General features: G+C 40.3%; 66 protein-coding genes and 1 tRNA gene (2 of these 67 only partly in view). 14 read left to right on the top strand and 53 right to left on the bottom strand.

Going from position 1 to position 56,851, the window contains the following annotated elements:
- From B9T29_RS06455 to B9T29_RS06300, 33 genes are all read right to left on the bottom strand, one after another.
- Nucleotides 1-40 carry the 5' end (the start) of a hypothetical protein gene (locus tag B9T29_RS06455; RefSeq protein WP_086175134.1) on the bottom strand. 1,865 nt of this gene lie to the left of the window's left edge, so the window shows 40 of its 1,905 coding nt (coding positions 1-40); its start codon is at nucleotides 38-40; the stop codon falls past the left edge of the window.
- Nucleotides 41-53: 13 nt separating this feature from the next.
- Entirely contained in the window at nucleotides 54-446 is a 393-nt protein-coding gene (locus B9T29_RS06450) for a hypothetical protein (RefSeq protein WP_086175133.1), read from the bottom strand.
- On the bottom strand, nucleotides 443-739 hold the full coding sequence (locus tag B9T29_RS06445) for a hypothetical protein (protein ID WP_086175132.1): 297 nt from the start codon (nucleotides 737-739) through the stop codon (nucleotides 443-445). The genes B9T29_RS06450 and B9T29_RS06445 overlap by 4 nt, the downstream gene beginning before the upstream one ends.
- Nucleotides 736-2,004 (bottom strand): hypothetical protein, encoded by a 1,269-nt coding sequence (locus B9T29_RS06440; RefSeq protein ID WP_086175131.1) that lies wholly within the window; start codon nucleotides 2,002-2,004, stop codon nucleotides 736-738. The genes B9T29_RS06445 and B9T29_RS06440 overlap by 4 nt, the downstream gene beginning before the upstream one ends.
- Nucleotides 2,005-2,056: 52 nt before the next feature.
- Nucleotides 2,057-3,679: a hypothetical protein gene (locus tag B9T29_RS06435; protein WP_086175130.1), complete on the bottom strand. Its 1,623-nt coding sequence runs from the start codon at nucleotides 3,677-3,679 to the stop codon at nucleotides 2,057-2,059.
- A gap of 10 nt (nucleotides 3,680-3,689) precedes the next feature.
- Entirely contained in the window at nucleotides 3,690-5,654 is a 1,965-nt protein-coding gene (locus B9T29_RS06430) for a hypothetical protein (RefSeq protein WP_086175129.1), read from the bottom strand.
- A complete protein-coding gene (locus B9T29_RS06425; protein WP_086175128.1) occupies nucleotides 5,644-6,063 on the bottom strand; it encodes a hypothetical protein in 420 nt (139 codons plus the stop codon). Before B9T29_RS06425 ends, B9T29_RS06430 begins: the two co-directional genes overlap by 11 nt.
- Nucleotides 6,060-9,653, bottom strand: coding sequence for a tape measure protein (locus B9T29_RS06420; protein ID WP_086175127.1), 3,594 nt, complete (start codon nucleotides 9,651-9,653; stop codon nucleotides 6,060-6,062). The genes B9T29_RS06425 and B9T29_RS06420 overlap by 4 nt, the downstream gene beginning before the upstream one ends.
- A 69-nt stretch (nucleotides 9,654-9,722) precedes the next feature.
- A complete protein-coding gene (locus B9T29_RS06415; RefSeq protein ID WP_086175126.1) occupies nucleotides 9,723-10,148 on the bottom strand; it encodes a Pmp3 family protein in 426 nt (141 codons plus the stop codon).
- 57 nt (nucleotides 10,149-10,205) lie between these two features.
- On the bottom strand, nucleotides 10,206-10,772 hold the full coding sequence (locus B9T29_RS06410) for a hypothetical protein (RefSeq protein WP_086175125.1): 567 nt from the start codon (nucleotides 10,770-10,772) through the stop codon (nucleotides 10,206-10,208).
- A 58-nt stretch (nucleotides 10,773-10,830) separates the two neighbouring features.
- Nucleotides 10,831-10,956 (bottom strand): YHYH domain-containing protein, encoded by a 126-nt coding sequence (locus B9T29_RS16820; RefSeq protein ID WP_143223872.1) that lies wholly within the window; start codon nucleotides 10,954-10,956, stop codon nucleotides 10,831-10,833.
- A gap of 122 nt (nucleotides 10,957-11,078) precedes the next feature.
- A complete protein-coding gene (locus B9T29_RS06405) occupies nucleotides 11,079-11,840 on the bottom strand; it encodes a hypothetical protein (protein ID WP_086175124.1) in 762 nt (253 codons plus the stop codon).
- Nucleotides 11,833-12,021, bottom strand: a complete 189-nt coding sequence (locus B9T29_RS06400; RefSeq protein ID WP_086175123.1) for a hypothetical protein — start codon at nucleotides 12,019-12,021, stop codon at nucleotides 11,833-11,835. Before B9T29_RS06400 ends, B9T29_RS06405 begins: the two co-directional genes overlap by 8 nt.
- Before the next feature lie 9 nt (nucleotides 12,022-12,030).
- A complete protein-coding gene (locus B9T29_RS06395) occupies nucleotides 12,031-12,462 on the bottom strand; it encodes a hypothetical protein (RefSeq protein ID WP_086175122.1) in 432 nt (143 codons plus the stop codon).
- The gene (locus tag B9T29_RS06390; protein WP_086175121.1) at nucleotides 12,455-13,003 is read right to left on the bottom strand and encodes a phage virion morphogenesis protein; all 549 of its coding nucleotides are present in this window, start codon (nucleotides 13,001-13,003) and stop codon (nucleotides 12,455-12,457) included. The genes B9T29_RS06395 and B9T29_RS06390 overlap by 8 nt, the downstream gene beginning before the upstream one ends.
- 7 nt (nucleotides 13,004-13,010) lie before the next feature.
- Complete coding sequence (locus tag B9T29_RS06385) at nucleotides 13,011-13,451, bottom strand: gp436 family protein (protein ID WP_086175120.1); 441 nt, start codon at nucleotides 13,449-13,451, stop codon at nucleotides 13,011-13,013.
- Nucleotides 13,452-13,458: 7 nt separating this feature from the next.
- Nucleotides 13,459-13,749: a hypothetical protein gene (locus tag B9T29_RS06380; RefSeq protein WP_086175119.1), complete on the bottom strand. Its 291-nt coding sequence runs from the start codon at nucleotides 13,747-13,749 to the stop codon at nucleotides 13,459-13,461.
- A 10-nt stretch (nucleotides 13,750-13,759) separates the two neighbouring features.
- On the bottom strand, nucleotides 13,760-14,833 hold the full coding sequence (locus B9T29_RS06375) for a major capsid protein (RefSeq protein ID WP_086175118.1): 1,074 nt from the start codon (nucleotides 14,831-14,833) through the stop codon (nucleotides 13,760-13,762).
- Between the two features lie 3 nt (nucleotides 14,834-14,836).
- Entirely contained in the window at nucleotides 14,837-15,220 is a 384-nt protein-coding gene (locus B9T29_RS06370) for a hypothetical protein (protein WP_086175117.1), read from the bottom strand.
- Nucleotides 15,220-16,185, bottom strand: a complete 966-nt coding sequence (locus B9T29_RS06365; RefSeq protein WP_086175116.1) for a hypothetical protein — start codon at nucleotides 16,183-16,185, stop codon at nucleotides 15,220-15,222. The genes B9T29_RS06370 and B9T29_RS06365 overlap by 1 nt, the downstream gene beginning before the upstream one ends.
- A gap of 55 nt (nucleotides 16,186-16,240) precedes the next feature.
- On the bottom strand, nucleotides 16,241-16,855 hold the full coding sequence (locus B9T29_RS06360) for a hypothetical protein (RefSeq protein ID WP_086175115.1): 615 nt from the start codon (nucleotides 16,853-16,855) through the stop codon (nucleotides 16,241-16,243).
- 45 nt (nucleotides 16,856-16,900) lie between these two features.
- Nucleotides 16,901-18,106 (bottom strand): phage minor head protein, encoded by a 1,206-nt coding sequence (locus B9T29_RS06355; protein ID WP_086175114.1) that lies wholly within the window; start codon nucleotides 18,104-18,106, stop codon nucleotides 16,901-16,903.
- 2 nt (nucleotides 18,107-18,108) lie between these two features.
- On the bottom strand, nucleotides 18,109-19,578 hold the full coding sequence (locus tag B9T29_RS06350) for a phage portal protein family protein (protein ID WP_086175113.1): 1,470 nt from the start codon (nucleotides 19,576-19,578) through the stop codon (nucleotides 18,109-18,111).
- A gap of 12 nt (nucleotides 19,579-19,590) precedes the next feature.
- A complete protein-coding gene (gene terL, locus B9T29_RS06345; RefSeq protein ID WP_086175112.1) occupies nucleotides 19,591-20,997 on the bottom strand; it encodes a phage terminase large subunit in 1,407 nt (468 codons plus the stop codon).
- Complete coding sequence (locus tag B9T29_RS06340; protein WP_086175111.1) at nucleotides 20,987-21,451, bottom strand: DUF2280 domain-containing protein; 465 nt, start codon at nucleotides 21,449-21,451, stop codon at nucleotides 20,987-20,989. Before B9T29_RS06340 ends, terL begins: the two co-directional genes overlap by 11 nt.
- 45 nt (nucleotides 21,452-21,496) lie before the next feature.
- Entirely contained in the window at nucleotides 21,497-22,138 is a 642-nt protein-coding gene (locus B9T29_RS06335) for a putative metallopeptidase (protein ID WP_086175110.1), read from the bottom strand.
- Nucleotides 22,098-22,535 carry a hypothetical protein gene (locus B9T29_RS06330; protein WP_086175109.1) on the bottom strand — a complete coding sequence of 146 codons (438 nt, stop codon included), beginning with the start codon at nucleotides 22,533-22,535 and terminating at the stop codon, nucleotides 22,098-22,100. The genes B9T29_RS06335 and B9T29_RS06330 overlap by 41 nt, the downstream gene beginning before the upstream one ends.
- 53 nt (nucleotides 22,536-22,588) lie before the next feature.
- Nucleotides 22,589-22,771, bottom strand: coding sequence for a hypothetical protein (locus tag B9T29_RS06325; protein ID WP_086175108.1), 183 nt, complete (start codon nucleotides 22,769-22,771; stop codon nucleotides 22,589-22,591).
- 76 nt (nucleotides 22,772-22,847) lie between these two features.
- Nucleotides 22,848-23,021: a hypothetical protein gene (locus B9T29_RS16255; RefSeq protein ID WP_171263993.1), complete on the bottom strand. Its 174-nt coding sequence runs from the start codon at nucleotides 23,019-23,021 to the stop codon at nucleotides 22,848-22,850.
- Nucleotides 23,022-24,189: 1,168 nt separating this feature from the next.
- Entirely contained in the window at nucleotides 24,190-24,426 is a 237-nt protein-coding gene (locus tag B9T29_RS06315; protein WP_086175106.1) for a hypothetical protein, read from the bottom strand.
- A 183-nt stretch (nucleotides 24,427-24,609) separates the two neighbouring features.
- Nucleotides 24,610-24,686, bottom strand: a tRNA-Met gene (locus B9T29_RS06310).
- Nucleotides 24,687-24,780: 94 nt separating this feature from the next.
- The gene (locus B9T29_RS06305; protein WP_086175105.1) at nucleotides 24,781-25,068 is read right to left on the bottom strand and encodes a hypothetical protein; all 288 of its coding nucleotides are present in this window, start codon (nucleotides 25,066-25,068) and stop codon (nucleotides 24,781-24,783) included.
- A gap of 89 nt (nucleotides 25,069-25,157) precedes the next feature.
- Nucleotides 25,158-25,403 (bottom strand): hypothetical protein, encoded by a 246-nt coding sequence (locus B9T29_RS06300; RefSeq protein WP_086175104.1) that lies wholly within the window; start codon nucleotides 25,401-25,403, stop codon nucleotides 25,158-25,160.
- A 223-nt stretch (nucleotides 25,404-25,626) separates the two neighbouring features.
- Between B9T29_RS06300 and xseA the strand changes: the two genes are divergently transcribed.
- Both xseA and xseB read left to right on the top strand, forming a co-directional pair.
- Complete coding sequence (xseA, locus tag B9T29_RS06295) at nucleotides 25,627-26,889, top strand: exodeoxyribonuclease VII large subunit (RefSeq protein ID WP_086175103.1); 1,263 nt, start codon at nucleotides 25,627-25,629, stop codon at nucleotides 26,887-26,889.
- Complete coding sequence (xseB, locus tag B9T29_RS06290) at nucleotides 26,882-27,076, top strand: exodeoxyribonuclease VII small subunit (RefSeq protein ID WP_009586282.1); 195 nt, start codon at nucleotides 26,882-26,884, stop codon at nucleotides 27,074-27,076. Before xseA ends, xseB begins: the two co-directional genes overlap by 8 nt.
- A 25-nt stretch (nucleotides 27,077-27,101) precedes the next feature.
- Here xseB and B9T29_RS06285 read toward each other — a convergent pair whose 3' ends face one another.
- From B9T29_RS06285 to B9T29_RS06240, 10 genes are all read right to left on the bottom strand, one after another.
- Nucleotides 27,102-27,806, bottom strand: coding sequence for a transglutaminase-like domain-containing protein (locus B9T29_RS06285; protein ID WP_086175102.1), 705 nt, complete (start codon nucleotides 27,804-27,806; stop codon nucleotides 27,102-27,104).
- Between the two features lie 91 nt (nucleotides 27,807-27,897).
- Nucleotides 27,898-28,398, bottom strand: a complete 501-nt coding sequence (locus B9T29_RS06280) for a hypothetical protein (RefSeq protein ID WP_086175101.1) — start codon at nucleotides 28,396-28,398, stop codon at nucleotides 27,898-27,900.
- A 2-nt stretch (nucleotides 28,399-28,400) separates the two neighbouring features.
- Entirely contained in the window at nucleotides 28,401-28,808 is a 408-nt protein-coding gene (locus tag B9T29_RS06275) for a hypothetical protein (protein ID WP_086175100.1), read from the bottom strand.
- Entirely contained in the window at nucleotides 28,805-29,065 is a 261-nt protein-coding gene (locus B9T29_RS06270) for a hypothetical protein (RefSeq protein WP_086175099.1), read from the bottom strand. The genes B9T29_RS06275 and B9T29_RS06270 overlap by 4 nt, the downstream gene beginning before the upstream one ends.
- Nucleotides 29,062-30,114, bottom strand: coding sequence for a replication protein (locus B9T29_RS06265; protein WP_086175098.1), 1,053 nt, complete (start codon nucleotides 30,112-30,114; stop codon nucleotides 29,062-29,064). The genes B9T29_RS06270 and B9T29_RS06265 overlap by 4 nt, the downstream gene beginning before the upstream one ends.
- The gene (locus tag B9T29_RS06260) at nucleotides 30,107-30,535 is read right to left on the bottom strand and encodes an HNH endonuclease (protein ID WP_086175097.1); all 429 of its coding nucleotides are present in this window, start codon (nucleotides 30,533-30,535) and stop codon (nucleotides 30,107-30,109) included. The genes B9T29_RS06265 and B9T29_RS06260 overlap by 8 nt, the downstream gene beginning before the upstream one ends.
- Nucleotides 30,532-30,834 (bottom strand): hypothetical protein, encoded by a 303-nt coding sequence (locus tag B9T29_RS06255; RefSeq protein WP_086175096.1) that lies wholly within the window; start codon nucleotides 30,832-30,834, stop codon nucleotides 30,532-30,534. The genes B9T29_RS06260 and B9T29_RS06255 overlap by 4 nt, the downstream gene beginning before the upstream one ends.
- A 2-nt stretch (nucleotides 30,835-30,836) precedes the next feature.
- Nucleotides 30,837-31,193: a hypothetical protein gene (locus tag B9T29_RS06250; protein ID WP_228146567.1), complete on the bottom strand. Its 357-nt coding sequence runs from the start codon at nucleotides 31,191-31,193 to the stop codon at nucleotides 30,837-30,839.
- Nucleotides 31,194-31,246: 53 nt separating this feature from the next.
- Entirely contained in the window at nucleotides 31,247-31,702 is a 456-nt protein-coding gene (locus B9T29_RS06245; RefSeq protein WP_086175095.1) for a phage regulatory CII family protein, read from the bottom strand.
- 24 nt (nucleotides 31,703-31,726) lie between these two features.
- Complete coding sequence (locus B9T29_RS06240) at nucleotides 31,727-31,972, bottom strand: transcriptional regulator (protein ID WP_086175094.1); 246 nt, start codon at nucleotides 31,970-31,972, stop codon at nucleotides 31,727-31,729.
- Nucleotide 31,973: 1 nt separating this feature from the next.
- On the opposite strand from B9T29_RS06240, the gene B9T29_RS06235 reads away from it, so the two are divergent.
- The 5 genes from B9T29_RS06235 (at nucleotide 31,974) to B9T29_RS06215 (ending at nucleotide 35,956) form a co-directional block, all read left to right on the top strand.
- Nucleotides 31,974-32,753, top strand: coding sequence for a LexA family protein (locus B9T29_RS06235; protein ID WP_086175093.1), 780 nt, complete (start codon nucleotides 31,974-31,976; stop codon nucleotides 32,751-32,753).
- A gap of 33 nt (nucleotides 32,754-32,786) precedes the next feature.
- Entirely contained in the window at nucleotides 32,787-33,002 is a 216-nt protein-coding gene (locus B9T29_RS06230; protein WP_086175092.1) for a KTSC domain-containing protein, read from the top strand.
- A 193-nt stretch (nucleotides 33,003-33,195) separates the two neighbouring features.
- Nucleotides 33,196-34,635, top strand: coding sequence for a hypothetical protein (locus B9T29_RS06225; protein WP_143223871.1), 1,440 nt, complete (start codon nucleotides 33,196-33,198; stop codon nucleotides 34,633-34,635).
- A 25-nt stretch (nucleotides 34,636-34,660) separates the two neighbouring features.
- Nucleotides 34,661-35,530, top strand: a complete 870-nt coding sequence (locus B9T29_RS06220; RefSeq protein ID WP_086175090.1) for a DNA adenine methylase — start codon at nucleotides 34,661-34,663, stop codon at nucleotides 35,528-35,530.
- Between the two features lie 78 nt (nucleotides 35,531-35,608).
- Nucleotides 35,609-35,956: a hypothetical protein gene (locus tag B9T29_RS06215; protein WP_086175089.1), complete on the top strand. Its 348-nt coding sequence runs from the start codon at nucleotides 35,609-35,611 to the stop codon at nucleotides 35,954-35,956.
- 36 nt (nucleotides 35,957-35,992) lie between these two features.
- Here the strand turns inward: B9T29_RS06215 and B9T29_RS06210 are convergent, their stop codons facing one another.
- Nucleotides 35,993-36,889: a hypothetical protein gene (locus B9T29_RS06210; protein WP_086175088.1), complete on the bottom strand. Its 897-nt coding sequence runs from the start codon at nucleotides 36,887-36,889 to the stop codon at nucleotides 35,993-35,995.
- A gap of 251 nt (nucleotides 36,890-37,140) precedes the next feature.
- On the opposite strand from B9T29_RS06210, the gene B9T29_RS06205 reads away from it, so the two are divergent.
- The 5 genes from B9T29_RS06205 (at nucleotide 37,141) to B9T29_RS06185 (ending at nucleotide 40,467) form a co-directional block, all read left to right on the top strand.
- Nucleotides 37,141-37,407: a hypothetical protein gene (locus tag B9T29_RS06205; RefSeq protein WP_086175087.1), complete on the top strand. Its 267-nt coding sequence runs from the start codon at nucleotides 37,141-37,143 to the stop codon at nucleotides 37,405-37,407.
- On the top strand, nucleotides 37,404-37,949 hold the full coding sequence (locus B9T29_RS06200) for a hypothetical protein (protein WP_086175086.1): 546 nt from the start codon (nucleotides 37,404-37,406) through the stop codon (nucleotides 37,947-37,949). Before B9T29_RS06205 ends, B9T29_RS06200 begins: the two co-directional genes overlap by 4 nt.
- A gap of 11 nt (nucleotides 37,950-37,960) precedes the next feature.
- Nucleotides 37,961-38,731 (top strand): hypothetical protein, encoded by a 771-nt coding sequence (locus tag B9T29_RS06195; protein WP_086175085.1) that lies wholly within the window; start codon nucleotides 37,961-37,963, stop codon nucleotides 38,729-38,731.
- Between the two features lie 20 nt (nucleotides 38,732-38,751).
- On the top strand, nucleotides 38,752-39,972 hold the full coding sequence (locus B9T29_RS06190; RefSeq protein WP_086175084.1) for a hypothetical protein: 1,221 nt from the start codon (nucleotides 38,752-38,754) through the stop codon (nucleotides 39,970-39,972).
- Between the two features lie 201 nt (nucleotides 39,973-40,173).
- Nucleotides 40,174-40,467, top strand: coding sequence for a hypothetical protein (locus tag B9T29_RS06185; RefSeq protein ID WP_086175083.1), 294 nt, complete (start codon nucleotides 40,174-40,176; stop codon nucleotides 40,465-40,467).
- Here B9T29_RS06185 and B9T29_RS06180 read toward each other — a convergent pair.
- From B9T29_RS06180 to B9T29_RS06155, 6 genes are all read right to left on the bottom strand, one after another.
- Nucleotides 40,460-41,479: a tyrosine-type recombinase/integrase gene (locus B9T29_RS06180; protein WP_086175082.1), complete on the bottom strand. Its 1,020-nt coding sequence runs from the start codon at nucleotides 41,477-41,479 to the stop codon at nucleotides 40,460-40,462. The genes B9T29_RS06185 and B9T29_RS06180 overlap by 8 nt on opposite strands.
- Nucleotides 41,480-41,784: 305 nt before the next feature.
- Nucleotides 41,785-42,006 (bottom strand): hypothetical protein, encoded by a 222-nt coding sequence (locus B9T29_RS06175; protein ID WP_086175081.1) that lies wholly within the window; start codon nucleotides 42,004-42,006, stop codon nucleotides 41,785-41,787.
- A gap of 182 nt (nucleotides 42,007-42,188) precedes the next feature.
- Nucleotides 42,189-42,923, bottom strand: coding sequence for a hypothetical protein (locus B9T29_RS06170; RefSeq protein ID WP_086175080.1), 735 nt, complete (start codon nucleotides 42,921-42,923; stop codon nucleotides 42,189-42,191).
- An 89-nt stretch (nucleotides 42,924-43,012) separates the two neighbouring features.
- Nucleotides 43,013-45,652, bottom strand: a complete 2,640-nt coding sequence (locus tag B9T29_RS06165; RefSeq protein WP_086175079.1) for a bifunctional aconitate hydratase 2/2-methylisocitrate dehydratase — start codon at nucleotides 45,650-45,652, stop codon at nucleotides 43,013-43,015.
- A gap of 294 nt (nucleotides 45,653-45,946) precedes the next feature.
- Complete coding sequence (locus tag B9T29_RS06160; RefSeq protein ID WP_086175078.1) at nucleotides 45,947-46,219, bottom strand: hypothetical protein; 273 nt, start codon at nucleotides 46,217-46,219, stop codon at nucleotides 45,947-45,949.
- Nucleotides 46,220-46,363: 144 nt separating this feature from the next.
- Nucleotides 46,364-46,723: a hypothetical protein gene (locus B9T29_RS06155; RefSeq protein WP_086175077.1), complete on the bottom strand. Its 360-nt coding sequence runs from the start codon at nucleotides 46,721-46,723 to the stop codon at nucleotides 46,364-46,366.
- A 534-nt stretch (nucleotides 46,724-47,257) separates the two neighbouring features.
- On the opposite strand from B9T29_RS06155, the gene B9T29_RS06150 reads away from it, so the two are divergent.
- The gene (locus tag B9T29_RS06150; RefSeq protein ID WP_086175076.1) at nucleotides 47,258-47,467 is read left to right on the top strand and encodes a cold-shock protein; all 210 of its coding nucleotides are present in this window, start codon (nucleotides 47,258-47,260) and stop codon (nucleotides 47,465-47,467) included.
- A gap of 99 nt (nucleotides 47,468-47,566) precedes the next feature.
- Here B9T29_RS06150 and B9T29_RS06145 read toward each other — a convergent pair whose 3' ends face one another.
- The 3 genes from B9T29_RS06145 to B9T29_RS06135 form a co-directional block, all read right to left on the bottom strand.
- Entirely contained in the window at nucleotides 47,567-48,004 is a 438-nt protein-coding gene (locus B9T29_RS06145) for an Sbal_3080 family lipoprotein (protein ID WP_086175075.1), read from the bottom strand.
- A 107-nt stretch (nucleotides 48,005-48,111) separates the two neighbouring features.
- A complete protein-coding gene (locus B9T29_RS06140; protein ID WP_086175074.1) occupies nucleotides 48,112-52,626 on the bottom strand; it encodes a translocation/assembly module TamB domain-containing protein in 4,515 nt (1,504 codons plus the stop codon).
- Between the two features lie 38 nt (nucleotides 52,627-52,664).
- Nucleotides 52,665-55,388, bottom strand: coding sequence for an autotransporter assembly complex protein TamA (locus tag B9T29_RS06135; RefSeq protein ID WP_086175073.1), 2,724 nt, complete (start codon nucleotides 55,386-55,388; stop codon nucleotides 52,665-52,667).
- 177 nt (nucleotides 55,389-55,565) lie between these two features.
- On the opposite strand from B9T29_RS06135, the gene B9T29_RS06130 reads away from it, so the two are divergent.
- A protein-coding gene (locus B9T29_RS06130) for an MFS transporter (RefSeq protein WP_086175072.1) crosses the window boundary here: on the top strand, nucleotides 55,566-56,851 show its 5' portion. It continues 37 nt past the right edge of the window; only the first 1,286 of its 1,323 coding nucleotides appear in the window; its start codon is at nucleotides 55,566-55,568; its stop codon lies beyond the right edge, outside the window.

The raw sequence follows: 56,851 nt of genomic DNA, 5'->3' as shown, positions 1-56,851 counted from the left end.
GAATCACATTTAAAGCATCTGGTGGTGTGTAGTCGGACATTTACCACCTCATTTTAAAACTGTGGACTTAAATAAATCACATCCAGTTTTACACTTGAACCCATCACAATATTGTAATTATCCAAAACAATATCTGTTTCCATGGCCACATCCACAACAGCTATGTCTTCGCCATTAAAGAGCCTTGCCCATGTTGTAGTACCTGTTTTTGTGGCAACTCCTACATTTGAAGCAAATAGCTCAATATTGTTTTCATTGACTGATTTGAAGCAGGGTTTCGGCAAGTTGAGTGTTAAAAGTTTTGCTGTGTCATCAGCAATAATGTTGATAGATGCAGGTTTTGTGTCGTCATAAAAAACCAGGGTAGCATTTGAGCTACCCTGGTCTAAATACCCGGCTAATGCTTGCAGCATAAACAAGCTTACAACTTGTGATGGAATATTCATTTTGGCACCACATTATCTTGGATGACTGCGTTGAATTGCTGCTTTTGGTCAAACGCCACAATAAAAGTTTTTAAATTGGTATTTAAGCCTAAAAATTGATAATTGCCATTTTCGTCGGGTTTTTTCACTGCTATAGGCTGTAAATTTACTTTGTTGTAAAGCACCAAAGTTGCATCTTTATATTGCTGGCCCAGTTTTTTCACTGACCCTGCCACTTTTGCGGCCACAGGGCCAACATTAATGTTTTGAAGTAAATTTGATGATGGTCTGGCTTTTCGGGAATGAGGTTTCATTCAAGCTCTCCCAAGTAGAACAGAACGCTACCACCATTCCAAGTAGTACCTCCAATATTCTCAACAACGTACATGGAGTTATCGTAAATACTAGGGGTTGCCCCGCCTATATTTCCCAGACTTTTACCGTTATAGTAAAGGTGCTTAAGAGACCCACGCAAAAATTTACTATCATCCGACATTGGTATCTCAAGTGCAGCAACTGTATTAGATGAATAAATACTACTAGAACCGGAGTTATAATCTGGGATTACCGCAGCTGCCAAGACAGAAGCGGATAGTCTCGCGGTTTCATTGAAGTTTGGCGCGTGAAACTTAGCAGTATTTGCATTAACAGCTAGCGGCATACAGGCTGTATAGTTGTAAAGGTAGTTTGATGAACTTGCCGCGTAATTAAAGGTTGTCGCCATCAAGAACCAGTTGGGAATAATGCTATTACTATGTGCATTATTAAAAAGACCGCACCCACCTAAGAGTTTAGAGGTTACGTTAGAAGTTGCGGCTCTTAAGAAATAAAAAGCATCACTATCACCAAAGATAGTGAATGCTCTGCTACCAGCAGCTGGTAATTGAGACTCACCGTACCCAATAGTGGTGTCATACTGCCCAGCCCACTGCCATTTACACCAGCCTCGAACTACAGAGCTACCTGTTCCTGTAATTTTCCAGTTGCGCTGGAGGTTGTTAGGGTCAAATGGTAGCTGCAACACGTTTGGATTTTGATAGTCATCAATGTGTTCCATTGATTCAAGTAGTCCAACCATTGCACACTTAGTATAGGTTGAGGTGTAGCTGTTAGTGCCGTCGGAAATTGTTTCGTCTACCCGAATAAAAGGGTGCTCAGCACGTGGGTTTTTTGCACGATAAACCCGTTTAACATCATTGTTATCACGAAAAATAATGTCATAACCTAACGGTGCGAGTTTTGCTGTGCCGAGTGTGGAAACACTTGATACTGTTAATGCTTGGCTTGGCTTTAGAATCAATTGTGTGGTGTTTGGTACACCTTTTATACGGTACTTTTGATTCAATTCACTTGCTGCAAAGCCTGATAATTCCATAATCTGGAATAACAATGCATTGTGTGCTGCATAAAATGTCAGTGTTAAATCACCTTGCGCATCAATAGATGCTGCTGTGATCTGGGTAAAGTCAATACCGGTGACCAATACCTTATCCAGCAAGCGAATTAAATCACCCCAGTTATTGCCAAGCACCAAGCCATTTAAGTGACTAAAAAACTGAACATCCACATCTGTTGCCATTTTCTTTGATCCATAAAAAAGACCGCGTAAGCGGTCATATTTGAATTAATGTTTACAGTACGCGATCAATATCACCACGTAGCATGATCTGGAATTGATCAGATAATACAGTGGGCTCGGATTGCTTCACTGTACGAATCACCCAGACTGGGAAATTGGCAGCCACGGTATTGTGGCGCAGAACATTACCATTGGCCCAGCCACTACCCCAACCTTCTTTTTTAACTGTGAAGTACGGCACACCTGTCACCGGGTTAATGGGTGCATAGTCAGTATTAATTGTTCCACGTAACGCAAGCTCACCCGTATATTCACCGACACATTTAAAATTCGTAGCATCAGTAAATACAATTGCCCAGCGCTCCTGAATCGCACCATTGTTGGTGACTTGAATTGGATAGAGTGCATCATTGTAATTGGCTGAAATCGCCCCACCAGCGGCTGCATCCGACCAGATATTTGACCAGGACTGCTGTACAAACTTGCGTGTATAACGTGCCTGCATATCACCAATAACTAAAGCTGATCCAACAATAGTGTCCACCGCATCATAGTTATGAGTTAAAGGCTTGGTAAATGTTAGCTGACCATTGATCTGCACATCACGGATCAGTCCCATGTCTTGATAGCGATATTTCACTGTAAGCGGAGCAACCAGATTACCCAGCGTAAAATCACCACCAAGCGTCACACGACCATAATCATAATCAACCACGTACAAATCAAACGGTACTTTGGTTCCGTTGGCATCTTCAAGTTCAGCCCACGAAATGCGCTGATCATTCAGATTATAGGTAGTGCCTGCAATTGCACTTGGTAGCGCTTGAGACTTACTTGAGCTGACAATTCCAATGCCACCAACACGAAAAATCGGAACTCTCCCATCCAGTGGCAAACGTGTTGCGGATAAACCTAAAATTTCAGAATCAAGCGGGATATAGGTATAAGCCACTGCGTTATAGCGAACAGATGATGCATCCACCCAGACCGGTACATTGATATAAGTTTTACCCAGTTCCTCATATTCAAGCAAAATGTCATACCAGGCATTCGCTTCAATTGCTGCCCGGTTAGCTGATGTGATTTCAGTCTTGGTATAGAAATAGATATTCACAAAACCAGTGTCGTGATTAATAGAGCAATGCGCACGACTGGTTTCAATGATGCCATTTTCATCTGTAGTTAATGTGAGTTGGCCAAAATCCAATGAAGCAACAACAACAGTGAGTGACTGGGGTCGAATTGGAATGATCGGTGTTCTAAAACTGACTTTATTGATTGGCGGCAGGTCAGTTGTTGTTGTGAGTGACTGCAAACTGATTGTGTTATCAGCACTCGGCGTCCATGAGTCTATCTCGACTTTGCCATTACCATACTGAATAACACCGGATGCAATACCGCTGTTATTTGAAGGATCTACATTGCGATACAGCGTACCAGTACGGTCTAAAAAAGTATCTGAACCCAACTTAAAACGAGCAGAACCCGTCAAAATCTGCTCATCAAATCCAGATGATAAGTCCAATCGCAACTTATCACCTGTCACAATTTTAGATCCTGAATTTAATCCAGAAACATCACGGTATTTAACGGAAATGTCAGTAGCTTGATGCGCTTTTAAAATAACATCTGCGCCTTCTTCAATTCTTGATGTTTGTGGTGAATAAAAAGACATATCGCCTCACTTACGCAGAAGCGTATAGAGTTTCAGTGGTAAAAATCTGGATAAAGGTTTTTTTAGTCAATGCTGGTGTGACTTCAACTGCACCAGTGTTGTAGTTAATCGTTCCTTGAATTTCACCAGTATTGGTAATCAAATTACCCGTATTGCTATCAACTGGCACATCAACCAAAATTACAGTTCCTGTCTTTTGGCCTACTTCATCAGAAACCGGGATGCTTAATTCAACACTGTTTGGCTGAATGGCTATACCAGTCCCGATGGTAAAGTTAAGTTTCTGATTTGAGTCTGGTGCAATAGCTGCTTTGACTTGGGTTGATTGCTCACCAAAATTGTAAGCCACCGTGAATTGGGTATTTTTCTGCGGCAGCTTATTCGGAATGATTTTTCCAGTACCATTGGCATAGTTAATTTCACCCGTTGCATCACCGGTAAATTTACCTTGGGCATTGCTCACTGCAGACTTAGTTACCCCTTCTAGCAACCAGTTCACAGTCACACCTGGTGCAATACCTGTTTGCCCAAGATCAAACTCAAAGGCAGCCTTTTCTACGCTCAAATTTGAACGTATGAAAGTAACGATTGGTGTGCCCCAAAGTAACAAAATCGGTGTGTCTACATCAGGCAAAGCCCCTGTAGTCAATAACCAGGAGCCAGTTTCATAATTGATCATGCCTGAGCCAAAGGAAGGACTAGATGCCTTGAGTTGGCCCGAGCCATTATCTTTCAGTTCATAAAACTTGCCTTGGGACATATACGAAATTGAAAGACTTCCCGGGGCTGGGATCGGGACTAGTACTCCGGTCCAATTGGTGCTTTGGTTATTCTGGGTAACTGGCACAGCATAAGACTGGAAATACTGATTCGGTGCAGCTGCTGGTTTAAATGTGATACCCAGAGTTGTTGCTCCCGCTGTAGCAGCTGCAGTCCATTGAATTAGACCACGTTGATAATCAATCGTGCCGACTTGAGTGCCTGTACTGGTTTTGAGTAACCCGCCTTGATCTGTGATTGCCTGACCAAACAAGGTAAACGCTACGCTTGATGGCATCACGGCTGAACCAATATATAAGTTTTGGCTTACTCCAACCGTAGTTGAAAAACTGGCAGTGATTGATCCACTATTTCCAGGTACTAGAATAGTGCTCTCGCCTGCCGCATTAACATCAACAATTGGAGATTCAGTTTGTGCTGATGGAATGAGTTGAGCAAAAATACTTTTAGCATTGACTGTGTATTCACCAACACTTGCATTAGTAGACAAGCCAGTCGATGCATAATATTCACCCGTATCAGCAACAATCGAATCACGGATAATGGTTTTTGATGCCTGACCGCTATACCACTGGCGAGCTGACAATCCAACATAATCCATATCAAGTGGGTCATTAAGCGTATAAGTGGCAATCTTATATTCCACATTTTTACCATCAATCACCATGATTGCCGTTCTTGTTTCCACCTTGATAATGTACAAGTACTGTTCATGCTCTAAGGTTTTACCCTCATCACTGATCAGCACAATAGTGTCACCCACTGAACTTTCTGTTTCTTGCAAGAACATAGCGACTTGTAATAGCTTCATTCCTTTTAAATGTGTATCCAGTGGTGTCCCTGCTATTTGCCCACCTTTCGCCTTATAGTTTTCAACTCGGTTTTTAGCTGCTTGACGCTCATCCGTCCATGACTTTGTGCTGAACAGCAATGCTGAGACGTTTGGATCCGCAGGCAGCTCAGATATAAACACCGTTGCACCCATTAATAAATCGGTGTCTTCAGTCGTGACTGCCGGGAAAACTTTACGCATGGAGACATCACCCATAGTGCGATCCATCTCAGACACATCGTTGAACAGGTTATTGCTGATGCCGTCCTGTACTACAACGCCTGAATATTTCCCACCGCCATCTGAGTTATCTGTTGGGCGTTCAGACTTGTAAACCACTAAATCCTTTGTTTCAATCGCCATCGTTTAACTCCGTAAAGCGCAAGGTCACGTTGTAATAATCATCCAGTGATACCGCTGGAATGCCCTTCACCGGTGCGGCCTCTAAGGCCCCATCCTGGTGATTAAATTTGACTGTGAACTGCCGGTTATCGTGTGGCTGTTCAAATTGCAGTTTGAAATTCTCATCTTGCAACTTGGACCATTCCAGAACAGTTCGTAATTCACGCAGCTTGATCCAGCCCATTTCCTTATCTGCCGGCTGCAACGTAATCGGTCGACCGGATTTCTTTTTCCCTTCTTGAATCACCAGAGAGCCATCAATTGCATGGTTTTGAGTCTGCTCAATAGCCTTCCATGAGAATTCATCAGGCCATAAAAAACCGTCCTCTAGTGGGACGGTCTCTGATGTTGCTAAGCGAATAAGTTTCATGTTGATTTCGCCTGTGTTTTAAGTTGATTAATAATTGATTCAAGAGTGCTAACAGAAGACTGATTACCATAGACAGTAGCAGTCTGATTCCCTAGCGCTAGCTCAATTCTGGTTGTATTTTGAGGTACCGATGATGTATCTGGAGTAGGTAGATTCGCGTTTACATTAGGCGCAAGGCTATTGATATCCACTGAAGGTGCTTTGACTGATGGGCCTGTAGAAACAAGACTATTACTATCGAGTTGACGCAACAGATCATTGATCTTATTAGTCCCCCATTGAGTGGTTAAGCCCTTAGATGCAGCATTATCAAACTCTTGGCTAATGAGTGTACGCATTGCTGCATTACCGCCTTTAGTCATGCCGTCTTCTTTTGCACTTCTATCAGCTGCCAAGCCTTGTGACCAGATATCGCCAGCCAATTGCTGAGCCTCTTTATCGCTATAACCCTTACTCTTCAGCTGAGAAATAACATCAGCTTTGCTGTATGAGTTGTAGTTATAAATCCCTTTGCTTAGTGATTCGCCTTGGCGTTTCATTTCAGCATCAAATTGCTTTGCAGTGGCTGCAACGGCATCACGCCATGCCTCTGTAGATGACTTAGCCTCTTCACGTGCTACCTTACCGACATTGCGATAACCATCGCCTATGCTTCTTGCTGAATCACGTACACGATCGTTGGATTTAGTCCATTCATCCATGGATTTGACGGCGGCAACACCTGTGTCATCAATTTGAATCTCAAGGTTGCGACCTGCATTTGCCGCATTTGTCGATGCTATTACACCAGCATCACCAGATGCAGCAGCTGCCTGAGCGGCTTTTTCATAGGCCTTCTGAACACCTTCCGCTGTAGCCTTTCCGCTATCACGGATGGTGATGTAGTCCATTAAGGCTTGTTGTGCTGCGAGCTTTAGGTTTTCTTTGGTTTGAATGCCAAGTCGTTTAAATGCTTCGGTAACAGGATCAATATCATCTGGGAGCTTTTGAGCCTGAAGCTTAATTGCAATCAAGCCCTGCTCAACCTGAGATGTTGATACTTTCCCTTGATCACCGAATTCTTTAAGTTTGGTTTTTGCAAAATCAATTTCCGCCTGGCTTTTTGCAGTTTCAAGCCACTTTAGCCATGCTTCATAGGTGACATCACCGGCTTGCTTACCCTTAACCCCCATAAGTTCAAGACTATTAACGAAATCATCAAGGTTTTTCTTTTTGCCACCAAACCCCTCCGATACTCGATTGAGTGCAACATCTAAATCCAAGCCTAATGCTTCAGCACCTTTGCGACCCGCAACCAATTTATTATTTAAATTAGTTACGCCAGCAGAACCATCATCCATGGCTTTTACAATAGCTTTTCCAGCACCATCAAACTCAAGTTTTAACCCTTGCGCCGCAAGTGTGGTCTGCATGGTTTTTTGGGTAGCTGCATCGGCTGCTTTTTGGGTGCCATCTGCCGCCACAAGCTGAGCATTTACCCAATCTTGAGCGGCTTTAATTTTCTCATCGGTAATCTTTTTACTTTCAGCCTGGTATGCCTTCTCCTTGGCATCTAAGTCTGCAATACCCTTTATGGCCAAATCAATTGCAGCTTGATTACCAGATTTACGCGCATCAAAAAGTTGTTGCTCTGCCTTAACTCGCTCGTCACTTATGACTTTATAGTCAGCCTTGTGTTTTTCCTCTTGGGCTTTTAACTGGTCAAGGGTTTGCTGGGCATTGGTCACCCTTTCCTGATTGGCTTCTTGCTCTGTTTGGGTGATATCCTTAATGGCTTCACGGGTAGCCGATTTACTTTCTAAGGCTAGACGTTTGGCTTCTGAGGCATTTTTTTCAGCCTGTCTAAATAGTGCATCTGAGGCATTTTGAGCCTGTGCTGACAGCTCATCAAAGCCCAAGAAATCCAGCACAGAGGCATTTAATGAATAAATACCCCCTGCAATAAATTGAACACCAGCAAGCAGTAGTTTAAGTGCAATATTTAACCCTGTTGCCCCGTCAGCAACTACACCTAATGCAATTTTAAAAACATTAAATAATGTAGTTAATCCACTTACCTCTTCCTTGCCATTCAAAATTACATTAAACAAAGGAGCAATAGCATCTAAGGTGGATGAAAATGCACTCCATGCAGTCTGAGCAATTCCAGCAAGACTAGATATGACTGTTTTAATTGTGTCATACACAGCAGATAATGTGCTTCTAATGGACTCAATAGTAGATGGGTCAATCTCTGACAACTGATCTTGAAACCATCCTACCCCGGCAGCAACATCATCAAAGAATACTTTTAAAATACCCAAATTATCTGCAATGACCGATAGGGCATTTGCTACTGTTGCACTCGAGCCATTGGCCTGATCCATTTCACCAATTAGGATCTGCCACTGTGTAGAAATCTTTTGCAGTGCATTGCTGATAGTGGTTGGGAATTGGTTATATGTTTCTTGAACCGCATTTGCCTGACTACTGATAGCCTTGATTACACGCTCTGCGGAAAGCTCACCGTTTTCAGCCATCTTGCGGAGTTCACCAGTAGTGACCCCCAATCCTTTTGCTAATGCTTCAGCCAGCCCATAACCATTCTCCATGATGGAGTTGAATTCTTCTCCCCTTAGGACTCCGCCCTGGAGGCTCTGGATAAATTGCTGTACTGCTGCTTCACTAGCCTGAGCTGAGCCGCCACCGATTTGAATCGCCTGGGTTACAGTCTTGGTTAGGTTCAACGCTTGTTGTTGCGTCATCCCCATATCTTTACCGACAGTATTTATCCGAGTAAATAGACTGGCTGTTGCGTCAAGACTAGAATTTGTGGCAAGAGCTACTTGATGTACACCCGCCATTGCAGATTCAAAATCACCACCATCACGTGTAGCGATTTGAATCCGAACAGATAGGTTTGTATAAGAATCAGCAGCCTGAGCAAGCTCTCGAATACCCAAACCAATACCAATACCACCCATTGCACCAACAAGAGCTGTATATCCAGTTTTAAGTCCAGCTATACCTTTTTGAGCTGTTTGAGCTGCTGTGTCAGTCTGTGCAAGCTCAGTATTTGTTTTATCTATAGCTTGATCAAGGGCACTAATCTCTGGGGAAACTAAACCTAATTCTGATTTAAAATTTTTGAACGCCTTATCCGCTTGCAAGACCTCTTTTTCTAACGCATCTACTTGCTGTTGCGCATTACGAATATTCTCTGGTGTTGCATTGGTTTTTGAGAACTCTTCAAGCTTTGTTTTTGAAGTCGCCAAATTGGCTTTTAAGATATTCAGCGATCGAACCGAATCAACCCCTAACTTTTTAAACCCGTCAATCGCCCCATCTGCTGCAATATCTGTGCTTTTTAACGACTCTGTAATAGTGTTTAATGATTCAGTAAGTTTGATGGCTCGTTCATTTGCATTTTTTGGAATAATGCCATCAATAGCTTTGGCTGCTTGATCTGCAACACCAACTATACTTGCAGATCCGTCTTTAATTGCAGCTATTGCTTTTTCCGCAGCTTGTTTAGACTGATTAACATTAGTGACAAAGCTTTTAGTATCAGCATCCATCACCAATTTAAAAGTTAGATTTTCTCCAGCCATGATAACCTCTAAATTTTAGGCAACAAAAAACCCGCACATGGCGGGTTTATATTTAATTTCGATAAGCTTTTAAGGTAAGTCTTCCATCATTGAGCCACAGTGCTTGCACTTAATTGCAGCTATCTTTATTTGTTCTGCACAAAACGGGCATTCTTTGAATTCAGAATTTTCACTTTGGTCTTCTTGGTTGAGTCTTACCCCTGCATTATATGAGTAGGCATCCTCAGCTACCAATTTAGTTTTATTGTGGGTTCTAATTGGTTCGGCCTGCTGAATGTGATTAATTGGTTGCTGTACTGTTCTTGGTGTTGGTACATAAAGCCTTACATTTTGACTACCACAAGCACTACAAACTTTACCACCCGATCTACGCCAAATTTCATAAATAATTCCTGGAAGAATCCCAATAAAAAGCAAGATGATAGTTACAAAGAAACTACCTTTGGTTTTTGATGCCCCAACATGTCCGCAAACAAGGCACTGAACTGTAGCCATTTTTCCACACTACCCTCAATTATTATTTACACATCATAACTTTAGGTGAGTGGCTGATCAATCAGAGCTCATATCTTTTTTAAATGTCTCAAATCCTTTCTTGTCAGCTTGAGCTACACGCGCAGCAACAGCAGAATTGATAATCCCTTGCCTATGCATCTTGCTTGCAGCCTTAACATAACCATCAAACGCACCGTAAGTCATTTCCATAATCTCACTATGCTGATGGCCCATTGATACCAGGAACTGAAATGAATCGAACCAAGTAGCCTCACTTGTCTGGGCTTTGATTGCCCCATGCTTTGGCTTTTCATATTTGAAATAGGCTTGGTTTACCAGAAACACGGTTTTAAGCAATTGCTTGAAAGCCTGCTCATTTGAAGCGAGTTTAAACAGTGATTGATTGTCCAGATCGGTTACACATGCAATTGTTGAAATGACCTGCATACCATGCGCTGCAAATAACTCTGTCAAAATCTCATCTGAATGATCTTTGTCTTTGAGGAACTGCTTGATTGGCTCAGCATGTGCAGCCAATGTGTCAAAGTCTTTCATTTGGATCTGGCGGACTTCGATATCATTCACTGCGATAGATCGGTTCGTTGCTAAGAAAAAATCATTCATGATGGAATCTCGATATAAATTTTAGACATTAAAAAAGCACCCTTAGGTGCTTTTTTTCTTAATGGCAATGTCTTTCACCAGTAGAGCGCTGCTTATGGCAACCATTTTTATCTGTACGCCCACCATGGGAATAAGCAGATGTTGCAAAAGATGCTATTAATGCCAATGCAATTATTCTTTTCATATATCCCCAAATTTTAAAATAGAAATCTAAGTTATATCTGAAATTGTATATTTTTCAAGCATTAAAAACAGGCACAAAAAAAGACGCTTATGCGTCATGGAGTTCTTTGTGCCTGTATCTAGTTAAGGGTTTGCTACAGCAGGAATCGTCACCAGATGACCATATAGACCTAATTTAGAGTCATTGGCCTTCGATAAATCTGACATTGCACGCCCTTGGATTTGATATTTCCCTAACTCTTCATGAATTAAAGGGAATGTAGCTTCCGGAGACTTTTGAGTTCGCCAAAGTTTCATCGCCACTTTATCACCGTTGGCAGTATTAGTGCCTGCAAAGAACAACATATATTCACGGTCTAAGTCTGAAGCAATAGTAGTTTGCGTTACAGCACCAGATGTATAGCTGATAGTTAAAGGCATTGTTAGGCCAGTTACATCATTGAACTTTAAGATACCAAATACCGGATCTAATGAGTACTTGCTTGGATCTACCGTAACTGGAGCTGCTGTTGAATCCTTAATGGTCACTGTACTTAAATTATAAGCACCAATTAGAATTGATTGATCAGCCACAACAGTACCCAACTCTGAATCCACTACACTAGCAGATGGAATTTCAAAGTTTTCACCGGAGAGAATGTACTTCATATTCTCTTTATTTACCTTCTCTAGTTGCCCTGAGAAGTTAACTCCCGTGGTTGTTGTCATCACAAAGTCAGTTGTCCGATTACCTGACATACTTTCTTGATGCTCAATCACATTCGCAGTAATTTCAATTTCAAATTCTGGAATGTTGCCAAGTTCACGAAGTGCACCAGCAATACCATTTGTAATTGGAGCGAGGTGAAACGCTCCCTGAAGCGACATGTACTCTTTTTTAGCCATCTACTTTAGCCTCTTTTTGTGTTTTAGGTTGTACAGCTGGCTTTGGCTCTGAAGCGACTTCCACTTCTTCAATAACTCCACGCTGCAGTAAATCTTGGATTTGGGTTGTATTCAATCCACCAACAATATCCCCAGAACGAAAACGCCCGACAGGTTGCCGGGCTTTATATTGTTTTGCCATGAGTGGCTCCTAAGTAATAAGTTTTGATTCAAATACCAGAGTGATGTAGACACATGTTGATGAATAGTCTTCCTCAACTGCTACTATATTTAATGGTCGGATACTTGAGTCAGGCTTCCAACCAGATAAAAGCTTTAAAACTTTCATTGTTAAAATTCCCACACGATCAAGCACCGCAGATCCATCATTGAGCTGTGAGGCTGCATGCCGTTCAGATATCGTAACTTCCCATTGCTGGTTCAGCATATTTGCAGAAGAGCGCCCTGCATCATCTAATATGCGGACACGGCGATAGTAGACTTGTGCATTTGGAGTTACCTGGGAAAGCTCTGTAACTTTTGCAGAATTGGCTGGTGTGTAGATTTTTTTAAAATCTATAATCTCTTTCAGCTTTTCTGCAATTTCACTGCGGACCGCAAAGAAATTTTCATCCTCAGTCATCTGTTAAATGCTCCGTAATTAGGTTTAATACTTCCTGCTCATCACTTTCAGTTAAACCAAGGAATGGGCGACGAGGCATATTGATCTTGTAGGCTTTACCCATACTTTCCTGCATGAAATTGGAACGGGCTTTACGCACGAACTTGTTACCCACTAAACCTGTCCGCTGGTTCTGTCTGAAGTAAGTGCGGCGCATACGTGCTTCATAGTGGATTTCTCCACCAAAGTGATGAATCGCACCATAAACAACATTGGTACCAATTTCGACTCCATCAGCAAGCACATTGTGAGTAATAGAGTTCATTGATCTGGATGTGTCACGCATCGTGGTACCACCCTCACGCATTACACGTCCTGATAAGCGCCACTTACCCTCTAATCCCTCACCTTTAGTCCAGCGGCTACGTATATTACTCACCACTGTTTGTCCAATTGCATCAAAAAGCTTTGGCTTACTTTGATCAAAGGCAGATAGATGAGCCAAAGCCTGCATCACTGCGGATTCGCCATCAGCCTCAATCGATATCGCTACACCACTCATAAACACCTCACTTCATGCTTGGCATTTGATCCAAGATGGAATCACCAAATACACCACCTGTATAAGTGGTACCGATTGGTGCAGTAGATGGTTTGTTTTTCGGTTGATCGTCCACGATTTCATTTGTTTCAGGCAATTGAATTTGCAAATGTGCTTTGTTGTCAGCAACACGTTTTAAGAATGCAATTGCATCCTCATAGCGCTGCCGTACTTCGTCAGTCGGTTTCTCAAAATAAAGACGATAGCGCGCAATATCACACGCCATACGCTTTAAATTGCTAGGCACATTAGGCAACGGCAAAGGATAACGACCACCGATATGACCGTTGATTTCTTCAGTTGCATCCTGAATTGCATCTTCAACAAATTTGGGATTAGTCACCATGAGTTTCAGGTTATTAATCTCATCACCAAATCGTGCGACCAAATTCGCTTCAGTCGCGTACATAGATCACCTATTTAGCTTCGGCAGCTTTCTTTAGTTCAGCATTCGCTTTTTTCAAAGCCGCTTGAGAATCAGATAGTGCTTTTTCAAGATCAGCATTGGCTTTGGTTAATTCAGCATTTTCCTTTTCCAGTTCAGCCAAACGTGCGGCGGCGCCATCTGCCTTAGGTTCATTAGGCTCTTGATATTCTTCAATAGCCCCAGATGCTAAAAGGGCTTGAAGTTGGTTAGCTTCAAGCCCTTCGATTTCCTGACCTGGACGGAAATGTCCGATCGACTGTTTTGCAATGTACTTTGGCATTTAGTTCTCCTTAAACGAAACCACGACCACCAACTAAACCATTCTTGTTATTTGGAACAGCCAGTGGAGAGGATTCAGCTAATAATTGAATGCTTGAAGGGTTCTTTTCTTGCCATTGGCTTAAGTAGAATTCCAAGGCCTGGCCAAATGCTTCAACGTTTTGCAATGCACAATGTGCGATCCATCCATTTGCATCAGAAACAAGACCGAAGAAATCTTCAGGAATAAAACGTTCCGCAGCACCTTCCATGCTGTGTTTCACGTCATACGTCCAGATTTCAATATTATCCACTGTGCCACGGAACTGAGGCTTATCAGCCTGGTCAAAAGTTGGCGTGATTGGAACACTAATACCCGCATAAGGAGCGATGAATTTTTCTTTAAACTCAGCATCCTTAATTAAGGTATTAAATACTTTGGAAGTGGTCAAAGCCATATTCGGCGATGTACCTGAGTGCTCAACAGATAAGTCAATCATTGATTGAATATCTTTAACAGGAGTAGCGCCGGCTTGTCCCCATTTGATCAACGGCGTGAAGTTACAAGCAGGGTTACGCTCATAATCTACTTCATACATTGGGAAGTCTGCTGAAGCGAAAGTGGTTTTACCGTAGAGTAAGACATCACGGGCAATCAATAACTTTCGATTTTCGATAGATTGGCGAAGATATAAAGCCTTTTGAGCCTGATCGATTAACAATAGATCCGCATCGGATAAACGGTTTGAGCCGGTCGCAATCACACCAAATTGACGTAAGCGTGCGATCAGGGCAGTGTTTTGCACTTCACTTGGCATAACCGTCATCATTGGTTTTAAGTAAGCAGGCTTCACGAATTTTACGTTGCCAGATTCACCTACTTTGATTTGGCGACCAGCTGTAGTCGGAGTAACGAACGGCGCAAGTGGAGTTGCTGTATTCAGCTCACCAACCGGAACTTCCTTTTTGGTGTACGAAACACGCTGAGGGAAAAATCGATCAATCAACCAGGTGTCAACCTTTTGAGTAGTATCAGTCAGTAGCACCAGCTGTGGTACATCCAGCAATTCAACTGGTGCATTTTGAAATGTAAAAGTTTGACTCATGTCTTAATTCCCCACAACTTTACGAAGTTCAATTTTGTTTTTTAGTGCCTGTGCACGTACTGCATCATATTGATCTGTGGTTAATGGAACTCCGTTCACAGTAACTACAGCAATATCGAAAGGGCCTTGTGTGTAGATTGGCATTTCAAGATTATTTGCAGCATGGTAAGTAGCTTGCTCTACTGTAAAATCTGACACAGCAATTGCATTCCAATCCCCTACCACACCAGTGGTAACAATAGGATGATCAGCCACATTATTTGCACCAACGTTGAGTAAATCACCTCGTTTATATGCAGTTGCTGTTTTTACTTTGGCATTTTCAGTGCGAATACCATCACCTACCACCAATTGATTGGTGGTAATCGTTTGAGTAATTGTTCCCATTATTTAGACTCCTGAGATGCCGCAAATTTGGCGAATGCCTGATCCAAAGCTGATCCTTGTGGAGCTTGCCCACCTTGACCACCAGTTGCCTGATGATTAAACAAGTGTGCATATGCTGGATTAACACTTGGTGCTGGTTGCTGTTGTTGCTGTCCAGCTGGCGGTTGTTGGCTGCCTGCTGCAAATTGCTTAAGTGTTCCAGCCATCAGATCAAATGCATCATCTGGCATTGCAGCAAACTTGGATTTCTCATCAGCACTAAACTCTTTGTTCAAGGCTTTGGCCAAAGCATCAATCTCAGCATTACGCCTATCTGTAGCAAACTTTTTAACCTGATCCTGCAAACCTGAAATGGTTTGCTCATGCTCTTTAATTTTTGCTTTCGCTTGTTCTAGGTCCACGTCTGTGCCCTCTGGTTGATTAAAGTTTTTTGGAGAGTGACTGGCTGCCACTGCATTTGTGTTGTCATCCGCACCCAAAGCACAGAAAGACACTTCACGAATACGACCATGACGGAATACCGTAATTGGTCCTTGGTAGTTTTTACCGTTTACGAAAACTGTTTTATCGGGTGCAATTTCTTCCACATTGCCCGGCTCAATACGCACCGACATTTGCCATGGAAAACCATCATCCGAGTCTTGAGCAACTTGTGTACCGAACTCATTACTCATCAGGTCTCCTGAAATCACCAAACCTTGCTCGTGGTTGACGCTATGGCTATTGATTGCACCAACGCGTTGTCGAGGTGAGTGTTCAAGTAAAGCTGGGATACGACCTTTTATTTCAATGGAATCCAAATCAAAAATGACTCGTTCCCAATACCAGTGGTCGACGATCGGTTCACCACTGTAAGCCACACCTGTGAAGGTGCGCTTTTTCTTCCCTTCTACGGGCTGCTCAACTGCAAACGTACCAAGCTCAAAGCAAAACTGATCCTTTGGCTTTTCATTTGGATCTGGCATTTTTCATGCTCCATAAAAAAACCGCCCCTTAAGGAGCGGTCGATTTCAATCAGGCTTAGACTTTTATTGCCTCAGCTTCAAACTTTTTTACAAATCTTTTGGCATCTTTGTATTTAATACCTTCTATCAAAAATGTGAGCGCTATAATTAAAGATAAAATTGGCCATATTATTAGATTAAAAACAACAAGATATTGCTTAGAATCTATACTATTGAAATATGTCTCGGTATACCAATTTATAAACAGAAAAGGTAGTAAACCTAAGAGTGCAAAACAGATATACCCTAAACTAAATAAAATAGCCTTTTTGCGAGAATGAGGATGGTGAATTTTTACAATTTCACCCTTTGAGTTTCGAACCAACTTAAGCTCATCACGTACGCTTATATATTTATTAACCCATTTCTCCATGTCAGAATATTCATAGAAGTACATAACCTCAAAATACGTAACTTTTTTAGTCTCAAGCAATTGCTGAGTTAATCTATCCTTCACTAACATGGGTTGAGCAGTATTTACTGCAGTAGCAAACCTCTCTGCAATTTTCACATCTTCAGCAAACTCTTCTTTAGGGTGTTTTTTGATCGAGTTCTTCGTATTCCAAAATGCAATGAAGATTGGTACAACGATTGATCCTACAACTGTCAGTAATTTTAAAAAGAGTTCCATATTATGGTTAATAAGTTAATTTTGAACCTAATCTAATATAAAAATTCAATTATTCAAAGCTTTAAGTAGATAAACCATCTTACCCTCGATCATCTCCACCGAAGCTACCTCAAAAGACAATCCCATTTGAAACAGCACACCCTGTCCGGCATTAAGCTTTTCAAGATCAATACCTAGACCTTTTGCATTCTCAATCTGAATCACGATGCTTGAGCCACTACCAGTCATCAGCAACGGTGAATCTAAGGTGACGACCTTGCCCACCTCTAAAGATGCTGCATAAGCCAATGAAGCAGACCCCGTCACAACAGGTGAAGTGTTTGCTGATACAGCTTGGATATTTGCCATATCCTCTTTAACCCAGCGCTTCAGTACATCATCAGCCAAACTAATTGACGGCTGGCTAAGATATGAAGTCAATGCAGCATCATTACCTTGTGTATAATCCAGAAAGGTACGGATCGCACTTGGTCTGATTTGTGGATCGAGTGGAATCACCGTATTGGCCACCGTATCGAATAGATCCCGACTCTTATCATCCATTGGAGCGAATAAACTGGTCAGCTTTTTGGATGCAGTCCATTCAGCCCTAATCACTTCTTTCTGCTCGAGGAGATATTCCTTATCCAGAGATGAAGCACTGATCTTTTTATCCACCAGTGATTCAAGCTCGCCGAACTGCAAAGGATGAGAACTCCAATCCAAAGCCTCAGCAACCTCTGGCAACTGATCATCAGGTGTAATGCCGTATTTCAATGCCTGCTTCTCGGTTAAGGCAATCACGGTACAGCGGCAACGGAAGCCCAACGGTGGGTAATGGGTCAACCAAAATGGATGATCAATCGGCAATACAATTCGATTCAAAGCCAAATGACTAGGACGCACTCGACTATCATTGATAGCTGAATACATCAGGTATGGACGTTTAGCTTTGTTCCGTTGTTGTTGCTGCCACCGCCCATGACCATATGCATTCTGGATATTTGTACGAAACACATTGTCCAGGTAATGCTTTGGCAGAATGATTTCAGATTCAGCAATTAGCTTTTGGAAGTCGTTAAATGTTCCACCGTCTGCAATCGATTTATTCACAGCCTTGATGACGGTTTCAATCTGTTCAAGACTTGATAAAAAGCTAACCGTAGTCGCCATCTGCCGGGTCTTAAGGTCCATTGAGTAGAACTCATCCGGGAGTACAATCTTTTTGCTGTGAGCATACTGAAGCGCCTCAAGGAATGTGACTGGTTGCATCGTTATTCACCCTTACTTGAGATTGCATACCCCAGCACATCAGCCGCATATAAAGCCTGATCTAAATTCGCAGTGAATTCAGTCCGTGATGCCTCAGGTAATAACTTTGCCAAGTTAAAAACTAGAGTTTCAGGACTATCGGATTCAGCCACCAATTGTTTAATCTGATCCTGATTTAAAAGCTCTAAATCACCTTGGCCATCCGTCAGCTCTTCAACTTCTTGCTGCGCTGCAGATAACTTGTTGGCAGATGCCTTAAAGCTGAATGCCTGCTTTGGGAAGGCGGTGAACGTTGGTGCCACCTTGGTGTCACCTTGAGGTGTCACTTCAGCAATATCACCGTCCTGCAATCCATATTCACGCTGAAAATATTGCGGTGTCAGGTTAGCCCCGGCATTTTTAAGATGAGCATCACGCTCTGCCTGTTCTTTGTTGAGTGGCTTTGGCTTTTCGCCAAGCATGACCTTATATTCACCCCAGCTATTTAATGCACAAAGCGCATTAACCACTGCCTGCAAAGTTGGTGTTACTAAGCGAATATCCGACTTAAGCTTATCTGCTCGTACATTCTCATGCACTTGTCCTAATGCATAACTCCCCTTGCCATCGGTACCACTGGTGAGCGTCTGCCCCAATACAACCTTTTGGATCTGGCGAACCAATTGATTGTTAAAGGCCTCGAATGCTGCACCGGCTGTCCCACTTGTTCCTGGTGCAGAAAGGATTTGCACATCATCTTCAATATCAATAGACAAAACACTTTGAGCATGAGCATCTAATAGTGCTTTGCTCATATCATCAGTTTCAGTATCTTTGCATTTACCAAGCAGAATTGGCGTACCGAAGCGCTCCAGGAATTTCGCCCAGAACTTAAAACCGTTTTGCTTAAAGAAGAATAACCAATACAGTGTGGCTAGCAATGCCTTGCCATAAGGCTGCTCGTATGTGGCTTTACGGCGTGTTAAGAAGAATTTGAATACCTGATCCACTTCACGCTCTGCATTATGGCCATCTTGCCGATAAATTAAACGACCATCGTTCTTAGGCTCAAACCATTGCATCGGCTTCTCGCCGATCCACTGAATACCCATAAAGCCTTCCGGCTTTAGTTCATAGACAGCCTCTTGAACAGAATAACCAAAGAACAATGCGCTCATGGCACCAGTAGCAATTTCATGAAACCATTCTTTCAATACTAAATTCAGCATCTCAGCCTCTTTAGTATCGCCTGGCTCAACTCTCAACGGCGTTGCTAGCAATGCGTCTACACGGGTTTCAACCGCCTGTGCAATCTCGTCATCATCCAGCAACACACGCAATCTATGGCGTGCAATCCCTGCTTTACGAAGCACTTCATCGGTATCTGGTTGCTTCCCAAAATTCACCAAAAACTGAGTGACTGCTTCTTGAGTGTATAAGTTGCCATAAGACAAAGCCTTCTTTGACGCTTTGTCCTTTTTAGACTTTGCCATGTGTTTTCCTTATCAATAAGTTCGAGTGCCCGCACCTGCAGGTTTCTTACCAACTCTTGCTTCATTTAGTTCATTGAATGCATCACTACCAGCATCTACCTGGTCGTCATGTTTGCCATTTGGAAAGTTTCGCAATTCCTCAATGAATGCTTTGTTCCAGTCGCCACGAAGCATCTTCACATTGCCTACGTTGACCTGAGCAGCAAAAGGTTGTGCACGAGTAATCTTGTCACCCGATACCGTTTCAGCTTTCACATTAAAACCCGATAGTTTGGTGATGAAGTTTTTCGCTTGCGACTTACCTGCTTGGCCGGGATCTTGAGGCAATCTTATCGCTACAGATTTTCCATCCAACTCAGCAGTTTGTTTGATACGTTTTTCAACACCATCAGGCCCTAACTGTGCACGCTCTACATCAACAATATAGATATACCCATCACGGCTTTTAGCTTCCCGTACACCTGCAGTGTAATCACCCTCATTTTCAGAAGATGCTAAATCCCATGCACGTACGTGATGGGTAATATCGGCAGGTAATGCATCCACGATTTCAATATTGTCAGGCTTAAAAAAACCACCGGCTGGTGGTGATGGTCTTTGTCGATATTGCCCTGAGAATACATACGGCGCTGCCAACTCCATTCGATTTAATACTTCAATCGAGTGCTTTTCTGGCCATAAGGCCGTGCCATCAGGTTGAATGGCTGAAAGTTCTAAATGCTCCCATTCTTCACCATTACCACCATCAAGTAACCACCCTGCCAAGTCCTCTTCATGTAAACGCTGCATAATGACAATGATCGGCGTATCAGGTGAGTTAGTACGTGATTCAAGTGTATTCTGAAACCACTCAATCACACCTTTACGAATCGTGTCTGACCGAGCTTCACTGGCTTTATGTGGGTCATCAATAATGATGGCACCACCAAATGAATCTCGAAATTTACCAGCACCAAAACCAGTAATCGTACCGCCAGTACCCTGAGAGTAACAAACCCCACCCTTAGCAGTGCGCCAGTCATCTTTGGCTTTACTGTCATCACGCAATGCAAAATCAGGAAATACTCGCTTATACGCTTCTTCCTGCACTAAATTACGTGTTTGAAAGGCATTGTTTGCTGCAAGGGTGGCAGAATAACTGACATGAATAAACTCACTATCCGGCACCTTACCAAAGCACCAGGCCATGAAGTTGATTACAGCTAATTCAGTTTTAGAGTATCGCGGTGGAATATTAATGATTAGACGCTTGGTTTCACCCCGGAATACCTTCATCAAAGCATCACAAACCACTCTATGGTGCCAGTTATGCAGCCACTTGTATTTGCGATGCTCTTTAAACATATAGCGAGAGAAGAAATACAGATCCTCTTGGGCTTCAATCTGAATTGCTAATTCGCGTGCTGGATCAATATTCATTTAAAGCCCGCTCCCTTGCCTTAAGGTAGCTTTCAGTCGGCACGTTTGAGTTTATTGTTTCAATTGGCTTGCCGTCTTTACCAGTGATTTCTTGCCTATTTGTAAATTGACCACCAGCCTCTTGTGCAGCTTGTTTCAATATCTTTAAAGCCATTGCTGGACTTTTATTTTTAGTAATTAATTTTTGGTACAGTTCAAGCCGAACAGTCTGGTTAGCAATAGGAATATTTTTAGGTTTATCTAAATATTCTTCTCGAGTTGCTTCAAACTCCTTTTTTAAAGCTTGACTTAAATCTTTACCAATACGCTTAGTTGGATCATATGCCTCACACTGCTGTCGAGTAACATCAATTCCAAATTCTTCTTTGACAAGAATGGCTGTTTCTTGAGGAGTATTAAACTGTGCAAGTGACCGCACTATATAGGTTTGTACCTCTTTTTTAAGTCTGGCCATAAATCTCAATCCGTCTAAGCACGTCTAAGAAGACGGGCAAAAAATTTAACCGATGACACAGTTCCCACAGCACGCAGCAATATTAGTTTCAGATACAAACGGCGCATTCTTGGCGATTTCCAAAAGTCGTTTTACTGACTCATCTGCACCCCAGCGTTTGGTTTCACCGAAGAACACTTCGACATCGTGGCCAGCCAGGTAATGTTTAGGTAGACCGGTATGGTCGCTATAAATAATCTCGCCATCTGCATCACGTTCAACACCGATGTGATAAAGCTCATGTTCAATCAGACGACAGAACTCACGATCTGAAGTTTGCTCACAAAATGCCGCATCTACAGTGATTAGATACACCGGCACAAAACCAAACCAGTCACGCATCTGCTGTTCTTGTCGTGCCTTCTTCCATCCACCTTGGTTAAACATCACTTTTTCACATTGGCCAAGCACCATACGCTTTTTAGCTAAGGCGGCCGATGAAGCCCAAGCAAATGCTAGAAAGGTTTCATCATCATGCAGTAACTCAGCAATGTGGTCATGATCCGGGTTATGAAGTTCACCACCAATGGTCAGCCAGTTTTTAACAACCCATTCTTTTAACTCTACGGCTGGTGCTAATAAAATTGCTTCTTGCTCTTCTGCACGATCAATCAGATCTGTCGGCGGGAATGGTCTGAACTGGTCCATCTTCTAATCTCTCCAACTGACCTCTAATCCAGTTAATTGCATAACCCGACTCAATTTGATGAGGCTCAAGACGCACAAATGTGTATCCCATTTCTTCAGCATCATCGTATTTGGAAAATGCATTTGCTATCTTTTTCCCACCACGACCAACTGACCATGGGCTACCAGCGATTTCGATAAGAAGATTTAACTTCACAATGTAAAAATCAAACCGCCAATTTTTGGTTGATTCAAATTGAAACTTCCGTCGATAACCAATTCGATATTCTTCTAATTCTTGAAATAAGGTTTCTTCCTCTTCTAAATATGCCTCTTTTGCTTTTGGTAGAGGCTTAGTGCGCGATTTAGTTTTATGTGGGCGTTTCTTGGTTTTCCAGAAATAGTCATCTATGTCCATAAATTCCACCCATTAAAAACCTCCCGGAGGAGGTTTTATACAATTCCTAATTCTTACACAATCTCTTTTGCCTTTAAGCTAGAAACAAAATTTGAAAATGCCTCTGGTGATTCAAATGTAAAACTACAACTATGCTCATCATCAAAATAAAAAATAATTTTTAGAGATTTTTCATTTAATTTTATATATGAAACATTGTTTAAATTTACAATTCTATCTTCATGCTTTATTAACATTTTGATTTACCTTAAATTAGTAGTTAATTATTATTGAATAACTAATTTAATTAATTTGTACTAATTTGGCAAATTATTATGCATAAAGTACCGTACGTAAATTCTTAATCCGATCTTTAAGCCCAATCATGATTTCATCAATCACCATTAACTGGTGATGCTTTAAACCTGATCGACTGAGATTCTGATACTTAGACAGCTCAGCACTGCAAAATTCTAAGTCTTGTTTCGCTTGTACTTTGTCTGTCATGGTTCAATCTTCTTTTTGGTAGCTACATACACACCTTTGTTAAACACAATTGGCTTTCCTTCAATAATGTCTTTCTGGAACCATCTAAAACACAAAGCATATCCAATAAGGAACGATACAAAAGCCACTACGATATAAGCCATAGACACCACCAATAAGAAAAGAAAAACCCCACCAATAATGCATATTTAGCGGGGTCTTATGTGCCGTAATACGTCCGGCAAATTATTTAACTTCTTTCAAACAATCTCGACACACCTTGATTTCTTCATCATCAATTGTGTAATCGATTTCTGTCGCACCATGTAGGCCGAATAAACACATTAACAAACGGAGCATTGCTTTTCTCCATGCAAAAAAAAGCCCACACATGGAAAGATGACGTGGGCTTATAAACTAAGGACCTTGGGAGGTCATTCAGAAACTACAGCAGTTTCTATTGACCATTTTGTACACTATTCAAATAGTTTTCACTGGCTAAATATTCCAAAAATTAAAATAATACAAGACAAATCAATATATTATAAAAACTTAATTAATGATTTATTAAATATTAAAAAAGCTCACCATTACGTTAATATACTCGATATGGTCCCTTCATTTATAAAGGTACCGTCAGCAGGGTAAATGTCTTTTTATAATTTAATTCCAGCGAACTCTAGGGAATTAGAATCTAGGTGCCCTGATATTGCTTACACGGGCATTTCTCAAGGCATAAAAAGGATGTGGTGATCTGCCACACCCTTGCCTTTAGTTTCGATATTAATCAGCTCGGCAACTGATCTACCGCTACTTAACACTACTCGTAAACTCAAAGTTAGCTATTGATTTTACTTTTATGTTTTTCGTTCTTTTTAGGCGGGGTGTCACCCACAACTGAAGGCTCTGAGGCTAACTCAATGTGTGACGAAATCACATTGGATTCAAACCACTTATACGGCTGGTTTCTGCATCCCACCGTTTGCGCTGGTAGCCGAACAAATTAACGTACGACATCACAAATCAAAATCGCCCTTGGTTCGGGTGGCGCAATACCCTTATGCATATGCTGGCATTTTGATTCTCCTTTTTTGGTTATTTTGAGAGACAAATTCATTTGTGCATCAAAAACACTAGGCAACAAAAAAGCCCGATCAAATGACCGAGCTTTTAGTGATATATCAATCTATTAAGTTAGACCCTTCACCTCAAGCTGATAATCATCTTGAGTAACTCTAATTTTAAACTTCTTATATTTTCGCTTACTGGGCTCCATAGCTGAACCGACCACTTCTTCAAAGAATTTGCGATCTTTCATTAGCTCGCCATAAGCCTTATAACCAATTAATATTTTTTCAGGTGTTTGATTTTTTGAGACCATATCACCAATAAGTTTATCTAGTTTTTTTACACTGATATTTGGCATTTGAATTGAACTGAAACCTAAAAAAACATCATACTTTAATTTTATGAATATCTCGTATCAAAAAAGTTTGCCCTTCTAGATCATCACTAATACAAATATTCACACTGCTGCTTTATACATAAAGCAGCCATAAAAAAACCCAGTCTGGGTAGACTGGGCTATAAACTTTGAATCTTTTTTCGTTGGTAGCGGGAGCTGGATTTGAACCAACGACCTTCGGGTTATGAGCCCGACGAGCTACCAGACTGCTCCATCCCGCATCAACGAGGTGACTTTATACGTCATAAGCAGCATCAAAGCAAACTTTATTAGAAATATAGTCACTTACAGAGGCAATTAGATTAATTAAACATCTTAACCCATACTCGGCTCAGTCTTAAACAACGGATGAGAAGCCCTATAAAGGCTCAGTCTTCTTCTCTCATCTTCCAAAAAAGCCTTTGGCTCTTCTAGCCATGTTGATGCTCGTGAATCAAAATCTGAATTACCTAACACCCAATCAGAAATTGAGCCATATATAAAAGTATTATCGGCAAATACCAATTTTGCTTTATTAGGGATATTACTTATAAGCACTTTGTGTGTTGGTAATGAACCCAATACACTTATTTGAGTGTATCGGTATTTATAAAATTCTGACATAAAACAAATTACTGATTTGGTAGCCCACTATACCATCGGCAATATGAAAAAAGCCCACCATTTGGCGAGCTTCAATTTTTTTATATGAATTAACTTAGGTGTTTTGGAATATATTCAACAACATTAAACCCTTCAGGATAACGAGCTCTAAGCGCTTCGGTAATCTCATTAAACATTCGCTGATACTCTTCAGTAATATAAGCAGCTTTCTTTATTTGCTCAGCAGAATCAGTAACCATTAACAATAACTTTCGGTTTTCTTCCTTTAATTCTTCATTCTCTTGTATTGCTATTGCCAATAATGACTGTAATTCGTCTTTAGTTAATGCACTCATAACAACAGCCCGGTATTTTTTCCAAAGAATAGCAAATGAGTGTGACAAATAAAAAAACCCACCATTTGGCGAGCTTTTAAATCAATCTAGTGCTTTAACGTACACTTCGATCACTATACCTGAAATATGCCATATCCCTTGCGCAAGGTCAATATATCTACATTGCCTTTATTTTCATGGTTATATACTATTTTCATTAATAATCTTGGAAATCCTCTCTTCCATGCCCGACTTTCAGCTTTCCTTAAGTGAATACCTTTCAACTGTACAAGAAGTTATACGTGTAACTTTCGATGAACCGGTATGGGTTAAAGCTGAGATTAGGAATTTAAGTATTAAAGGTGGACACTACTATTTAGAGCTGGCTGAAAAAGAAGAAGATACAGACAAAGTGATTGCCAGTTGCAAAGCGACGATCTGGAAATCTGCTGCAGCAAAAATGGTATTAAAGTTTGAGCGAGAAAGCGGAATTGAATTATCTCGAGATCTGAACGTTCTGATTAAGATTAAAGCTACTTTCAGCCCTCAATTCGGTTTCTCGGTTAATGTTGAAGATATTGATTCAAGTTACACCTTAGGTGATATAGCACGGCGCTATCAGCAGATATTAGAACGCTTAACTTTTGAAGGTTTGGCTAATAAAAATAAGCTACTCCCCACTCCATTCGATATTCAAAATGTCCTGGTCATTGCCCCTGAAAATGCTGCAGGTTTAGGTGACTTCAAGAAAGATGCAGATGCCTTAGATAAAGCCGGTGTTTGCCATTTTGTTTATCACAACGCGACCTTTCAGGGAAATACAGCTGCAGCTTCAATCATTGGTTCATTGGGCGATGGTTTACGTCAGTGGGCTAAAGACTTTAAAGCTGCACCAGATCTGATTGTGATTATTCGTGGTGGCGGTGCTGTGAATGATCTGGCCTATTTGAATGACTATGATTTGGCCGCCCTACTCTGTAAACGTACAGTTCCTATATGGGTGGGTATTGGCCATGAAAAAGATCGAACCATTCTGGATGAAGTGGCGCACCGGTCTTTTGATACACCTAGCAAAGTAATTGGCGGTATTCGCAATCTAATTGTTGAACGCACCCAGGAAGTTTTAGATTCTCTACAAACGATCAAGCTATTGTCCCAGCACCAGATCACGGCGTATCAAAGCCAAAATGACCAGTACCTCCGAGTAATTAAAACGCTTGCTCATGGCCAGATCAATGAAGCCAATAAAAGCCTGGATTTGATGAAAGGTACATTGCAATACTTAGCCCAACAGCAAATCAAATTAGCCTCCAATCAGGTTGATTCATTGATGCGTGAAACCCTATTACAGAATCCCCGTAATGTGATGGCCAAGGGTTACGGTATCGTTCGTAGCCATGGCAAAGCCATTCGTTCCATCCAACAAATTTCAGGTGACAGCATCCAGATAGAATTACAGGATGGTATCATCGAAGCCACAGTGACTCAGGTAATAAGCAATGACTAAAAAAGAATTAACATTTAAAGAAGGTTATGAAGTTCTTAAAAAGAATGCTGAATTGCTTGAGTCGCAAGAAGAACCTGATATTGATAATTTGATGAAGATCGTTGAAGAGTCTATGTCTGCTTACAAAGCCTGCAAGTCACGTGTAGATGCAGTGCAACAGGCTTTGAATGAGACTTTTAAGGAATAGGTTTAAGTTAAGACCTAGATAAATTCTAATTATGTTTATTCCTAATCGTATTTACATTCCTGTTCATTAAATGTCTTATAAAGTACTTAAAAGATAGACTTTTAATATAACTAAGCTCTTGCTGGTGACTTCTATAAAAATCGTCAGGGCTATCAAATATACCGAAGTCTTGGTTAATTCCCTTGTCTTGAATAAAAGTATTATTTAGATTCCAGTCTATAGGTGGATTATCAAAATTATCAGTAAATACTCCGAAACCACAGAATGTCTTAGTGACGTTTTTATTGATGTTTCTTAGTTCTTGAAGATACTCCCTATCAAGAATGACTCCTTCCAAAATATACCAATGCTCATTCACATAAACCTCTACCCAACTATGTAATATGTTTTTAGGTGAAAGCTTATACCAGATACCGTCAATCGCCCCTTTCTGTAGCTCTTTATCAATAGTGAAGCCATGCAGTCGAGTCGGTATTTTGACTGCTCTTAACAGCGCCATCAATAAAGTTGCTTTTGTATTGCATTGGCCATAGCCAGCTTTTAAAACATCAGAAGCAGAAATCGTGTCCCCAGTGTTATAGCCAAACTTAATCTCGTCTCGAACAAAGTTATAAATATTTTTGACTTTTTCTGCATCACTTAACTCATTCCATTTTCTTTGCTCAATTAAATCTTTTATTAAAAGGTGGTTATAGTCCAATATAGGTGTTTCTTTCAGCAATTCTTCCATCACAATGATCTCTCTCGGTTTCCATTATCTTTATTCAAAACTATGGAGTTAGACCAAGGTCAATAAACTTTTAATCCTTTTAGCTCCAAAATTAAATAAACTCAATAAACCCATACCGACTATGCAACGCAGCCAACCCACACTTCACATCCATCCGGGCATCTAACTGACTGCGTTCATCTGTCACCATCTCCGACCATGAGCAGCTGTAAAAATAACGGCTAATAATGGCATCGATCCAATCATCCAGTACTTCTGATTGCCCCTGCAGATCCAAAACCAGACGCTGAACTGCTCGAGCTTCATTGTCATCAATTTCACAAGTCAATTTCGTTTTACGTGGTTTAGGTGGTACATAGTCCCCAGTGAGATAGTCCGCAATAATTTGCAGCTGCTGGTCAGAATTAAGCTTTTTAGATTTCTTCGCCTTTACAGCATTGTCCATAGCCACGGCGATAGGATTCACAGTACGACCGCTTGAACTTGTGTTGGTATATAACCATGCCCCAAACTGCTGTAACCAGCCTTCTAAATCAAAACGTGACCAATCCACCGACTGTAAAATATGTTGCTTCGCTACTGCAGTACTCATCGTTATAAATCTCCAACCATCTTCTCTATTTGCTGAACCGCCAAACCTGACTTTACTTGCTCTGTGCTAAACCGTATTACCTGGTAACCCATCATTACTGCTGCGTTGTATTTCTCCATATCCCCAATGTATCCCTTACCTCTCGTATGTCTGCCACCACTCCAGATCCCACCTTCAACTTCGACCAAAATCATTTTGCCTACCAGGTGGAAATCAGCTCGCCATTTCCGTTTTGAGTGAAATTGGTATTCCTGTTCAAAGTTGATTTTTAGGGCCCTTAACTCCCTAGCCAACTTTACTTCAAACTCATTCGGTACTTTCTCATCCTTGACCTTAGGACGCTTAGAGCCTCGTTTAGGTTTAGGTGCCCCAATCATTTTCTTGTATTCAGCAATTGAGTAGCTGGTCATGCATCTGTCCCACTGGCCAACTCTGCAAAAAGCTGTTTTGCATGGTGAGTTAAGCTAAATCCCTGTGGTGTTTCACCATCCTTGGCCACCAATCCCCAGTGAGCCAGATCATTCAGGTAACGCTGCAAACTACGAATTGAAATCCCCATGTTTGGCTCTATCGCTGCATGAATTTGTTTAACAGAGATGCGGCCTTTGGTTGATGCCATTGTTTTGAAGATCATCAGGTTTGTATACGTGCGCTCTGCATCAGTCATGCTGCAGCTCCCGGGAGTGATCCATTGAACCCAACCTGTTTCAAATACGATTCCCATTTTTTGGCTTGTGCTGGATCTTCGAGTTTTACGGCGATACGAGCTGCAAGTTTTTCGTAGGACTCACCTGGTTCAGAGAACTTGCTTGAAAACTCAGGATGCTGGGAAAGTTTCTGAGCGAAGGTGTGAATCTGTTTTTCACTAAGGTTTGTGGGTTTACGTTCTGAGCCAGATTGTTTCTGAGGATTATCCAGAGCTGATTTCAAATTGGTCTGTTTTTCGTATTTGAAATACGCCTTGATCAACCAATCAGCGAACAAATAAATTTTGAATCCTTGGTTGTGATTTCGTTCAGCATTGAAATTTTCAAATGCAGTTAACTCACGATTGAACCAAGTGGCCTCAGTGATTTTCTCAACTGGAATTGAATCATTTGCCAAAGCAATTTCATCTTTCAAATTTTTCAAAATTAACCAGCTCTTTTTTTTATTTTGATAGTTTCTTTTGATAGTTTTACTTTGTGTGTTAAAAATTTTTACTAGTTGCGGTAAAAATATTTTACTAGTCTGGTTAAAACTTTTAACTAGTAAAGAATTTTTACTAGGAAAATTTAAGCGTATTTCGCTTAATATCTGAACTGATTTTTTGTCTAATTTGCCATCAAGTTTAGGATAGTTAAAATTTTTAACTAGTCCATTTTTGAATGGTGTGAAGTTTTTTACTAGTAAAGATTTTTTACTAGGGAATTTAATAATTTCACCAATGCTGTAGTTATCAATTAACGAATAAACATTACCAAATTTCGATTGATGACCCTTCTTGACTAATCCGACCTTTATCAGTTCATTTAAGCATTTCACAACCGTAGGACGACTTTTTTTAGACAGTGCTTCTAACTGACTTAATGACAGTGAATCACTCTCTTTTCCCCAACCTCGAGTTTTTCTCACAATTAACAAATAGATTTTGACTGAAGCATCACTGATTTTATTCATCGCTTCGTCAACGAATGCATTTGTAAGCTGAAAGGAATTTGGAACAAACTTACTCATGGTCAACCTCACTTAAAAGGTTAGAACCTTTTTTAGAATTACAGACACGACATAATGTTTGGAGATTCTCCAATTCATCGCCACCACCATGCACAACAGGCATAATATGATCTATTGATAAATCGGTTGTGCTCTTACAATGCAAACAGGTATAGCCATCTCGTTTAAAAATGAATTCTCTTGTAGCATTAGGAAGGGTTTTGCGAACTTTGCTCTTAGTTGCTGACCCATATTTTTCTGCATAGTCCGCATCTATCCAACGAACTTCAAAATCATAAACATATAGATTGGCTACTTCTCTTGCACACTCAACACATAGGCGTATTCGACTACTCATTCGATGAATAGGATTGAATATCTCTTTTGTATGGCATATATCGCAATAAATTCGTTCATCTCTATTTACTTGATCTTCTCTCATGGCTGTACCTCAACTGCTTTTGGCTTCACGTATCCACCAAATGATTCAACTGCATTCGATTTCACCAGGCTTGATACGATCTGATCAGCCAGGTAAATCGTGATGCGAAATCTCCGCGCCATTAAATGGGATAATTCAATTTTGGTAACGGCGGCGTTGTTTTCGTCATAGCCCTTTTTGCGAAGACTTAATTTCTTTTGTTCATGGATTTCATTCAGCACACACAAAGCCGGTTCATAAAATGATTGAATACCCTGCTGTTGCTTAAAGTCCGGCTGTTTCTGGAACTGGCTATTCATGATCACCCCGAGACAAATAATGCAGTGGGTTGATCCAGACGGCGTTTAGCCTTGAGTTCACCTGGAGTAGCAGATCGAATATCGGCTCGGTGGACAAGCTGGCCATTCTCAAGCCAGTAGTATTCATTAAGCTGATAGTTATCAATTGTTTGAAGGCTATCGAAAGATATGTGGTCCATATAAACCACCACATCCCCTTTAAGAAAATCGCATTTCACGTAAGCTTCATCCGGTGCCAAGCTCAAGTCGATCTCTTGCTTTCCGATATGTTGAAACTCACTCATCGGAACCTGCAATTTTTTGCCCTCACCCGCCTTCTTATCAGCGATCTGTTGTGGTAAATTCCTGCTTATATTCATTGACCTTTCCTTTCGATGAATTACAAAAAGCCTGATTCACAAAATCAGGCTTTTTATTTTTGTGGGGTTTCGATACATGCTTGAATCTCTGCATCAAGCTGCCCTAATTTGATATGCATCTGGTGAATGATCTTCGACATGTCTTTAGCCTCACCTGATGTAATACGGCCATCTGCCATCATTTCGCGAAACTTACTCATCACATCACCACCTTTCGTGCCGATGCATAAAATTGTGTCGGTAAGAGCCATATCGCGACATTCAGGAATATCTGGCAGATCAATTGCCACCATGTCGTGTTCAGCAGCCAAAGCCTGCAAGATTCGATAATCACCAGTTAAGGCCATCAGCTTTGATGCTTCAGCAAGTGTTAAGTGGTGAGTCTCAGTATTTGGATTCACTTTGCTGTTTAGTACAGCCGGGCTTTTGATTCCCATACGGGTTGCTAAGGCACTTGAACCGCCTGGGTAATCGTGAACCGTGTTATATGCAGCATCGATAATGTTCATGTGAAATTCCTTCGAACGTATTTATTAAACGGCTGCCTTATTACTATTTTGAGTAGAACGAACAAAAACCCAGTTTATATCCGGTCGTAATTGCTCAGCTCTTACCTGTTTATTGGTAAATTTTTCAATAGACAAACAACGTTCTTCAGGAATTTTCTCAATATTCCATTTACTTAGAGCCCATGGAGTAATCCCTAAACTACGAGCTAATGCAGATTTGCTACCTGCAATCTTTATTGCTTTTTCAAAAGCATCTTTTGGAGATGACATAATGCTACCAACTACACTACTTAAAGTAGAAGATAATATACTACCAAAAATAGAATTGGTGCAACATAAAATACGAGTTAAACTTCTACCTAGCGTAGAAAATGGAAAGACTTACAAGGTGAAAACGGCCAAATATCAAGATTTTGCTTTACGGCTTAAAAGTCTTATGGAAAAAGAAGGCTCACCAATTAAAACAGTGAATCAATTAAAAGATGCCATCGAAGTTACTTACGAAATGGCACGTCGCTACACGCTTGGTATTGCTAAACCACGTGAAGAAAAAATGCAGATTCTTGCCGAAAAGTTTAATGTTGACATTAGTTATTTAGATCATGGTACAGGCTTAGAACCAAACGTCACTGCACCCTTTCCTATTGCTGGTCGACTCGTTCCCGTCATTTCATGGGTACAAGCTGGTTCCTGGACTACTGTAGATGCTGTGCCAGCTGGAACTCAACTTGATGAATGGTTACCACCAAATCCTAAATGTGGCAAAAATGGCTATGGTTTAGAAGTTGTTGGTGAATCAATGCTTCCAGACTTCCGCCCAGGTGACAAAATTTATGTGAATCCTGACTTTCAACCAAGTGAGTTGAAAACTGGCGATCTGGTGATTGTGTCTTGTGAAGGTGATGCCGAAGCTACGTTCAAGAAGTTAATTGTTGAAAGCGGCAATATGTATTTACAGCCTCTTAACCCGAATTGGCCGGAACAAACCATTCCATTAATGGATGGATGTAAGTTGGTTGGTAAGGTAGTTGGGTTGTATCGGGATGTCTAAAAAGTAAGTCACCGGTGACTTGGGGTGTTATTAATGCAGAAAATTGAAATAAATTCCCGCAAGATCAGCCATGTGCTTTATCAGCACTACCTGTTGACAGTAGTGCTTAGAACAGGTGAAAGGTTTCTTTATCGACTTCTTGAATCAAGTACGTTTACTAAATTTATAGATTCCGATGATAAAGATAGATTCTATAAAACTGAAATTGAAGCGAATAAAAAGTTTAGGCGTATTCAGATTTTTGTGTGATTGAAACTAAAAACCTATCATAGCACATAGGATAAAAAGCTGAATTAGGAAGAATTGAAATTTAAAGCCTTCCTTTTTTCTTATTCATTGGTTATTAGGTATTTTTAGCACATAGTAATTGTTTAATTTTATAGATCTCTATTATTAAATAGATGTCAATTTGTACTTACTATAATAAGGAGTTATGGGTTTTATGAGATTTGATTCAATAACATCTGTGAAAATCGTAGATATTGAGCTTGATGAAAAAAACTATCGTTTCGGTATGGCAACATCCCAGCAAGATTGTATTAATAAAATATATAATCACAGCCCTGAAAATTTTAAAAATATCATGGAGGATATTGCTGAAAATGATTTAGGTGAACATTTGCTAGTTTATAAAAATGAAAAAAAATTAACCATTTTAGATGGAAATAGACGAGCCTCTATACTCAAAATTTTAAACAATCCCGAATTAGCTCCCAATGAATCTGTTAAAAATTTAGCTAAACAGCTCAGGCAGAATGCTAAATGTGATTTAAACTTTGTTGGAGCTTTTGTGAGCGAAGATTTAGAAGCTATTTCTAAAACAGTATATGAGAGGCACGCTGCTACTGGGGGTGTTGGTAGAATTAAATGGTCTGCTTACGCAAATGCTAGATTTAGATATGATATACAACAACACGGCGATTCAAATTGGATCGCCATAGCCTTATTATTGCATTTTCAAAATACTAATAATAAATATAATGACTTTATCTCTGATAGCCATTTTTCATTTGAAACTTTCACACGCGTTATTCGAAGCGCATACCAATTAGGTTATATTGATCATTCAATATTTGATGTATCAACATCTACTTTATTGCCAAATACTCCAGCCTACAAACTAGCACTTAGTTTTGTTGAAACATTGCTTGAATTACTTAAAAATAGAGAAATATCTTTGTCTCGTGAAGGTAATTACGCATCAGCTAAAAACATTGAGCTATTTTTAAAACAGTACTTTAGCATTGTAACAACCATTAAACCGCCTACCCTAAAAAATACAAGAAAAAAGAAGGAGCCACTACCTATTATATCAGACCAACCTCCTCAAATTTCACCACCTAATAATAGTATTCCAGCCGAAAGTTTAAAAAAATCAGTCGATGAGTTACAAGGAGAATTGTTATTAGCTAATAATCAGTTACAGACTGTTAAGTTAAATAAGCCAAAATTTGATAAAAAAATACTTAAAAATGATTCATTAACTTTAGCCATAAACTCACTGGAGATACCAAAATTTAATGTCTTGTATAAATCACTTTTAACAATAGATCCAACAGAACATCCACTTCTAACAATTGTCGGAATTTGGTCCTTGCTAGATAGCTTGGCTAGATTAGACAGTTCTTACTCAAAAGATTTTGCAGGTTATTTTAAAGGTAAGTTACAGAATTACTCATTTGATAATGCTGAAGATTCAAAATCAGATAAAGAAATTCTTGATTGGCTCTCGAAGGAAGGCAATTTCACAAAACACAGTAATAATTATGCAACTTTTAATGGTTTAGAGATTGCACAAAAATTTAATAGAATTCAAAGTATAATTGGCTTTGTAGTTTCTGAGCATATCCTAAAAGCACTTAAGCAAAAAAGTGGCCAATGAAAATTATTTGTGATGTAATGTGCCTATGTCTAAGTTTTTAACTCCTCTACGCTATCCTGGTGGAAAAGCCAAATTTGCGCCCTTTGTGAAAGATTTGATGGAAATAAATCATCTTTCGGGCGATTATCTCGAGCCTTTTGCGGGAGGAGCAGGTGTGGCTTTGGATTTGCTCTTTAGTGGATATTGTAAAAATATACATATTAATGATTTCGATAAAGCTGTTTATAATTTTTGGAAATCGGTAACGTTAGAAACTGAGGAATTCCTAAAGGTCTTGCATGATACTCCAGTAACTATCGAAGAGTGGTATAAACAAAAAGCTATCCTTTCTACACCTACTGAACATACCGAGCTTGAACACGGTTTTGCTGCTTTCTTTTTAAATCGTACCAACCGATCAGGTATCTTAAAAGGAGGAGTAATTGGCGGCAAAAATCAGGATGGATACTATAGGCTTGATGCTCGTTTTCATAAAGAAAACTTATCAAAACGAATTGAAAAAATTGGAGAGTTCAAGGAGTATATTAAAGTTTATAATTATGATGCACTAGAGTTATTGGGCAAAGTAGATTCTTTACTCCCAGAAAATTCTCTAATTTATTTAGACCCTCCATACTACGTTAAAGGTCAGGGTTTATATCGTAATTTTTACATTCATGAAGATCACGTGCAAATCCGACAAGCTTTAGATAAAGTAAGAACAAAATGGATAGTTTCTTATGATAACTGCATAGAAATAAAAGAAATTTATTCAGGTTATCGTCAAGAAGATTATGAACTTAACTACAGTGCATACTATAAGGTTAAGGGGTCTGAAGTGATGATTTACTGCGATGATATAAAAAAAGTCGACGTTCCCTCTAAACAACAGCAACTTGATTTTACTATTGCTTAAACTCCCCACTCCAGCGGTGGGTTTTCTTTTCCTAATTTCAGCTTATAATCCCCTCACCAATAACAACAAAACCAAACCATGAAAACAAAAATATTCACTACCCTACTTCTAACTCTTTTAATCACCGGCTGCCAAAAACAACCAGAGCAAGCTACCGCTTCTCATAACACAGATCCTGAAGCAAAAGCCCAATTTGAAAAGTCAGATGCAATCATCAATAAATATCTAGACCAGTTAGAATCACCAAACACCACCATTGAAGAAAAGACCAGGATCTTATGTAAAGACTACCCTACTGAATACAAAACCAATTACATGCCAGCTTTACTTAGACTGGCTGCAAAAGACTACACCAGATCACAGCTATTAGAGGATCTGGACATAGCTTTGGACTACTATAAGAAAAAAGACAATGTGCAGTGCTAAGACAATAAAAAGCCCATCTTTTTGATGGGCTTTTTATTAGATAGTTTCCGTAATAGGATAATACTCGACTTCAAAAAACCATACAGAACTTACGTTATTAGATATAGATCCCCCAATATCCAAACCTTTGTCTGCTATCTCTGCAGCAATTTTCCCACCACCTGAGAAAGATTCTTTAAACTGCAAAGTGACTTGATGCTTAATTAAATGTCCTTCTAAGCGATCTTGAGCCATTGTACGCAAATCAGTATCAATCATTGTCCAAGACTTTAGATGTTCAGGAATATAGGGTGCAACTCTTGGCTCTCCAAATTCACTATAGACTTCCTTTATAACAGCACCGTCTTTTTCAAATTGAACATTTATGCCAATATTTGTACATACAGCCTGAGGTATCGTCGTTCCAACACTTAATTTACCTTTATTATCGAAAAATTTAGCATCTTTAAGAGTAATTGTTTTAGCTCCTAATGCACTTGCCAACCGTCTAAAGCACGCCTCTTTTTCACGCGCTAGTACAGCCTCATAATTGCATGGACGTATATATACATTATCAAGCAAAGGATGTTTAAGATAAAAACTGCCGTTTGTGGCTTTATCGCCGATATCAAATTTCATTCCTTCTGTATTATTTGGTGAAATACATTTAATTTCGGAAGAAATATTCAGCTCCTTTTTTATCTGCCGCAATATTTGTTCTTTCAGCAATGGTAATGCTTTTAAATTTTTACTTTCTTTTGCTCTTTCTTTTTTATTTAAGAATGTCAATGTAGTGTTAATTGCTGCAGCAAAAGGGTTGTATGAAAAAAATTTGCTTAAAATTTCTGCTATATCTAAAGCTAATTGTTTATCAAATTTTATTTTAGATCCCTTTGCAATTTCTAATAATTTTTCATCGTCTGCAATAAGAATCAACTCTGCTTTATTAGACATAACTCCCCTCCTACATTTTATTAAATAATTAAAGATTTTAACCTCCTAATTTTATCAAATACTAAATTTCACTACACATAAATTTTATTTTTCTTTTGTCTACTATAAATCAAAAAACAACTTTAAGTAGAATTATTTTCTACCAACTATTGACTTAATCTCTACTTAAAGTAGTATTTATATCACCAGATAACAAAAAAGCACACCGACCGTCAAATCCAATGTGCTTTTACTCAAAGAGTGAGATAAGTATGAACCAAACACCATCCCACAGTCAAACCCCAGAGTTTGGCACTAATAAAAGTCAAACGACTTCCATTTTGTTTCAGCCACCCAAGCCTGAAGAAATGCATCTTTCTTTTTGGGCTAAATCTAAAGTGGTTTTCAAAGAAGTGGCTGCTATTTCCTTGATCGGCATCACCATTGTTTCCACCCTATTTACAGTTCAAAGCTGTTCAGATGATGCAGATCGTCAGGCAGTGCAGGCGGTTAAGTTTCAGATGGAGGTGGGGAAATGACTACTCAAATCATCAAGCAAACCCTTGCACCTGCTCAAGTATTTGAAGCACTGGCTAAGGGTTTCAATATCGAATATGCCGAAATTGAAACCAACGACTGGGAACCTTTAACACAACAAGCGCGTTTAGGTTTTGCTGATTTCTTTGGTGGCTTTATTAAGTTCCGTTTTGCACAGACTCTTGATGAAGGTTTGAAACGCCAGGCTAAAGCTAAATCTGAAAACTACTTCTCCGAATACTTGGGCTTAGATGGCGATAAAAACGAGCGCTACCGTATCGGTAAAGATCGCCCAAGTTTCTATGTACTTAAACCTAGCGGTCGCAGTGGTATCAACTTAGATGGCTTCATCATCTATAAAGAGTCTCAAGGCAATCTCACACTTGTAGAAAAAGACACAGCGCCAGATTGGTTAATAAAAGCATTAGTCACTGCACGGAACGCAAAACGGAATGCTGAGCGTAACCAGATTCTAGAAAATACTGGTCACTTCAAATCTGACGAATATAAAAAATGGGCTAAAACCCATCGTGCTGTGCATTAAGGGGAATTATCATGACAACTTCTAATAACTCAAATATGGATCTATGGGCATCAGTTTCTATTACTGATCCGAAAAAAGTTAAACCTATTACCGGGAAATCTTATAAAGGCTCATCCCCTCAACCATATTGGTTGGTGCAACGTGCGACTGAAACTTTTGGGCCATGTGGCTTTGGATGGGGCATTGAAATTGTTCAACAAGGTTTCCAGCAATGTAATGCCGAAACCATGATGCATTACGCTACTGTCCGAGTCTGGTATATGCAGGATGGCAAAAAATGTTCTGTTGAGCACATGGGTGGAACAATGGCCATGTATAAAACCAATGCCGGAAAAATGGTGTATGACGAAGACGCACCTAAAAAATCTGTAACTGATGCCATGGTCAAGGCACTTAGTTTCATTGGTTTTGCGGGAGATATTTTCTCAGGAATCTGGGATGACTGGAAATATCAGGAAATGGCAGCAGCACATTATAACGGTCAGAACCAACAGACTGCCCCGACGCAGCAGCATCAAAATAATCAGCAACCGGCTCAACAGCAATCAAGTGCTCAGCAAAAACCAAAACGTACCCAGGCACAGCTTTATAACGATGCTTTAGTCGCTATTAAAGATGCTAAAGACAAAGGGATTCTTAAAGCAGCAGCTGAAAGATTTAAAGGTACCACTTATGAGGCTGGTATCAAGAATGCTTGCCGTGCTCGCGCCGATCAGATGGGTTGGCCAACTCAAAGTCGATCGCAGCAACAAAATAACCAGCCTAGCCAGCTTCATCATTAATTAAACATAGGGATAAGAATATGAATATTTTAAATAGTAATGAAGCTTTTGCAGCAATGATGGCTGGTCGGAATATTATGTGCCGCGCTATTGGTGAATTAATCGAGTTTAATGATATCGATCAGTTCCCTGCCAACATCTTTGCTAAACAGGGTTATGAGTTTTGCATCAAAGTTGAAACCATGGAATTGGCTGGTATTACATTTGCCAAGCCTTTAACTCCTGAGGATGTGGTAGAAGATCAGGAAATATTCATTGTCCATCCCGACCATATTTCCCAGGTTAAATACAACAAACAGTGCATGGAATACTTCGCATCTGTGCGTAATGGTTTCGCCCAGGCAGATAAAGAAAATGCTGAACTACAGCTGCAGGCAATTGGCGAGCTGTTTGGCCGGAACATCTTTTATCCACCAACAATTGACAATACAGGTAAAACCAAAAAACGTCGTAGCCGTAAAACAGAAGAACCGGCTGCAAATGACCAAAATTCCACATCAAATGATGTGGAAGAAAAGGCATCTGAAAGTCAGTCAGATATTCAGATTACCGAACAAGGCCCAGTTACTGCAGTTGAAGATAATTTGATAGATGATCCTATCGAAACTGATGCAGTAAAGCTTGTTGAAAAGTTCACGGCAGAAATTAATGCCGCTGAAACTGTAGATGATGTTATGCGGATCCGCTATCAATTAAGTGCAAATGGTCATATGGTCCGTGGACAAATCATTGAACTGAATAAGTTGGGTGAAAAACGCATTGAAGAGCTTACTACACCTCCATCTGAGTCAAAGGATTTGTCGGTTAATGAACTAAAGCGACTACAGGAAGATGCTGAAAAGCTTATCCAATCTCAAAAAGATGATTCTTCGGAACAACCTGTTCAAGTTGATGAAGATGCTGTGTATAAGGAGCTGCTGGCTGATCTACTTGATCGAGTGACCAATGCTACTACTCCGGCAGAAGTAAATGCACAGATCAAATATACAAAGTCATGGACCGAAGAACAGCGCAAGCCATTAATTGATGCAATCAATAAACGTCTGGTAGAGCTTAATCCTCCAAAAACTCAATCATCACTTGCAGTTCGTATTCAGAAAGCTGAAGACCTGACTGAGTTAGATGCGCTGGAAATTGATGTGTCGGCATGTGATGAAGAAATTCAACCGCAATTGATGGAATTGGTTGAGAAGCGTCGTCTTGAATTAGATCCGTTTACTGCAGCGATTGGTGAGCCTTAATGAATTTCAACTATTCCACTATCACCCGAACACTCACAGTGTTCGGGGCAAAAATGACACACATATTTAACAACGTAGGTGTTGGTGAAATTGAAGAACTATTAATCAATGCGAAGTTTAAAGAAGCGACTTGGAGAAGATGATGGTTATTGAACTTAAGTTGCTGTTTGGGGTGATTCAAAGTTTGAAGGAGGTATCTTAATGGGGGCACTTAAGTACACCATTACGGTTGAGGCTGATGTAGAGCCTCAGCTTTATCTTGGCCAAAACATCTTTGGTGGGAAAATTGTTCAACTTAAGATGGAAGAATTGCCGGCTTTGGTTCCAGTATCGTGGCTAGTTGAAAAATATGGTTTAACCAAAACAACTATCATTAAAAAGCTTGAGGGCTACAATCAAGGTACTGATGGTAAGCATCTTTACGAAACCAAGACAGCTATGATGATTTTATCAAAGCCTCAAAAAAATAAACGTGGAGCAAAACGGGTCAATTAGACCCGTTCAACATTTCACTGATTTCGCTAGCTGTAGGATTATAATAAGTATTAATCAGAATCCCTGCAGTCTTATGACCAGTAATTTTCATTAGAATTTCAATTGGCACCTTTCTTAATTTAACCAATCTTGTAATTCCCTCATGCCGGGTATCATGGAAATGCAGTTCTTTGATATTTGCGCTCTTTACCCTCTTGCTGAACGTATTCTGAAAAGTACTACTGCTTATCTCAAGTAGCTGATCAGATCCATTATCTGGAATAAGCTTTAATAACTCTTTCGCACTATCCATTAATGGCACATCACGCGAATGACCATTCTTGGTATCAGGCAAGTGAATATAGTCTTTATGGATATTTGACCTTTTAATAGACAATATCTCCCCTTGCCGCATTGTTGTCTCAATAGCAAATAGGAAAGCCCAAGCAATAAAATGCTGTATCTCTGTTGGTACTTGTCCACGCTCATAATTATGGGCTTTTAGTACCAGATCAATTTCAGCATCACTTATACGTCGATTTCTTGATTTTGGCTGGGATGGTTTACTCACCATGGAGAAAGGATTACTTTCAATTAGAAAAAGTTCTTTCTGTGCATAGGTAAAAATTGCTGAGAATAAAGATATGTCACGAAGTACGGTACCAATACTGACACTTTTTAATCTTGAGTTGCGCCAATCCGTCAATATCTGAGGTGTAATATCGTGAACGGACATTTGCGAAATAACCGGATAGCTGTCAATAAACTGTTTGATTGAAATTCTAATAGTTCTGCTGGATTTCTTATGCCTGCCTATCTCTTCATAGTATTTATGCAGTAGTGCAGAAAATGGGTAGTGTTGCTTAACTTCGCTCTGATTCTTATTTTGCTCAGTCTTTAATTCTAGGAGTTTAAGCATAGCCCATTGCTCACACTCCTTTTCAGTGTCTCGTGTAGCACTGATACGTTTACCATTAAACATTAATTCAATACGGTATGATTCCCCACGCTTTCTTGCTTTTGGTAGTTTCATTTCTGGCGTAATCTTGGCGTAAATAATGTTTCATCTTAACTTATTTTTTGTCAAAAACGTCCAATATGTTCAATTAAAAGAACTTTCAAGGGTAATAATACAAGGGTTTAAAACTAAATATTTTATTTTAATTTATTGTTTTATAAGTGTTTATTAATTATTTCTTAGAAAACCACTTACAATTCAGTGATTTTAGATAGCACTTAACCATGGGGCTTTTTAATGTCTGAAATTCAAGAATAATTGTTGGGCAATACTCCACCACCAGCCATCTTTTGTATCAAATATCTTTTAAAAATGGATAATTAATTGGGTTTTATATCATATACCCAATTTCGAGCGTCTTTATCACTGGTCGTTTCACACACATAGTAGTCATGATCCCACGCATCTGAATGGAAAATTTCTTTTTTATGATAAGTGACATTCTTACCTTTTTCGACACATACAAAGCTATCGCCTTGGTCTTTGATTTGGGTTCCATTAAGGAAACCACCAATACAGAGGAATCGGGATTGTTTTGGCATATGCTTACATCAACTTTTTAAATCGCTACAACTTGCGTGATTAAACGACTTATTGCTACAACTGTAAAGTATAGCGAACGACATGCGTAGATGGACTGTTAATCAAACCAAGTAAGCTTAGCCTGAAAGATTAAAATCATGCTCAATACCGACAATTTGGTTTTGGAAGTGCTAGAAGATGCCTATTCGCATGAAATGATTAATTTTTGACTAATTATTGATTTCAATACTTCTAAAGTATCTTTCTTATATTTTTTATTAAAACCGCCAAAATAAGCTGGATGATACAAACGCAACCCACTAATTCCATTTATATCAACTAAAGCCATTTTTCTTTGAGAAAAAGTATCAATAGCTTGTGTGAATTTTGCATCTTTAAAATTGAATTTAATATCATGATCTCTTGTTGGACCTGTTAAAAAAATGACTAAATCAGGCTGAATTATTTCAAATTCTTCCTTTACAACACTAAAGTATTTTTGCTCTACAGCTCGACTAATATTATTAACTCCAGTTTTTCCATTACCCAAACCAAGTTTGGAAATATTATTCCATATAAAAATAGGTTCTTGAATAATCTTATTTTCGTTTAGAATTTTAGGAATATGTTTTTCATAAAACCTAAAAGCCTGCCAAAAAGAACTTCTTTGATAACCATCATAAAATTTTTTATCCCAGAAGAATCTTTTATAGCCATGCATTCCTTTTTCAACCCAACCATCAAGACTCGCCCCATCATCCCATCCCCAAGTTTCCTGACCATAAATCATAATTTTAAATTTATCTTCTAATGAATCAGGTACATCTAATAAAAAAGGCATTGCAAAATTATCAAAATAATTACTTTTTTCTAAATGATGAGCAAAATCATCCCACTTAGTAGAATACAAATTGAATAAGTTTTGTTTAATATTCATAAAGCACCATAAGTTTATAAATTTATTTTTTTAACACACAAAAAAATAAGGGCCGATTTCTCGACCCTTATTTTTAACTACTTAATCAATTAAGACAATTGAGCAGCAGCAATTTTCTTAGTATCAACGTCTTTAGCAGCGTCAGTATAGTCGCCCATTTTGTCGAAGCTTAAGTATTGATAGATGTCAGCAGACATGCTGTCAATTTGAGCTGCATACTGTTGGTATTCTTCTGGAGTTGGTAATTTACCAAGTACAGCAGCAACAGATGCAAGTTCAGCAGAAGCTAAGTAAACGTTCGCACCTTGACCTAAACGGTTCGGGAAGTTACGAGTAGAAGTCGATACACAAGTTGTATTCGGAGCTACACGTGCCTGGTTACCCATACACAATGAACAACCTGGCATTTCTGTACGAGCGCCAGCTTTACCATAGATGTTATAGAAACCTTCTTCCATCAATTGACGTTCGTCCATACGAGTCGGTGGAGCAATCCACAGACGAGTAGACAATACGCCACCAGGAACTTTCTCAAGTAACTTACCAGTTGCACGGAAGTGACCGATGTTCGTCATACATGAACCAACGAATACTTCGTCAATTTTCACGCCTTGAACGTCAGAAAGTAATTTCGCATCATCTGGATCGTTCGGGCAGCAAAGAACTGGTTCAGTGATGGTAGCAAGGTCGATTTCATACACTTTAGTGTATTCAGCGTCAGCATCAGCTTTAAGAAGTGATGGGTTTGCTAACCATTTTTCCATGTTCTCAACACGACGAGCCATAGTACGCGCATCGCCATAACCTTCAGAAATCATCCATTTCAACATAGTAATGTTTGATTTAAGGTATTCAGCAACTTTCTCTTCAGAAAGAGTGATTGAACAACCAGCAGCTGAACGTTCAGCAGAAGCATCAGACAATTCGAACGCTTGCTCAACAGTTAAATCAGTTTCCATTTCTGTTAAGTCGATCTCAAGGATACGACCAGAGAAGATGTTTTTCTTACCTTTCTTCTCTACAGTTAAGTCACCTTGCTGAATCGCAACATAAGGAATTGCATGTACTAGGTCACGTAGAGTGATACCAGGTTGCATTTTACCTTTGAACTTAACAAGAACAGATTCAGGCATATCAAGTGGCATAACACCAGTCGCTGCAGCGAACGCTACAAGACCAGAACCCGCTGGGAATGAAATACCAATTGGGAAACGAGTATGCGAGTCACCACCAGTACCAACGGTATCCGGAAGAAGCATACGGTTTAACCAAGAGTGAATAATACCGTCACCTGGGCGTAAAGACACACCACCACGGTTCATGATGAAATCAGGAAGCGAGTGTTGCATTTGAACGTCAACTGGTTTTGGATAAGCAGCTGTATGACAGAAAGATTGCATAACAAGGTCAGCAGAGAAACCTAGGCAAGCCAAGTCTTTCAATTCGTCACGAGTCATAGGACCAGTTGTATCTTGCGAACCAACAGTCGTCATCTTAGGTTCACAGTAAGTACCTGGAAGTACGCCTTGACCTTCAGGAAGACCACAAGCGCGACCAACCATTTTCTGTGCTTGAGTGAAGCCTTTGCCAGTAGCAGCAGGTTGAACTGGAGTACGGAACAAAGTAGATACAGGAAGACCTAAAGCTTCACGAGCCTTAGTAGTCAAACCACGACCAACGATCAGGTTGATACGACCACCCGCACGAACTTCGTCAAGAAGAACTGGAGTTTTAAGTTCAGCTTCAGCAATAACCGCACCGTCTTTAGACGCAGTCACTTTTGCAGCAGCATGATCGATGTTAAGAACGATTTCATCGCCCATGTTCATGTTAGCAACGTCGATCTCGATCGGTAACGCACCAGCATCTTCCATGGTGTTGAAGAAGATCGGAGCGATTTTAGAACCTAGGCAGTAACCACCGTCTTTTTTGTTCGGGATGTGAGCAATGTCGTCACCAAAGAACCAAAGAACAGAGTTAGTTGCAGATTTACGAGATGAACCAGTACCAACAACGTCACCTACGTAAGCAACTTGGTTGCCTTTCGCGATTAAGTCTTTGATTTGGTTTAATGGACCAACTTCACCTGGTTTTTCAGGGTTGATACCGTCACGTTCGTTTTTCAACATCGCATTCGCGTGTAACGGGATGTCTGGACGGCTCCAAGCGTCTTGTGCAGGAGACAAATCATCTGTATTTGTTTCGCCAGTTACTTTGAAAACTGTCAATTTAATTTCAGATGGAACGTCTGGACGTGTAGTGAACCATTCAGCATCAGCCCAAGACTGCATAACAGCTTGTGCATTTGCATTACCTGCTTTTGCTTTATCAGCAACGTCATGGAATGCATCAAATACAAGAAGAGTTTTCTTAAGCGCTTCAGCAGCAAGTTCTGCAAGTTCAGCGTCATCAAGAAGTGCAACTAAAGGTGCAACGTTGTAACCACCAAGCATAGTACCTAGTAAGTAAACAGCACGTTCTTTAGTGATTAAAGGAGATGTTGCTTCACCTTTTGCCAATGCAGCCAAGAATGCAGCTTTTACATAAGCAGCTTGGTCAACACCTGCAGGAACACGGTTTTCTAGCAAATCAACTAAAAATGCTTCTTCTCCAGCCGGTGGATTTTTTAATAGTTCAACCAAGTCAGCTGTTTGAGCATCGTCAAGTGGCTTCGGTGGGACTCCGAGTGCGGCACGTTCTTCAACGTGTTGGCGGTAAGCTTCTAGCACGGTGTTATTCCTCTTTTTAAAAAATTATCTACGAATTCCAGCTTATTCAAAGCTTCGCAAATAATATGGACTGCTAAATTTTACTAAAATTCCAGTTAAAAGTTAATGCAACTAAAGTGTTTCTTTGTGATGTCCATTATTTTGTAGCTAAATGATGTTCATATTGGTTACACATTAGGCAAATACTTCACTTTCAAGGCTTTTTAATAGCAAAAAACTGAGTTTTACCGGAACATTAAACATAAAAAAGACAACCTAATGTTGCCTTTTTTTCTTCTATAAAAATATTCAACCTTAGTGGACTGTGGTTTCGGATAAATATTGCTGTAATTCTGCACGATTGCCTGAAAATTTAAGCATGCATTGGTCTTCAAATAAGTCATTGTGATTAGAACTGGCAAATGAAATATCCACCATATAGCGTGGATTGTTTTCCCCATCAATTTTTCTGCGCAGAAATACTTTATCACCTACGCTAAGCACATAATTTCCACCACCAATAATGGCCATGCCTTGCTCATCTTCCAAAAGAAAATCTGCATGATGTAAGTAGCCGATCACATCCATTTTCCTGCTCCTACGTTATTGTTGTAGAGTTCATTATTCAATAATAAGATAAGCTTTTCCATATTTTTCATTAAGTAAATGTCACAATTTGTACTAAATTTTGCTTAGGCTATTTTTATTATTCAGCAATAAAAAAACCGTTCCTTAGAACGGTTTGTAATTTGGCATTTTGTCATGCGGTGTAGAAATACATTTTTCAGTAATTTTTTGCTTGAACTGATTACGGCTTGCTTCCGGATCTTTCGTTATTTCTTCTAACGGTAATGCATAAACCTGCTCAATAATATCCAAAATAAAGGTTTTGGTGATTTCATCTTCAATTTTGTTGGCATGTTCTATGGCAGCCGCTTTGGTAATGGTATTTTGACGATCATACATAATGTTGTTCGCAGCATTACCCATACTTGTACAATAGCCTTTCCACTGCTCTTCAGGCGTTAACGGCTTTTTTTCAGCACATCCAACCAAGGCAACCAATACCGTCAAAGCAAATAATTTTTTCATCAATGTTCTCCTGTTGCCCCCTATGATAATCAAAGTTAAAGAAAATACGAAATCTCCTGGCCCGAAATCAGAACAACCACTTCAAAATAAACCTAATACTTCCAAATACTGATTGATACACCCCTATGTACGCTTATTGAATATGCTTATTTTTCATAACAAATTGATTGCTTTTATAAAGAAACGATTAATTACGAATGAAATGAATAACAGCAGAACTTATCTCGTTTATTATTTGTACAAACCTACATCCTATTACAAATATTAAATTATTGTTTTTATTAAAGGTATTTATATAATTACAAATTATAGAAGATAAAAACCCGAATAAATAGATATTCGGTTGCATAAAATGAAACATCGCTATATACTTAATCCCAACTAGAAAAATAGTTTGTTCTGGTAAATCTTTTAGTATTTCGCAGTTTTAGTCATAATCCTTCGTTTTTTCAGATTTAAAGTTCCATTCTTCTTTTCAAGTTAAATCATCAAGCTTTTCAATAAGCTAAAAAATATTTTCATAGGATTTATATTATGTCTAACACTGTAAAAGGTACTGTAAAGTGGTTTAACGAAACTAAAGGTTTCGGTTTCATTCAACAAGAAAATGGTCCTGACGTTTTCGCTCATTTCAGCGAAATCACTGGTAACGGCTTCAAAACTTTAGCTGAAGGCCAACAAGTTGAATTCAGCATCGCTCAAGGTCAAAAAGGCCCAAATGCTGTAAACATCGTAGCACTATAATTTTATAATCACGCTTACAGCAGTAAGCCGGATTAGAAAAAAGCGAGAGTTAAACTCTCGCTTTTTTGTATTTAGGTTCAATAAAAATTGAACCTATTTTCAAGGTGTTTTATTTAATAATTGATCCACCAGCTCATTGATTTTAGTCTCGGTACTTCTCCATTTATTCAAAGCCAAACCTCCATTGCCTTTTAATCTAAAGGAAGCTTCAGATACCTGACGACCATCTTGAATCAGATTAAACCGTGCCGACACCATATATGGAGCCATATCCCAAGCTCTTAACGCCGTATAATGCAATGTGGTTTGACAGAAGCCTAAATTATCGGTTTCCTTATAAGTTTGCGCCTGAATGTGATAACGTGCAAAACTCTTTGCAACCAATTGATCAAAATCCTGAATGATGACTTTTGGATTATGAACAATACACACCTGTTTAATTGACTCCGGATGAAATCCTATGCTGTTATTCACCTGAATGGCCGTACAACCAGTCAATCCAATCGCTACTATTCCCACCATCAATAATTTTTTCATTCCAAATCTCCTTTATAATTAATAATAAATCAGCAAAAACAATATTTTATATCACAAAAAACCGCCCGAAGGCGGTCAGTGATGAAAAGAAGATCGCATCGCTAAATTTAGAAGCGCCAGTTATAGAATACATCGATGGCACGTTCTAGTGACTGACTTGCTTCCAGATATAAACGTTTATTCATTTGATAACGTAAGGTCAATTTATTCACTGGTGTAAATACCCCAACACCATAACGGATAAACAGATCCGGGGTAATATAACCCGTCACACTCACTTGAGTATCATCCCCTGTTCCCTGAGCATCCAGAGCCAAGCCACTTAGACCAAAAGTACGTCCAATCTGGTTGGTTAGCGCACGGGTACCGCCTAAGCCCATACTGATTCCGGCAGCAGCAATGGTATTGTTTACATCGGACTTGAAGCCTTCGGCCTGACTAATACCGCTAGTACCTTCATTAATACGACCAGTAATTAAGGCGTTCAATGCTTCTTGCTCAGATAATCCAGCATCGTTATAGACCTGAATATTTGGAGTGGTTGCTGTACCGGTGACCCGCACCCCAACCAAGCTACCTTGTACACTCTTATTGGCATCAATATCTAAAGTCGGGTTATATAAAGGCCCGTTAAAACGTGCAATCGCACGATTTAAATCCAGACTTTGTCCATAAGCTTCAATTTTTACCCGCTGGCTAACCCCTATAGCACCATTGGCACGCATAGCCGTTTCAAGCCCGCGTTGTGAGAGGTACAAACGCCCTGCCAGTGGAATACGGCTATCAAAACCTTGGAAAATCACCTGATTACCCAAATTTACCAAGACATCGGCACGAATATCCCAAGGTCGGGCAGCTCTTAATATGGCCAGCTGATCCTGTCCTTCACGCACAATCCGTACATCTGAAGATACATTGACCACCGGTGCTGAAGCTTCAGGCATAGAAATTAAGGCACGTGGCACATCCACCTTACCGTTTAAAGTCAATTTTTTCTTAAATGGCAACATGTCCAAAGTCAAATCTGGCGTAACCACGGCGGTAATTAATGGTGCCTGTCGAACAAGCAGGTTTTCACCTTTTAAATGCAATTGAATACGCGGATCATCTTTCCAGTTTACGCTGCCGGTTAATGCACCCGCACCTTGTCCACTATTAAATGCTCCATTAATGGTGGCATGATCTTGGCGTATAGAAGAATAAACTTGAATATTGGTTAAACTCACCGGCAATGAAATCATGCTGATTGCCCCATCTTTCAGGCGCATTTCACCATTCACTAAAGGCTGCGTTAATGTACCGCTAATTTTTCCGGCAAATGACAAGTTACCAGCCAAAGAACGGATATCTTGAATAAAGGGTTTAAAGACTTTCAGCTGCACCTGATCGAAGGCAATCTCACCATGCATCGGCATATTGTCTTTATAAGGATCAATAATTACATTGGCATAACCGGTACCAATTTCAGGTGTTTTAACATCTAGACGAACTTGTAAACCTGTAGCCACACTTTTTGCCACTACCGCAATTTCATTATAATTAAGCGTAGAACCGGTATCTTGTGGATCTTCGGCCGCAAGCCCTATCACACCATTACGTGTCACTAGTCTGGCATCAATTTTTGGCTTGCCGCCTTGTACCCAGGCAGCTTTGGCATAACCATTGACCTTACCGGTAATTTCCAGACCTTCAGGCATAAAGGCAGCAAAATCATTTAAGTCGACATTTTTGGTAATAAAGGAAACATTACCCTTGGTTTTGCTCACCCGAATCGGTTGGTCAAAACACAACTGGCTTTGCTGGCTCGACCAGCAATGTGCGCCTACAAATAATTCACCTTTTGCCGAGCTATAAATCACAGAGGCATTTTGACGTTGCACCAAACGTGCACGCAAAGAGTCAAAATCACCGTTCTGGATTTGTCCCAACCAATCATTCTGTGCATTAAAACCACCGGCCAATTGCACATAGAATTTGGAAATTCGGTTTTGTGCCTGTACTTTCAAGATGTGAGCTTTGCGGGTACCGGCCAGTGAAATTTCACCCTGCTGAATCTCACGCTTACCACTGCGCAAGTTTTCCATTTTCGCAGTCATCAGCGTCGGGGTTGATTCCGAAGTCGGCAGCTCGCCCTGTACCCGCAATTTTTTTACACTAAATAACTGGTTAAAACCGAAATCATCTACTGCCAGATTTGCAGTTGCTTGCAAGCGGGGCTGTGATTGCACATTCAAATAGCCATAAGCACGACCACGCAGACCGCTGTAAATTTCATACAAGGCTGGCGCATTGATTTTCAGTCTTAAGTTCTGTGCATTGCCTGTGGCTTGAACCTGGTTTTTGGCATAAGAGAGATAGAGGTTATTTGCTTCAAACTGTTGGGGCAGGAAGCCTTTTTGATTTGAATCGATCACCACAGCCAGATTACCGGTTCCCCGTACAGGTTTATTGTTGATGATACCAGCGATATTCAATTTCTGGATATTGATACGCTTTAAGGTTTCTGACCAGACTCCTTCAGTTTTCACATTACCGGAGAGTTCACCACGTAAAGAGGAGACAAAATAATGCGGTTTAAAGCGTACCAGAGAGGCATTGATATTCCAGCCAAAGCCATTTTTAAGATAAACCAGACCACTGGCATAAAGTTTCCCGGCAATGCCTGAATGTTTCAGTTCATCCACTTTAATTAGTTCCGGCGTACCGGAGATCTTAAACTTGAGCATGCCTTCGCTGGCAGGAAGCTGACTGGCATTCAGTGCTCCATCATAATTCACGGCAAAACTTTTAAACGCACCACCCGCTTTCTGATCATTAAACAAAATCGCTGCGGTACTACGACCGGTTAAGCGTACAGTTTCGTTGTTATTTTGCTGTGCTAGACGACCGGTTAAATTAATCGCATCCAGATGGATAATTTGCTGATTCGGTTTGGCAAAACCATTGGCTTTGACCTGACCATTAAGCAAATTAACTGGTGCAGCCACCGCAACCGTTTGCGGATTAAAATCTTTGGCATTAACAATGGCATTCCATTTCAATTGACGTTTTTTAGTCGGCAATTCTACTTTTGCATTACCTGTTAAACTGCCTTTGCCCGCCACATAACTAAAGCTTGGGATATTTAAATTATCATTTTTTAGATTGAGCTGTGCGGTATACAGGCCCTCAGGCAACATGCCTTTATCATGTTTTGACACCGCTGTGGCAACATGAATATCCTGCTTGCCTTCAACCAACGCGAGTTTAACATCACCCGATTTACTGCTTAACCAACCCACGTAAGGCACGGCACGATCAATATTTTGCCAAGCCACATTTAGCAGCATCGGGTTTGGTTTTTTGCCTTTCTGCTCCGCCTGATCGAGCTTTAAGTTCCATGTTTCATAACGGTCAAAATTCACCAAGGCCGTCAGATGCATGCCATCTTGCAAACGACCTTTAGAGGCAATTTTGGCATCCAGACTTGGCGGCAAAAAGTCCTGAATGATTTGCGGAATCAGTTTGTCTTTGGGATTGATTTTATCGACACGGCCATTCATATCCCAAGTGACATGATCTTTCCAGCTCACTACACCAGCCACATTCACCGCACCATTCATCAGCTGGCCATTTAGATTGCTAATGTCGAGTTGATGTACCAAGTCGGTATGCATGCTGCCGTTATATTGGCCTTGCGGAATATTCTTGCCGCTTAAGTCTGTAATTGCATCAATATTTAAACGCTGAATATCACCATTAAATTTCGCCACACCATTCTTGGTATATAGCTTTTGTTCAGTCAGTAATGGCCAATGGTATTTTTTAAGCTTTAACTCACCAAACATGGGAACATGCTTACGCACTGGATGTAATACTACCCACCCGGTCAACAAGTCTGGAGTATTGGTGGCTACACCGGCCTGAATGGTATCCAGTGAACCTTGCGCCACGACTTTAATATCATGAATATTCAGATTTTTATGAAGTGCAGGAATATTCAGGTCACCCACGGCATTTAAAGGATATTTCCCTTCAAACTTCATGTTTCCGCTGGCATTTTTCACAGAAAGATAGCCCATATCCATCCGGGAATCTTCAAACTTCAGTTCAGTCCCCGACCACAGGGCTTTATTCAGGTGAATATCGTGAAACTTTACACTTGCCGTAGCAGTCTTAATCAGCAGATGATCGACATCTGCAGTATCTAGACGTAACACAAAGGGCAAGCGAATTTCATTAAATTTAAATGGTTCATCGCTGGGTGGATGCTTGCTAATAATTTGCAGATTACGCACATCGGCACGATTCAGGTGAATTTCTTTTTTAAGGATGGCACGCCACCCCAAAGTGACATCTGCTCGGTCAATTTTAACGTCTACAGGTTTGAGCGTGACTAAAATATTTTTTAGGATAATGCCGCTTAACAGATTGCCGCCTTCATATTCATAATGAATAATGTGCTGACGCTCTAAAACACGATCCAGCAAAAACTTGCTGCCTTTATCGGTACTAAACATTACAGCGAAAGAAGCAATCAGCAAGACAAACACGATAAGCAGTGTGAACAGCACACTCCTTAGAATACGACGCTTTTTAGGTCTAGGTGTTTCGGTCTCTGGTTGCTGTTCTACTTCAGCCATAATACTCTCTAAAAACTAAGATTTATAAAAACCAAGATTTATAATTGTGAACCAATAAAGAAATGCAGACGTATTGGATGGTTGTCATCAGAAATGCCTGAAGCCACATCTACGCGAATAGGGCCAATGGGCGATGCCCAACGCAGCCCCAAGCCCACACTATATGCTGTAGGCGTATTAAGGGTTTTGTCGTAAGCATTGCCGACATCACTAAAAATGGCTGCACGCCAGCCTTCTTTAAACTGATAGTTATATTCAAGTGATCCCACAGCCAAAGCCTGGCCACCGATTTTAAATCCATTTTCTTCTGGCGATAAACTTTTATAGTCAAAACCGCGTATAGTCTGGTCACCACCAGTAAAGTAACGCAGATTATAAGGCACCTTGCTAAAGTCTTGGGTCAAGATATAACCTAAATCACCGCGTCCTACAAACTGATGATTGTCATTTTCACCCAAAGAGTAAATAAAACGCCAGCCTGCATTGAGAATAGCCATATCTGCATCGGACAATAACGATTCACTGCCGAGTTCCACTTTATAGGTCTGCTTAAAGCCTTTACCCGGGTTAACACGTTTGTCACTGGTGGTACGAGACGCTTCATAACCAAACAATAAAGATTGTTGCTGTTCATTGGAGTTCGCCAGGAAGGTGTCCGGAATTTCACTCGCGGCAATTTCACCATTTTGGGTCAGCTGATCCAAACGGTAACGAAGACCAAAAGTATGTTGCCAGCTACCGCGCGGTTTTTTAATAATTCTGTCCACACCAGCCACGGCAGATTCAATCTGCAAGCTATTGCCTTGGGCAACATTATCACGTTGCTCATGCTCATAACCCCCCACAATACTGATATAGTCATTGATTGGATGGTGATAAGGAATATTATAATGCCCGTCTATAGACTGACGAATTTGAGAGAGTTCGACGTTGGCATCAAAGGAATGTCCACGGCGGTTGACAATGGCACGGCGGTACTGACCACGTAAACGCGTACCTGTATCTGTACCATAACCCGCCCCCAGCTCTGCACTATTCAAACGGTCTGCGTTTAAAGTCACAATAACCGGAATTTTTTTCTCTTCACGCGCCTGAACTTTTAAACGTTCTTCTTCAGAATCTTTCATTTCCTGCTCTGCACGCATTTGACGTAGATTTTCATCCCCTTCAGTTTCACCTTTACCGGCAAATTGGGTTTCATCTGCTACCGATTGCGTTACCTCTTTTGCAGAAGCGACCCGTTTTTTATCCTGCACAGCCGCTTCGCTTTCAGATATTTTTTGCTGATCGACCAAGGCCTGAATATCTGGTGGTAATTCCAGCGATTTTTCAATTGGATCTGGGTGTACTGCATTCACCAAGGTGTAATTAAAATAACGCGAGTTGGTGAGGTTATTGGCCAAGCCATTGACACGCCAAAAGGTATAGTCGGCACCATCTTCCCAAGAGACCATGCTTTGCAACACATCCATATCGATTGGAAGTGGTTGTGTCGGATCACTCATACGAAACTCAACAGGGCCTAACTTATAACGTTCGCCTGTTTCATAACGTAAATTCACATCTGCCGTGTTTTGCGGTTGGGCCACTTTGACATCATGCAAACGCCAGTAACCATCAAAGAAACCGTTATTGGATGCGGCATCGTTAATACGGGTTTTGGTTTGTTCATATAGACCATGATTGAAAATATCGCCTATATCCTGATCAGGTAAAAGCCGGATCACCTGGAACTGGGGCTGATTTTCCCCTGCACCACTCAATTCAATATTCTGCTCTTTAATTTGTACCGGTGCATTTGCCGTCACTCTGACCCGAACCCGGTTTTCACTGAGTTTCTCGAATTTAAATTCAGCATTATAAAAACCCATAGCCTGTGCAGCCTGATTGGACAAGGTTCTCAACTGTGGCAATGCAGATGGAAAATCGCTAAATGATTCCTGAGTAAAACTGGAAAGTTTAGCTTTGAGATTTGTTTTCAGATTGTCCAGTGCCTGAGCATAAGCTTTAGCTGAAACATCGCTGCTGTTTGGCGTAGCAACCACAATCACATCCGCACTGATACGATCTACCTTGGCGGTATTGAATTGACGCGGCGGGCGTATTTTGTAGAACCAGCGTTTAAAAAAGTTGGGTTCTTCGACTTCATCTGCTGGGGCAAGTTCAGGCAAGGTTTTACCCGCTTCATTGGCTTCAACCACAATCTGGCTGTCGGCCTGAATAGTTGACATCAGCTGATCGATATTCACCGGTGCCTGATTAATTTCAACCAGTTCCTGCTGTGTGGCATCAGAAACTACCGCTTCTGTGCGCTGACCTGCACGGTATTGCTGGGCTTCTTTTTTCGCCTCTTCAGCGACACGAAAAATTTCATTTGCCATGTCTGCACTGACAGGTGTAATCGGCAGTTCTTCCAGATCCTCAAATTCAATCGGTTTGAATTCTTCCAGAGGCTGTGTTGCCTGTTCTTGCTGCTCCAGCATTTGCAGGCTATCAGGTTCAGTTTGGTTTTGGATACTTTCTAATTTTTTCAGCTCTTCACTGCTGCCCACACCCTGTTTAACAGCTTCATTCTTGAGCTGTTGTTGAAATTCTGCTTCAGTGATTGGGGTATTTGGCTGAGTGACTTGTGCAAAACTGTGTTGAGCCAGTAACATGAATACCAGACTGAGTCCGAATCGTTTATGCTCATTGTTCCACTGTAAAATGGAATTAACACTTAAACTAAGTGTCGACTTTTGAAAATTCAGTTTTGAAAGCATAAAAAACTCTAAACTCATATAATATTTGTAATGGAAATGCCTGATGAAAGCTTGCTAACAAACTCAAATCTATTGGAATTTTCCCAAAAGTATAGGTTGAAAACATCATACATGATTTTTATTGTGTTTTACCAAATGCTCACATTTCTTAATAAAACTTAATGAAGTCCACAAACCATGGAAAAAAATGAACATCTTCTAGGCACACGTCGATTCTTACCGATGTTTGTCACTCAATTTTTTGGTGCCCTGAATGACAACGTCTATAAACAGGCCTTGTTGCTGGTCATTACCTATGGTTGGATCAATCAGCAAAGTGCCAGTGTAAGTACACTCAACAACCTCGCGGCCTTGTTGTTTATTTTACCCTATTTCATTTTCTCTGCGACAGCCGGACAGATTGCCGACAAATACGAACGCTCACAACTTGTACGGGGAATCAAAATTCTCGAAATTGTGATTATGCTGATTGGCTCTGCTGGCTTTTTACTGGGTCATTTGTGGCTTTTATTGGTGGCTTTATTTTTAATGGGCACTCACTCTACCTTCTTCGGGCCAATCAAATACGCTATTTTACCGGAAATTTTAAAACCCAATGAACTGATGTCGGGCAATGCCTTATTTCAGTCAGGAACTTCAATTGCCATTTTAGTCGGGATGATTTTAGGTGGCGCAGTAATTTCTGCATCTGACGGTAATTTGATCTGGATTAGTCTTACTATAGTAAGCATTGCAGTTTTAGGTTATTTCTCCAGTCGTTTTGTATTAGAGCAAAAAGTGACTGCAGCTGATGTACACATTGACTGGAACTTTTTTAGAACCAGCTTTCAAACCGTAGGCTATGCCAAAAGTTTACCGGTCGTGTTTCTTATTCTGCTGGGCAATTCCTGGTACTGGTTTTATGGCGCGACCTATCTCACCCAAATTCCACAACTGACTCAACAGAACCTGCACGCCTCTGAAAACGTAGTCAGCCTGCTATTAACCTTCTTTTCTGTAGGGATTGGGGTGGGCTCATTATTGTGCCGCAGAATTGGCGGTACAGAAGTCAATTTGAAGATGGTGCCGATTGGGGCGATTGGCTTAACCGTATTTGCTTTTTATCTGGCCGCAAGTTTGGCTTTTGTGCCTGAACGTACTGGCGAGATGCTCGGCTTGAAAGATGTCTTTACCCAAGGCTGGAGCTATTACCATGTCATGCTTGCTGTGACATTACTCGGCATGAGTGGCGGTTTTTATATCGTACCGCTTTATGCCATGATGCAGGCCTTTTCGCCACAATCACATCGTGCACGTGTGGTTGCTGCAAACAACATTCTCAATGCCGTATTCATGGTATCCTCTGCAATATTTTCCATTATCATCTTAAGTGTACTTAAGATTGATATTAAAATACTTTTTAGTATCACAGCAATTCTAAGCGCCATTTTCACTACATGGCTCCTGTTTAAGCTCAAGCCCAT

It is taken from the genome of Acinetobacter sp. ANC 3903 (assembly GCF_002135315.1).
Lineage (GTDB): Bacteria > Pseudomonadota > Gammaproteobacteria > Pseudomonadales > Moraxellaceae > Acinetobacter.
Note: the sequence above shows the minus strand (reverse complement) of the source record. Positions and strands in the feature narration are given on the sequence as shown.

Coding starts and splice junctions, on each gene's coding strand:
- B9T29_RS06435 (WP_086175130.1), bottom strand. CDS start 3,679: ATGTCTTTTTATTCACCACAAACATCAAGAATTGAAGAAGGCGCAGAT.
- B9T29_RS06285 (WP_086175102.1), bottom strand. CDS start 27,806: ATGGAAGAATTGCTGAAAGAAACACCTATATTGGACTATAACCACCTT.
- B9T29_RS06350 (WP_086175113.1), bottom strand. CDS start 19,578: ATGGCAAAGTCTAAAAAGGACAAAGCGTCAAAGAAGGCTTTGTCTTAT.
- B9T29_RS06255 (WP_086175096.1), bottom strand. CDS start 30,834: ATGAATAGCCAGTTCCAGAAACAGCCGGACTTTAAGCAACAGCAGGGT.
- B9T29_RS06330 (WP_086175109.1), bottom strand. CDS start 22,535: ATGGACATAGATGACTATTTCTGGAAAACCAAGAAACGCCCACATAAA.
- B9T29_RS06140 (WP_086175074.1), bottom strand. CDS start 52,626: ATGGCTGAAGTAGAACAGCAACCAGAGACCGAAACACCTAGACCTAAA.
- B9T29_RS06385 (WP_086175120.1), bottom strand. CDS start 13,451: ATGTACGCGACTGAAGCGAATTTGGTCGCACGATTTGGTGATGAGATT.
- B9T29_RS06340 (WP_086175111.1), bottom strand. CDS start 21,451: ATGGCCAGACTTAAAAAAGAGGTACAAACCTATATAGTGCGGTCACTT.
- B9T29_RS06300 (WP_086175104.1), bottom strand. CDS start 25,403: ATGAGTGCATTAACTAAAGACGAATTACAGTCATTATTGGCAATAGCA.
- B9T29_RS06365 (WP_086175116.1), bottom strand. CDS start 16,185: ATGCCAGATCCAAATGAAAAGCCAAAGGATCAGTTTTGCTTTGAGCTT.
- B9T29_RS06200 (WP_086175086.1), top strand. CDS start 37,404: ATGACTACTCAAATCATCAAGCAAACCCTTGCACCTGCTCAAGTATTT.
- B9T29_RS06440 (WP_086175131.1), bottom strand. CDS start 2,004: ATGGCAACAGATGTGGATGTTCAGTTTTTTAGTCACTTAAATGGCTTG.
- B9T29_RS06235 (WP_086175093.1), top strand. CDS start 31,974: ATGCTACCAACTACACTACTTAAAGTAGAAGATAATATACTACCAAAA.
- terL (WP_086175112.1), bottom strand. CDS start 20,997: ATGAATATTGATCCAGCACGCGAATTAGCAATTCAGATTGAAGCCCAA.
- B9T29_RS06260 (WP_086175097.1), bottom strand. CDS start 30,535: ATGAGAGAAGATCAAGTAAATAGAGATGAACGAATTTATTGCGATATA.
- B9T29_RS06240 (WP_086175094.1), bottom strand. CDS start 31,972: ATGTCATCTCCAAAAGATGCTTTTGAAAAAGCAATAAAGATTGCAGGT.
- B9T29_RS16820 (WP_143223872.1), bottom strand. CDS start 10,956: ATGAAAAGAATAATTGCATTGGCATTAATAGCATCTTTTGCAACATCT.
- B9T29_RS06170 (WP_086175080.1), bottom strand. CDS start 42,923: ATGAATATTAAACAAAACTTATTCAATTTGTATTCTACTAAGTGGGAT.
- B9T29_RS06450 (WP_086175133.1), bottom strand. CDS start 446: ATGAATATTCCATCACAAGTTGTAAGCTTGTTTATGCTGCAAGCATTA.
- B9T29_RS06380 (WP_086175119.1), bottom strand. CDS start 13,749: ATGCCAAAGTACATTGCAAAACAGTCGATCGGACATTTCCGTCCAGGT.
- B9T29_RS06410 (WP_086175125.1), bottom strand. CDS start 10,772: ATGAATGATTTTTTCTTAGCAACGAACCGATCTATCGCAGTGAATGAT.
- B9T29_RS06190 (WP_086175084.1), top strand. CDS start 38,752: ATGAATATTTTAAATAGTAATGAAGCTTTTGCAGCAATGATGGCTGGT.
- B9T29_RS06215 (WP_086175089.1), top strand. CDS start 35,609: ATGAAAACAAAAATATTCACTACCCTACTTCTAACTCTTTTAATCACC.
- B9T29_RS06265 (WP_086175098.1), bottom strand. CDS start 30,114: ATGAGTAAGTTTGTTCCAAATTCCTTTCAGCTTACAAATGCATTCGTT.
- B9T29_RS06225 (WP_143223871.1), top strand. CDS start 33,196: ATGAGATTTGATTCAATAACATCTGTGAAAATCGTAGATATTGAGCTT.
- B9T29_RS06375 (WP_086175118.1), bottom strand. CDS start 14,833: ATGAGTCAAACTTTTACATTTCAAAATGCACCAGTTGAATTGCTGGAT.
- B9T29_RS06195 (WP_086175085.1), top strand. CDS start 37,961: ATGACAACTTCTAATAACTCAAATATGGATCTATGGGCATCAGTTTCT.
- B9T29_RS06205 (WP_086175087.1), top strand. CDS start 37,141: ATGAACCAAACACCATCCCACAGTCAAACCCCAGAGTTTGGCACTAAT.
- B9T29_RS06360 (WP_086175115.1), bottom strand. CDS start 16,855: ATGGAACTCTTTTTAAAATTACTGACAGTTGTAGGATCAATCGTTGTA.
- B9T29_RS06180 (WP_086175082.1), bottom strand. CDS start 41,479: ATGAAACTACCAAAAGCAAGAAAGCGTGGGGAATCATACCGTATTGAA.
- B9T29_RS06305 (WP_086175105.1), bottom strand. CDS start 25,068: ATGTCAGAATTTTATAAATACCGATACACTCAAATAAGTGTATTGGGT.
- B9T29_RS06210 (WP_086175088.1), bottom strand. CDS start 36,889: ATGTCTAATAAAGCAGAGTTGATTCTTATTGCAGACGATGAAAAATTA.
- B9T29_RS06245 (WP_086175095.1), bottom strand. CDS start 31,702: ATGAACATTATCGATGCTGCATATAACACGGTTCACGATTACCCAGGC.
- B9T29_RS06420 (WP_086175127.1), bottom strand. CDS start 9,653: ATGGCTGGAGAAAATCTAACTTTTAAATTGGTGATGGATGCTGATACT.
- B9T29_RS06280 (WP_086175101.1), bottom strand. CDS start 28,398: ATGAGTACTGCAGTAGCGAAGCAACATATTTTACAGTCGGTGGATTGG.
- B9T29_RS06270 (WP_086175099.1), bottom strand. CDS start 29,065: ATGACTGATGCAGAGCGCACGTATACAAACCTGATGATCTTCAAAACA.
- B9T29_RS06135 (WP_086175073.1), bottom strand. CDS start 55,388: ATGCTTTCAAAACTGAATTTTCAAAAGTCGACACTTAGTTTAAGTGTT.
- B9T29_RS06355 (WP_086175114.1), bottom strand. CDS start 18,106: ATGCAACCAGTCACATTCCTTGAGGCGCTTCAGTATGCTCACAGCAAA.
- B9T29_RS06275 (WP_086175100.1), bottom strand. CDS start 28,808: ATGACCAGCTACTCAATTGCTGAATACAAGAAAATGATTGGGGCACCT.
- B9T29_RS06185 (WP_086175083.1), top strand. CDS start 40,174: ATGGGGGCACTTAAGTACACCATTACGGTTGAGGCTGATGTAGAGCCT.
- B9T29_RS06175 (WP_086175081.1), bottom strand. CDS start 42,006: ATGCCAAAACAATCCCGATTCCTCTGTATTGGTGGTTTCCTTAATGGA.
- B9T29_RS06395 (WP_086175122.1), bottom strand. CDS start 12,462: ATGACTGAGGATGAAAATTTCTTTGCGGTCCGCAGTGAAATTGCAGAA.
- B9T29_RS06335 (WP_086175110.1), bottom strand. CDS start 22,138: ATGGACCAGTTCAGACCATTCCCGCCGACAGATCTGATTGATCGTGCA.
- B9T29_RS06220 (WP_086175090.1), top strand. CDS start 34,661: ATGTCTAAGTTTTTAACTCCTCTACGCTATCCTGGTGGAAAAGCCAAA.
- B9T29_RS06445 (WP_086175132.1), bottom strand. CDS start 739: ATGAAACCTCATTCCCGAAAAGCCAGACCATCATCAAATTTACTTCAA.
- B9T29_RS06430 (WP_086175129.1), bottom strand. CDS start 5,654: ATGGCGATTGAAACAAAGGATTTAGTGGTTTACAAGTCTGAACGCCCA.
- B9T29_RS06405 (WP_086175124.1), bottom strand. CDS start 11,840: ATGGCTAAAAAAGAGTACATGTCGCTTCAGGGAGCGTTTCACCTCGCT.
- xseA (WP_086175103.1), top strand. CDS start 25,627: ATGCCCGACTTTCAGCTTTCCTTAAGTGAATACCTTTCAACTGTACAA.
- B9T29_RS06370 (WP_086175117.1), bottom strand. CDS start 15,220: ATGGGAACAATTACTCAAACGATTACCACCAATCAATTGGTGGTAGGT.
- B9T29_RS06425 (WP_086175128.1), bottom strand. CDS start 6,063: ATGAAACTTATTCGCTTAGCAACATCAGAGACCGTCCCACTAGAGGAC.
- B9T29_RS06400 (WP_086175123.1), bottom strand. CDS start 12,021: ATGGCAAAACAATATAAAGCCCGGCAACCTGTCGGGCGTTTTCGTTCT.
- B9T29_RS06150 (WP_086175076.1), top strand. CDS start 47,258: ATGTCTAACACTGTAAAAGGTACTGTAAAGTGGTTTAACGAAACTAAA.
- B9T29_RS06390 (WP_086175121.1), bottom strand. CDS start 13,003: ATGAGTGGTGTAGCGATATCGATTGAGGCTGATGGCGAATCCGCAGTG.
- B9T29_RS06415 (WP_086175126.1), bottom strand. CDS start 10,148: ATGGCTACAGTTCAGTGCCTTGTTTGCGGACATGTTGGGGCATCAAAA.
- B9T29_RS06145 (WP_086175075.1), bottom strand. CDS start 48,004: ATGAAAAAATTATTGATGGTGGGAATAGTAGCGATTGGATTGACTGGT.
- B9T29_RS06325 (WP_086175108.1), bottom strand. CDS start 22,771: ATGTTAATAAAGCATGAAGATAGAATTGTAAATTTAAACAATGTTTCA.
- B9T29_RS06155 (WP_086175077.1), bottom strand. CDS start 46,723: ATGAAAAAATTATTTGCTTTGACGGTATTGGTTGCCTTGGTTGGATGT.
- xseB (WP_009586282.1), top strand. CDS start 26,882: ATGACTAAAAAAGAATTAACATTTAAAGAAGGTTATGAAGTTCTTAAA.
- B9T29_RS06160 (WP_086175078.1), bottom strand. CDS start 46,219: ATGGATGTGATCGGCTACTTACATCATGCAGATTTTCTTTTGGAAGAT.
- B9T29_RS06250 (WP_228146567.1), bottom strand. CDS start 31,193: ATGAATATAAGCAGGAATTTACCACAACAGATCGCTGATAAGAAGGCG.
- B9T29_RS16255 (WP_171263993.1), bottom strand. CDS start 23,021: ATGACAGACAAAGTACAAGCGAAACAAGACTTAGAATTTTGCAGTGCT.
- B9T29_RS06230 (WP_086175092.1), top strand. CDS start 32,787: ATGCAGAAAATTGAAATAAATTCCCGCAAGATCAGCCATGTGCTTTAT.
- B9T29_RS06315 (WP_086175106.1), bottom strand. CDS start 24,426: ATGCCAAATATCAGTGTAAAAAAACTAGATAAACTTATTGGTGATATG.